Origin of the sequence: Neisseria subflava, assembly GCF_003044645.1 — a bacterium.
Lineage (GTDB): Bacteria > Pseudomonadota > Gammaproteobacteria > Burkholderiales > Neisseriaceae > Neisseria > Neisseria subflava_B.
In genome coordinates, this window is record NZ_POXL01000004.1 from 1 (window position 1) to 56,082 (window position 56,082).

56 protein-coding genes and 1 other RNA gene (1 of these 57 only partly in view) are annotated in these 56,082 nt (G+C 50.7%); 31 read left to right on the forward strand and 26 right to left on the reverse strand.

Annotated features, from left to right (window positions below):
- Positions 1-322: 322 nt before the first annotated feature.
- From dksA to DBY97_RS05320, 5 genes are all read right to left on the reverse strand, one after another.
- Positions 323-739, reverse strand: coding sequence for an RNA polymerase-binding protein DksA (dksA, locus tag DBY97_RS05300; protein ID WP_004519243.1), 417 nt, complete (start codon positions 737-739; stop codon positions 323-325).
- 233 nt (positions 740-972) lie between these two features.
- Positions 973-1,530, reverse strand: a complete 558-nt coding sequence (locus DBY97_RS05305) for a YggT family protein (RefSeq protein WP_107857702.1) — start codon at positions 1,528-1,530, stop codon at positions 973-975.
- A gap of 2 nt (positions 1,531-1,532) precedes the next feature.
- Positions 1,533-2,330, reverse strand: coding sequence for a pyrroline-5-carboxylate reductase (gene proC / locus DBY97_RS05310; protein ID WP_004519241.1), 798 nt, complete (start codon positions 2,328-2,330; stop codon positions 1,533-1,535).
- A 90-nt stretch (positions 2,331-2,420) separates the two neighbouring features.
- On the reverse strand, positions 2,421-2,816 hold the full coding sequence (locus DBY97_RS05315; RefSeq protein WP_070461559.1) for an RNA-binding protein: 396 nt from the start codon (positions 2,814-2,816) through the stop codon (positions 2,421-2,423).
- Positions 2,813-3,526 (reverse strand): YggS family pyridoxal phosphate-dependent enzyme, encoded by a 714-nt coding sequence (locus DBY97_RS05320; RefSeq protein WP_107857703.1) that lies wholly within the window; start codon positions 3,524-3,526, stop codon positions 2,813-2,815. Before DBY97_RS05320 ends, DBY97_RS05315 begins: the two co-directional genes overlap by 4 nt.
- Before the next feature lie 117 nt (positions 3,527-3,643).
- Between DBY97_RS05320 and DBY97_RS05325 the strand changes: the two genes are divergently transcribed.
- The 3 genes from DBY97_RS05325 (at position 3,644) to yccS (ending at position 8,311) form a co-directional block, all read left to right on the forward strand.
- Complete coding sequence (locus DBY97_RS05325; protein WP_004519239.1) at positions 3,644-4,690, forward strand: type IV pilus twitching motility protein PilT; 1,047 nt, start codon at positions 3,644-3,646, stop codon at positions 4,688-4,690.
- Between the two features lie 86 nt (positions 4,691-4,776).
- On the forward strand, positions 4,777-6,006 hold the full coding sequence (locus DBY97_RS05330) for a PilT/PilU family type 4a pilus ATPase (RefSeq protein ID WP_107857704.1): 1,230 nt from the start codon (positions 4,777-4,779) through the stop codon (positions 6,004-6,006).
- Positions 6,007-6,169: 163 nt separating this feature from the next.
- Entirely contained in the window at positions 6,170-8,311 is a 2,142-nt protein-coding gene (gene yccS / locus DBY97_RS05335) for a YccS family putative transporter (protein WP_107857705.1), read from the forward strand.
- Between the two features lie 93 nt (positions 8,312-8,404).
- On the opposite strand, the gene DBY97_RS05340 is transcribed toward yccS, so the two are convergent.
- Positions 8,405-9,583 carry a phosphoglycerate kinase gene (locus DBY97_RS05340; RefSeq protein WP_004519232.1) on the reverse strand — a complete coding sequence of 393 codons (1,179 nt, stop codon included), beginning with the start codon at positions 9,581-9,583 and terminating at the stop codon, positions 8,405-8,407.
- A 193-nt stretch (positions 9,584-9,776) separates the two neighbouring features.
- Between DBY97_RS05340 and DBY97_RS05345 the strand changes: the two genes are divergently transcribed.
- A complete protein-coding gene (locus DBY97_RS05345; protein ID WP_107857706.1) occupies positions 9,777-11,126 on the forward strand; it encodes a M16 family metallopeptidase in 1,350 nt (449 codons plus the stop codon).
- Positions 11,127-11,184: 58 nt separating this feature from the next.
- The gene (locus DBY97_RS05350) at positions 11,185-12,483 is read left to right on the forward strand and encodes a M16 family metallopeptidase (protein ID WP_107857707.1); all 1,299 of its coding nucleotides are present in this window, start codon (positions 11,185-11,187) and stop codon (positions 12,481-12,483) included.
- A gap of 251 nt (positions 12,484-12,734) precedes the next feature.
- Here the strand turns inward: DBY97_RS05350 and glmS are convergent, their stop codons facing one another.
- From glmS to DBY97_RS05370, 4 genes are all read right to left on the reverse strand, one after another.
- Positions 12,735-14,573, reverse strand: coding sequence for a glutamine--fructose-6-phosphate transaminase (isomerizing) (gene glmS / locus DBY97_RS05355; RefSeq protein ID WP_107857708.1), 1,839 nt, complete (start codon positions 14,571-14,573; stop codon positions 12,735-12,737).
- 160 nt (positions 14,574-14,733) lie between these two features.
- On the reverse strand, positions 14,734-16,107 hold the full coding sequence (gene glmU / locus DBY97_RS05360) for a bifunctional UDP-N-acetylglucosamine diphosphorylase/glucosamine-1-phosphate N-acetyltransferase GlmU (protein WP_049335633.1): 1,374 nt from the start codon (positions 16,105-16,107) through the stop codon (positions 14,734-14,736).
- 98 nt (positions 16,108-16,205) lie between these two features.
- Positions 16,206-16,490, reverse strand: a complete 285-nt coding sequence (locus DBY97_RS11480) for a membrane lipoprotein lipid attachment site-containing protein (RefSeq protein WP_107857831.1) — start codon at positions 16,488-16,490, stop codon at positions 16,206-16,208.
- A 61-nt stretch (positions 16,491-16,551) separates the two neighbouring features.
- Complete coding sequence (locus DBY97_RS05370) at positions 16,552-17,199, reverse strand: pyrimidine 5'-nucleotidase (protein WP_107857709.1); 648 nt, start codon at positions 17,197-17,199, stop codon at positions 16,552-16,554.
- Between the two features lie 64 nt (positions 17,200-17,263).
- Here DBY97_RS05370 and DBY97_RS05375 point away from each other — a divergent pair, with 64 nt between their 5' ends.
- The 3 genes from DBY97_RS05375 to DBY97_RS05385 all read left to right on the forward strand — a co-directional run bounded on the left by DBY97_RS05375 (position 17,264) and on the right by DBY97_RS05385 (position 19,767).
- The gene (locus tag DBY97_RS05375) at positions 17,264-18,265 is read left to right on the forward strand and encodes a thiamine ABC transporter substrate-binding protein (protein WP_107857710.1); all 1,002 of its coding nucleotides are present in this window, start codon (positions 17,264-17,266) and stop codon (positions 18,263-18,265) included.
- A 112-nt stretch (positions 18,266-18,377) separates the two neighbouring features.
- Entirely contained in the window at positions 18,378-19,223 is an 846-nt protein-coding gene (locus DBY97_RS05380; protein ID WP_070587831.1) for a mechanosensitive ion channel family protein, read from the forward strand.
- A gap of 76 nt (positions 19,224-19,299) precedes the next feature.
- Positions 19,300-19,767: a CinA family protein gene (locus tag DBY97_RS05385; protein WP_107857711.1), complete on the forward strand. Its 468-nt coding sequence runs from the start codon at positions 19,300-19,302 to the stop codon at positions 19,765-19,767.
- Between the two features lie 78 nt (positions 19,768-19,845).
- On the opposite strand, the gene efeB is transcribed toward DBY97_RS05385, so the two are convergent.
- From efeB to efeU, 3 genes are all read right to left on the reverse strand, one after another.
- The gene (gene efeB / locus DBY97_RS05390) at positions 19,846-21,111 is read right to left on the reverse strand and encodes an iron uptake transporter deferrochelatase/peroxidase subunit (RefSeq protein WP_049335640.1); all 1,266 of its coding nucleotides are present in this window, start codon (positions 21,109-21,111) and stop codon (positions 19,846-19,848) included.
- A 135-nt stretch (positions 21,112-21,246) separates the two neighbouring features.
- Positions 21,247-22,413 carry an iron uptake system protein EfeO gene (efeO, locus tag DBY97_RS05395; RefSeq protein WP_107857712.1) on the reverse strand — a complete coding sequence of 389 codons (1,167 nt, stop codon included), beginning with the start codon at positions 22,411-22,413 and terminating at the stop codon, positions 21,247-21,249.
- Between the two features lie 12 nt (positions 22,414-22,425).
- Entirely contained in the window at positions 22,426-23,250 is an 825-nt protein-coding gene (efeU, locus tag DBY97_RS05400) for an iron uptake transporter permease EfeU (RefSeq protein ID WP_107857713.1), read from the reverse strand.
- Between the two features lie 383 nt (positions 23,251-23,633).
- Between efeU and DBY97_RS05405 the strand changes: the two genes are divergently transcribed.
- From DBY97_RS05405 to DBY97_RS05415, 3 genes are all read left to right on the forward strand, one after another.
- Positions 23,634-24,809 carry a cytochrome-c peroxidase gene (locus DBY97_RS05405; RefSeq protein WP_049333127.1) on the forward strand — a complete coding sequence of 392 codons (1,176 nt, stop codon included), beginning with the start codon at positions 23,634-23,636 and terminating at the stop codon, positions 24,807-24,809.
- 138 nt (positions 24,810-24,947) lie between these two features.
- On the forward strand, positions 24,948-25,277 hold the full coding sequence (locus DBY97_RS05410) for an FKBP-type peptidyl-prolyl cis-trans isomerase (protein WP_094192864.1): 330 nt from the start codon (positions 24,948-24,950) through the stop codon (positions 25,275-25,277).
- A gap of 126 nt (positions 25,278-25,403) precedes the next feature.
- Positions 25,404-25,652 carry a BolA family protein gene (locus tag DBY97_RS05415; protein WP_003686612.1) on the forward strand — a complete coding sequence of 83 codons (249 nt, stop codon included), beginning with the start codon at positions 25,404-25,406 and terminating at the stop codon, positions 25,650-25,652.
- Positions 25,653-25,719: 67 nt separating this feature from the next.
- On the opposite strand, the gene DBY97_RS05420 is transcribed toward DBY97_RS05415, so the two are convergent.
- Together DBY97_RS05420 and bioH are read right to left on the reverse strand one after the other, a co-directional pair.
- Positions 25,720-26,526 (reverse strand): methyltransferase, encoded by an 807-nt coding sequence (locus tag DBY97_RS05420; protein ID WP_049322981.1) that lies wholly within the window; start codon positions 26,524-26,526, stop codon positions 25,720-25,722.
- Positions 26,527-26,586: 60 nt separating this feature from the next.
- On the reverse strand, positions 26,587-27,333 hold the full coding sequence (gene bioH / locus DBY97_RS05425; RefSeq protein WP_107857714.1) for a pimeloyl-ACP methyl ester esterase BioH: 747 nt from the start codon (positions 27,331-27,333) through the stop codon (positions 26,587-26,589).
- Between bioH and DBY97_RS05430 the strand changes: the two genes are divergently transcribed.
- The 7 genes from DBY97_RS05430 to rnpB all read left to right on the forward strand — a co-directional run bounded on the left by DBY97_RS05430 (position 27,332) and on the right by rnpB (position 31,452).
- Positions 27,332-28,048: a ComF family protein gene (locus DBY97_RS05430; RefSeq protein WP_107857715.1), complete on the forward strand. Its 717-nt coding sequence runs from the start codon at positions 27,332-27,334 to the stop codon at positions 28,046-28,048. The two genes, bioH and DBY97_RS05430, sit on opposite strands and share 2 nt — an antisense overlap.
- A gap of 64 nt (positions 28,049-28,112) precedes the next feature.
- On the forward strand, positions 28,113-28,577 hold the full coding sequence (gene trmL, locus DBY97_RS05435) for a tRNA (uridine(34)/cytosine(34)/5-carboxymethylaminomethyluridine(34)-2'-O)-methyltransferase TrmL (protein ID WP_107857716.1): 465 nt from the start codon (positions 28,113-28,115) through the stop codon (positions 28,575-28,577).
- Positions 28,578-28,625: 48 nt separating this feature from the next.
- A complete protein-coding gene (locus tag DBY97_RS05440) occupies positions 28,626-29,345 on the forward strand; it encodes a septal ring lytic transglycosylase RlpA family protein (protein WP_107857717.1) in 720 nt (239 codons plus the stop codon).
- Between the two features lie 98 nt (positions 29,346-29,443).
- On the forward strand, positions 29,444-30,028 hold the full coding sequence (gene ruvA, locus DBY97_RS05445; RefSeq protein WP_107857718.1) for a Holliday junction branch migration protein RuvA: 585 nt from the start codon (positions 29,444-29,446) through the stop codon (positions 30,026-30,028).
- A 13-nt stretch (positions 30,029-30,041) separates the two neighbouring features.
- Positions 30,042-30,275 (forward strand): methionine-binding protein, encoded by a 234-nt coding sequence (locus DBY97_RS05450; protein WP_107857719.1) that lies wholly within the window; start codon positions 30,042-30,044, stop codon positions 30,273-30,275.
- A 54-nt stretch (positions 30,276-30,329) separates the two neighbouring features.
- Positions 30,330-31,037 (forward strand): hypothetical protein, encoded by a 708-nt coding sequence (locus DBY97_RS05455; protein WP_107857720.1) that lies wholly within the window; start codon positions 30,330-30,332, stop codon positions 31,035-31,037.
- 53 nt (positions 31,038-31,090) lie between these two features.
- Positions 31,091-31,452: RNase P RNA component class A (gene rnpB, locus DBY97_RS05460), an RNA gene on the forward strand.
- A gap of 107 nt (positions 31,453-31,559) precedes the next feature.
- Here rnpB and mltA read toward each other — a convergent pair.
- Both mltA and DBY97_RS05470 read right to left on the reverse strand, forming a co-directional pair.
- Complete coding sequence (gene mltA / locus DBY97_RS05465; RefSeq protein ID WP_107857721.1) at positions 31,560-32,882, reverse strand: murein transglycosylase A; 1,323 nt, start codon at positions 32,880-32,882, stop codon at positions 31,560-31,562.
- Between the two features lie 89 nt (positions 32,883-32,971).
- A complete protein-coding gene (locus DBY97_RS05470) occupies positions 32,972-33,559 on the reverse strand; it encodes an RDD family protein (RefSeq protein WP_107857722.1) in 588 nt (195 codons plus the stop codon).
- Between the two features lie 242 nt (positions 33,560-33,801).
- Between DBY97_RS05470 and asd the strand changes: the two genes are divergently transcribed.
- A complete protein-coding gene (asd, locus tag DBY97_RS05475) occupies positions 33,802-34,917 on the forward strand; it encodes an aspartate-semialdehyde dehydrogenase (protein WP_107857723.1) in 1,116 nt (371 codons plus the stop codon).
- 89 nt (positions 34,918-35,006) lie between these two features.
- On the opposite strand, the gene DBY97_RS05480 is transcribed toward asd, so the two are convergent.
- A complete protein-coding gene (locus tag DBY97_RS05480) occupies positions 35,007-35,804 on the reverse strand; it encodes a factor H-binding protein (RefSeq protein ID WP_107857724.1) in 798 nt (265 codons plus the stop codon).
- 197 nt (positions 35,805-36,001) lie between these two features.
- On the opposite strand from DBY97_RS05480, the gene DBY97_RS05485 reads away from it, so the two are divergent.
- Complete coding sequence (locus DBY97_RS05485; RefSeq protein ID WP_107857725.1) at positions 36,002-36,484, forward strand: dihydrofolate reductase; 483 nt, start codon at positions 36,002-36,004, stop codon at positions 36,482-36,484.
- Between the two features lie 84 nt (positions 36,485-36,568).
- Here DBY97_RS05485 and DBY97_RS05490 read toward each other — a convergent pair whose 3' ends face one another.
- Entirely contained in the window at positions 36,569-36,835 is a 267-nt protein-coding gene (locus DBY97_RS05490) for a DUF3079 domain-containing protein (protein WP_003686685.1), read from the reverse strand.
- Between the two features lie 167 nt (positions 36,836-37,002).
- On the opposite strand from DBY97_RS05490, the gene DBY97_RS05495 reads away from it, so the two are divergent.
- Positions 37,003-37,458 (forward strand): GNAT family N-acetyltransferase, encoded by a 456-nt coding sequence (locus tag DBY97_RS05495; protein WP_107857726.1) that lies wholly within the window; start codon positions 37,003-37,005, stop codon positions 37,456-37,458.
- Between the two features lie 69 nt (positions 37,459-37,527).
- On the opposite strand, the gene dinG is transcribed toward DBY97_RS05495, so the two are convergent.
- Positions 37,528-39,678: an ATP-dependent DNA helicase DinG gene (gene dinG, locus DBY97_RS05500; protein ID WP_107857727.1), complete on the reverse strand. Its 2,151-nt coding sequence runs from the start codon at positions 39,676-39,678 to the stop codon at positions 37,528-37,530.
- A gap of 164 nt (positions 39,679-39,842) precedes the next feature.
- Positions 39,843-40,061: a DUF2061 domain-containing protein gene (locus tag DBY97_RS05505; RefSeq protein ID WP_003686746.1), complete on the reverse strand. Its 219-nt coding sequence runs from the start codon at positions 40,059-40,061 to the stop codon at positions 39,843-39,845.
- Between the two features lie 128 nt (positions 40,062-40,189).
- Between DBY97_RS05505 and DBY97_RS05510 the strand changes: the two genes are divergently transcribed.
- Positions 40,190-41,140, forward strand: a complete 951-nt coding sequence (locus DBY97_RS05510) for a D-2-hydroxyacid dehydrogenase (RefSeq protein ID WP_107857728.1) — start codon at positions 40,190-40,192, stop codon at positions 41,138-41,140.
- 194 nt (positions 41,141-41,334) lie between these two features.
- Here DBY97_RS05510 and gnd read toward each other — a convergent pair whose 3' ends face one another.
- Positions 41,335-42,783, reverse strand: a complete 1,449-nt coding sequence (gene gnd, locus DBY97_RS05515; protein WP_101755659.1) for a decarboxylating NADP(+)-dependent phosphogluconate dehydrogenase — start codon at positions 42,781-42,783, stop codon at positions 41,335-41,337.
- A gap of 481 nt (positions 42,784-43,264) precedes the next feature.
- Here gnd and ggt point away from each other — a divergent pair, with 481 nt between their 5' ends.
- Positions 43,265-45,034, forward strand: coding sequence for a gamma-glutamyltransferase (ggt, locus tag DBY97_RS05520; RefSeq protein WP_107857729.1), 1,770 nt, complete (start codon positions 43,265-43,267; stop codon positions 45,032-45,034).
- Between the two features lie 237 nt (positions 45,035-45,271).
- Here the strand turns inward: ggt and lpxC are convergent, their stop codons facing one another.
- Entirely contained in the window at positions 45,272-46,186 is a 915-nt protein-coding gene (gene lpxC / locus DBY97_RS05525; protein ID WP_107857730.1) for a UDP-3-O-acyl-N-acetylglucosamine deacetylase, read from the reverse strand.
- Positions 46,187-46,836: 650 nt separating this feature from the next.
- Here lpxC and gap point away from each other — a divergent pair.
- Positions 46,837-47,841 (forward strand): type I glyceraldehyde-3-phosphate dehydrogenase, encoded by a 1,005-nt coding sequence (gap, locus tag DBY97_RS05530; RefSeq protein ID WP_049333089.1) that lies wholly within the window; start codon positions 46,837-46,839, stop codon positions 47,839-47,841.
- 95 nt (positions 47,842-47,936) lie between these two features.
- Here the strand turns inward: gap and tsaA are convergent, their stop codons facing one another.
- A complete protein-coding gene (tsaA, locus tag DBY97_RS05535; RefSeq protein WP_107857731.1) occupies positions 47,937-48,611 on the reverse strand; it encodes a tRNA (N6-threonylcarbamoyladenosine(37)-N6)-methyltransferase TrmO in 675 nt (224 codons plus the stop codon).
- A 170-nt stretch (positions 48,612-48,781) separates the two neighbouring features.
- Between tsaA and DBY97_RS05540 the strand changes: the two genes are divergently transcribed.
- The 5 genes from DBY97_RS05540 (at position 48,782) to DBY97_RS05560 (ending at position 52,982) form a co-directional block, all read left to right on the forward strand.
- Complete coding sequence (locus DBY97_RS05540; protein WP_107857732.1) at positions 48,782-49,414, forward strand: nicotinamidase; 633 nt, start codon at positions 48,782-48,784, stop codon at positions 49,412-49,414.
- A 50-nt stretch (positions 49,415-49,464) separates the two neighbouring features.
- Positions 49,465-50,433, forward strand: a complete 969-nt coding sequence (gene waaC, locus DBY97_RS05545; RefSeq protein WP_107857733.1) for a lipopolysaccharide heptosyltransferase I — start codon at positions 49,465-49,467, stop codon at positions 50,431-50,433.
- Between the two features lie 183 nt (positions 50,434-50,616).
- On the forward strand, positions 50,617-51,366 hold the full coding sequence (locus DBY97_RS05550; RefSeq protein WP_107857734.1) for an electron transfer flavoprotein subunit beta/FixA family protein: 750 nt from the start codon (positions 50,617-50,619) through the stop codon (positions 51,364-51,366).
- A gap of 10 nt (positions 51,367-51,376) precedes the next feature.
- Complete coding sequence (locus tag DBY97_RS05555; protein ID WP_107857735.1) at positions 51,377-52,309, forward strand: electron transfer flavoprotein subunit alpha/FixB family protein; 933 nt, start codon at positions 51,377-51,379, stop codon at positions 52,307-52,309.
- A 61-nt stretch (positions 52,310-52,370) separates the two neighbouring features.
- The gene (locus tag DBY97_RS05560) at positions 52,371-52,982 is read left to right on the forward strand and encodes an IMPACT family protein (protein ID WP_107857736.1); all 612 of its coding nucleotides are present in this window, start codon (positions 52,371-52,373) and stop codon (positions 52,980-52,982) included.
- A 54-nt stretch (positions 52,983-53,036) separates the two neighbouring features.
- Here DBY97_RS05560 and DBY97_RS05565 read toward each other — a convergent pair whose 3' ends face one another.
- On the reverse strand, positions 53,037-53,348 hold the full coding sequence (locus DBY97_RS05565) for a DUF4298 domain-containing protein (protein WP_107857737.1): 312 nt from the start codon (positions 53,346-53,348) through the stop codon (positions 53,037-53,039).
- A 140-nt stretch (positions 53,349-53,488) separates the two neighbouring features.
- On the opposite strand from DBY97_RS05565, the gene purD reads away from it, so the two are divergent.
- Positions 53,489-54,760 carry a phosphoribosylamine--glycine ligase gene (purD, locus tag DBY97_RS05570; RefSeq protein ID WP_107857738.1) on the forward strand — a complete coding sequence of 424 codons (1,272 nt, stop codon included), beginning with the start codon at positions 53,489-53,491 and terminating at the stop codon, positions 54,758-54,760.
- A gap of 71 nt (positions 54,761-54,831) precedes the next feature.
- On the forward strand, positions 54,832-55,401 hold the full coding sequence (locus tag DBY97_RS05575) for an L-threonylcarbamoyladenylate synthase (protein WP_199900741.1): 570 nt from the start codon (positions 54,832-54,834) through the stop codon (positions 55,399-55,401).
- A gap of 366 nt (positions 55,402-55,767) precedes the next feature.
- On the opposite strand, the gene DBY97_RS05580 is transcribed toward DBY97_RS05575, so the two are convergent.
- On the reverse strand, positions 55,768-56,082 hold the 3' portion of the coding sequence (locus tag DBY97_RS05580; protein WP_107857739.1) for a surface-adhesin E family protein. 126 nt of this gene lie beyond the right edge of the window; 315 of the gene's 441 nt are visible here — the last part of the coding sequence; its start codon lies off the right edge, out of view — the gene reads right to left on this strand; the stop codon is at positions 55,768-55,770.

Genomic DNA, 56,082 nt, shown 5'->3' on the forward strand with positions numbered 1-56,082 from the left:
GCGAATCGAATTATACAGTACATTTAGCAAATGTCAACTAAAATTATCGAAAATTTTAACTAACTGTGTTATACTGTCTGCTTCGTTTTCTTCACCGCGTCAGCAGCGAAGAACCGAACTATACGCCCCAAAACAAAACCAGTCAACACCTTTCGCAAAATTATTTCTAGAAATTTAACCACCACCCTGTTTTAACAGGGTTTTTATTTTATAAAAAAACTCCAACAACCTTTCTACACAATCCATACATACAAAAAATACAAAACAAAGGCCGTCTGAAATGCTCTTTCAGACGGCCTTTTGAGGTTTCTATCTTTATATTTTAGTCGGCGAACTGTTTTTTCATTCGTTCGCGTCGCTCTTGTGCTTCTACGGACAATGTCGCGGTCGGACGTGCCAGCAGGCGTTTGAGGCCGATGGGTTCGCCGGTATCGGCACAGAAACCGTAATCGCCTTCGTCAATGCTGCGGAGAGTCGCTTGCACTTTATTGAGAAGTTTACGCTCGCGGTCACGGGTGCGCAGTTCTAAAGCGTACTCTTCTTCTTGAGTAGCTCGGTCGGCAGGATCGGGAGCGGATTCGTGCTCTTGAAGATGGCCGGTAGTGGTGTTTGCATTTTCAATCAGCTCTTCTTGCATTTTAACCAGTAGTTCGCGGAAGAAGGCCAATTGGTCGCTGTTCATGTAGTCCTCTTCAGGACCATCCCAGTTTAAAATATCTTGTTCTGTCAGCTTTGCCATGGTGTCTGCTTTCGGTTTGTTGTTAATGATTTAGATGCTACGGGTTTGCTTTTATTGGGTTTTCTTGAATTTCCGTTTTGGAAATTGGGCGAATCATATCATGTTTTACCTATTCATTTGTTCTTTATATTTCGATTTGCACTTTTTTGCACTACCTTACACCTAAATGTATTAAAGCGCTTTTTAGGACGTTGTATTTTTGGTCGTTAATACCTGCTGCGCTTTCAGACGGCCTATTGAAGCAACCATAGGTTGGTTTGCTGGATAAGTTGGGGAAACCATCGGGCCAGCCACAACCATAATAAGAGTGCCAACAAACTGCCTGAAAAATCGTATCGCCCTGCGCGTAAGAAGGAAAACGGTTTGAGCAATGGCTGCAAGATTCGTTCGATGGCATAAGTCAACGGCGAATAGCGGCCCTGTATGCTGGACACCATTCTAATAATCAGACCAATAAGTAATGTATAAGCCGCGGCTTTCAGCATATGGAGCGCGGCAAACCAGAAGTTTGCCAAAATCAGCTTATTGCTGATGGACAGCGCCGGTGAGATGAAAATAATGGCGATACAGGTAAGGTAGTACACCAGAAAACCTGCGGGCAGGCAGTACCAATCGGTTTTCTCGCCGCTTGGAAATGCTTTTTGCCAAGGTTTGGTCAGCCAGCCTGTTGCCTGTATGCTGAATTTGAGCAGAGGATGTTCTGCTGCCAATCCTGCGTATCGGAGCAAAAAGCGCGTGATACACAGGATGGCAATAGCGTCTGCCAATAATAAGAGCAAGTCGCCGCGCATGTTCAGACGGCCTTATATTGTTGCGCCATTTCTTGCGAACGTTTGACGCAGGCTTCTACGCCCTGTTCGATGGCTTCGGCAACGTGACGGGCTTTGAAGGTTTCGATGGCTTCGTGTGTCGTGCCACCTTTGGAAGTCACGTTTTGCTGTAATTGTGCAAATGCTTCGCCGGTCTGTTCGGCCAAAGCCACTGCGCCTTTAAATGTAGCAAGGCTCAGTTCGCGTGCGTCTTGTTCGTTGAAACCTTGTGCCAAAGCCGCATTTTGGAGCGCGCCCAAAAGATAGAAAACATAGGCGGGGCCGCTGCCGCTGATGCCGGTAATATTGTGGAGTTGATCTTCCTCGTTCAGCCAAACGGTTGTGCCGACAGAGCGCATGATGCCGTCGGCGGCTGTACGGTCGGCTTCTGAAACGCCTGCATCGGCAAACATACCGGATACGCCTAAACCGATTTTGGCCGGCGTATTGGGCATGATGCGCACGATACGGCGTGTGCCGCCCAGATACTGGCTGAGGGTATCGATGGACAAACCTGCCGCTACGGACAACACCAGCGCGCCATTCAAACGGATGTTTTGACAGGCTGCCTGCATGTCTTGCGGTTTAACAGCGAGAATGAGGACATCGTCCGCACTCAATTCGGGCAGGTTTTCAGAAGTGGCTACGCCCAATTCTTGTACCAGTTGCTCCCGTCTTTCGGCGCCGCGTTCGACAATGTGGACACGATAGCCGTCTTGTTTGACCAAACCGCCTGCAATGGCAGTCGCCATATTGCCGCCGCCTAAAAAGTAGATGTTCATAAATTTCCTTAATTTTTTAAATGAGATACATTTGCTGAGGTCGTCTGAAATACCGTTTCCATCATACCGACAAAATTTCAGACGACCTTTTCACCAACGGACGCTTTCGGGCAGTGATGTTCGGTATAAACCCTGTTTTTCCAAACAATCCAATCCTTCTTTTTTAAAAGTTTCCGCTAAAGGGCGTTTATCGCGGGTTTGCCAAGCTAGCCCGCAAGCTTCAAACTTTTTGATTTTCCTACTGAAATAATCATTAGCTGCGGTACGATAAGCATTATCGTCAATAGAATAATTCCCGTCCGCCAAACGCTTCCCGCGGAAATCCTCAATAGAAGGCGGCGGTTCGCCTTTAATTTCCCAAAAATCTATTGCTGCCGGCTTTTTGGGTTTGCACCAGCCCGATAAGGATTCACATTGATACCAGCCCATCAACCGACAACCCGTTAAGGTCAAACCAAGCAAAACGACCGAGATAATCTGTTTCATTGGCTGCCTTCTCCTTTTTGTTTTTGTTCCCGTCTGCCGAAAATCGCGCTGCCGATGCGGACATGGGTTGCGCCGCATTCTACCGCGATTGGCATATCTCCGGACATACCCATAGACAAAACATCTGCTTCGACGCCTACCGCATTCAACTCAGCCAACAGCCACTGCATAGTGTGAAACTGGCTGCGTAACTCATCGTCGCTGCTGTCGGCCTTGGCCACACACATCAATCCGCGTACTTTAATATTCGGCAACTTGGCCACTTCAAGGGCCAGCTCGACCGCTTCAGTGGGCGCTACGCCGTGTTTTGCTTCTTCCGCAGCGATGTTCACTTCAATGCACACCTGCAACGGCGGCATTTCAGACGGCCTTTGTTCGCTCAAGCGCCGCGCCGTTTTCAGACGGCCTATCGTATGCACCCAATGTGCGCGCTCTGCCACAAATTTGGTTTTATTAGACTGCACATCGCCGATAACGTGCCAAACAATATCCGGCAAATCGGCCAGCGTTTCCGTTTTCTCAAACCATTCCTGAATATAGTTCTCGCCAAAATCGCGCTGACCGGCCGCATACACTTCGCGGATATCGTCTGCCGGAAAGGTCTTGCTAACCGCTACCAGCTTTACCGCATCCGCAGGCCGTCCGGCAACCTCAGCCGCCTGTTCAACTGCCCGGCATACGTCCTGATAGTTTTGTTGCAATACCGACATGTTTTTCTCCTTTAACCCGTTCATCACTCGGCATTTTGAAAATTTTACTTGGTCGAACGGGTTTATCTATTTAAAATAAAGCGATTTTATTATTCTAAACCAAAACAAGGCCACATTATGCAGATTACCGACTTACTCGCGTTCGGCGTGAAAAACAAAGCCTCCGACCTCCATTTGAGTTCGGGCATTTCCCCCATGATACGCGTACACGGCGACATCCGCCGCATCAACCTGCCCGAGATGAGCTCGGAAGAAGTCGGTACCATGATTACCTCGGTCATGAACGACCACCAGCGCAAGCTCTATCAACAGGATTTTGAAGTCGATTTCTCATTTGAGCTGCCTAATGTTGCCCGTTTCCGTGTCAACGCCTTTATGACCGAACGCGGCCCGGCCGCCGTATTCCGTACCATTCCGAGTACCGTCCTGACGCTGGAAGAATTGCGTGCGCCGCGCATTTTCCAAAAAATTGCCGAAAATCCGCGCGGTTTGGTCTTGGTAACCGGCCCGACCGGTTCGGGTAAATCCACCACGCTGGCGGCGATGGTCAACTACATTAACGAAACCCAACCGGCCCACATTCTGACCATCGAAGACCCGATTGAGTTCGTCCACCAAAGCAAAAAGGCGCTCATCAACCAGCGCGAGCTGCATCAACACACCCACAGCTTTACCAACGCCCTGCGTTCCGCCCTGCGCGAAGACCCAGACGTGATTTTGATCGGTGAGATGCGCGACCCTGAAACCATCTCCCTCGCCCTGACCGCCGCCGAGACCGGCCACTTGGTTTTCGGTACGCTGCACACGACCGGCGCCGCCAAAACTATCGACCGTATTGTCGACGTATTCCCTGCAGGCGAAAAAGAAATCGTGCGCTCCATGTTGTCCGAATCCTTGCGCGCCATCATTTCCCAAACCCTGCTGAAAACCCGCGACGGCAACGGCCGCGTCGCCGCACACGAAATCCTGATTTCCACACCGGCCGTGCGCAACCTCATCCGCGAGAACAAAATCGCCCAAATCAACGCCGCCCTCCAAACCGGTCAGGCCCACGGTATGCAAACCCTCGATCAAGCCCTGCAAACCCTGGTCCGCCAAGGTACCATCAGCCCCGAGCTGGCACGCAGCAAGGCGCAAAACATCGAAAACCTCTCTGTTTTCTAAACCATACTCAGGCCGTCTGAACCCCATCATCCCGATTTCAGACGGCCTTTCAGCCTGACCGAATACCCGTTTTAAAGAGAATCATCATGAGCGACCTCGCCCCTCTGCACGACCTGTTAAGCGAAATGGTGCAAGCCTACTCACAAAAAAACCAAGCACCGCACATCCCCACCCCGGCCGAAATCGGCACGCATCTTCACCCCCTGCTCGACCGCATGTGTGAAGAGGCCGAAAAACGCAACGCATCCGACATCTTCATCAGCGCAGGCTTTCCCCCTGCCATAAAAGTCGGCGGCACCCTCACGCCCATGCCCCACAAAGCGCTGACCGGCGCGGACACCGCCGCCATCGCCGAATCCACCATGAACCCCGACCAGCTCGAAGCCTTCAACCGCGACTGGGAAATCAACTATTCCGTCCAATCGCGCAGCAACACGCGCTACCGCGTCAATGCCTACCACGAGCAAGGCCGCGTCGGCATGGTATTACGCCGCGTCAGCCAAGACATTCCCGAAATGAAGACCCTCGGTTTGCCCGAAAAGCTCCAAGAGCTTGCACTCGCGCCGCGCGGTCTGCTGATCCTCGCCGGCCCGACCGGTTCGGGTAAGTCCACCACCATGGCCTCCATGCTCAACTACCGCAACCAAAAGCTGCCCGGCCATATCGTTACCATCGAAGACCCCATCGAGTTTATCTACAAACCTTGCCGCAGCATCTTCACCCAGCGCGAAATCGGCATCGATACCGACAACTGGAAAACCGCCGTTCAAAGCGCCATGCGTCAAGCGCCTGACGTCGTCTGTATCGGCGAAGTCCGCAGCGAAGAAAGCATGGAATACGCCCTCCAACTGGCTCAAACCGGCCATCTGTGCGTTTTCACCATCCATGCCAGCACAGCCTCCCAAACCATCGAGCGCATCATCAACTTCTATCCGGAAGACCGACGCCAACAGGTTTTGATGGATTTGGCGTTAAACCTCGTCGGCATCATCGGCCAACGCCTCACCGTCAAGAAAAACTGCCAACGCACGGCCGTTACCGACCTCCTGCTCAACACGCCGGCCATGCAGGACTTGATTTTCAAAGGCGAATTGCTAGAAATCCGCGACCTGATGGCACGCTCCGGCAGCAACGGCATGCAGACGTTCGACCAAAACCTCTTCAACCTCTACGCACAAGGCCAAATCGAACTCAGCGAAGCCCTGCGCCAAGCGGTATCCGCCAACGATTTGCGCCTGCGCATTCAAATGCACGACGAAGGCAACAATACCGAACGTCTCTACGACCGCATCAGCGACCTCAACCTGATGACCTAATGGCGTAAGCCAAACAAGGCCGTCTGAACGGATGTGGAAATGAAATCAAGTATTTCCCCGTATCCGTTCAGACGGCCTTATCCTATTTCAAGCATTCTGAAACCGACTGAAAATCCTGTTAAAATCCAATCATTCATCTCATAACAAATAAAACAATCCAACCATGAACACCCCGCCGCTCAAACCTCTGATCATTGCCTCCCTGCCCGTCTTCGCCAGCGTGTTTATCGCCGCCACCCTCGTTTGGCACTTCGATACGCCTAAGCTCGTCATGCCCTTCGTACTCGGCATTATTGCCGGCGGTTTGGTCGATTTGGACAACCGCCTCACAGGCCGTCTGAAAAACATCGTCATCACCGTTGCCCTGTTTACCCTCTCCTCGCTGCTTGCCCAAAGCACCATCGGCACAGGCGTTCCCTTCATCTTGGCCATGACCCTGATGACTTTCGGCTTCACCATCCTCGGCACCGTCGGCCTCAAATACCGCACCTTCGCTTTCGGTGCGCTCGCCGTCGCCACCTACACCACGCTGACCTACACCCCCGAGACCTACTGGCTGACCAACCCTGTCATGATTCTGTTGGGCACTGTCCTATACAGCGTCAACACCCTGATCTTCCAAATCATCCTGCCCCACCGCCCCGTCCAAGAAACCGTTGCCAACGCCTACGACGCACTCAGCAACTACTTCGATGCCAAAGCAGACTTTTTCGATCCCGACGAAGCCGCATGGTTGGGCAACCGTCAAATCGACTTGGCCATGAGTAACACCGGCGTGATTACCGCCTTCAACCAATGCCGCGGCGCACTTTTCTACCGGTTGCGCGGCCAACACCGCCATCCGCGTACCGCTAAAATGCTGCGCTACTACCTCTGCGCGCAAGACATGCACGAACGCATCAGCTCCGCCCACGTCGATTACAGCGAAATGGCCGAGCAGCTCAAAAATACCGACCTCATCTTCCGCATCCGCCGCCTGCTCGAAATGCAAGGCCAGGCGTGCCGCAACGTTGCCGCCTCCCTGCGTAACAACAAACCCTACGCATACAGCAAACGCCTCGGCCGGGCCATGGAAGGCTGCCGCCAATCCCTCAGTCATTTTGCCGAGACCCATGCCGACAATGCCAACCTCCACAATATCCGCCGCCTGCTCGACAACCTTAGCAGCGTCGATTACCAACTGCGGCAACTGCAAAACGATGCGTCCCTTGCTGAAAACGACAATGCCGACACCCGCATCGCCGCCCTTGAAAACACCAATTTCCGCAATATCGGTGAAACCGTCCTCAGCCAGCTCAATTTCGACTCCGGCGTCTTCCGCCATGCCACCCGCCTCTCCATCGTCGTGGCCGCGGCCTGCATCATTGTCGAAATCCTCCATCTCAACCTCGGCTACTGGATTCTGCTGACCGCCCTTTTCGTCTGCCAACCCAACTACACCGCCACCAAAAGCCGCGTGTACCAACGTATCGCCGGTACGATTCTCGGCGTGATTGTCGGTTCGCTCGTCCCCTACTTCACCCCGTCTGTTGAAACCAAGCTCTGGATTGTCATCGCCAGCACCACCCTGTTCTTCATGACCCGAAGCTACAAATACAGCTTCTCCACCTTTTTCATCACCATCCAAGCCCTGACCAGCCTCTCGCTTGCCGGTTTGGACGTGTACCACGCCATGCCCATCCGCATCATCGACACCATCGTCGGTTCCGTTATCGCATGGGCTGCCGCCACTTACCTCTGGCCTGATTGGCGTTACCTCACCCTCAGCCACACCGCCGCCCAGACCATCACTGCCAACGGCCGCTATCTCGACGCCATCCTCGACCAGCTGCAAAACGGCAGCCGCGACGATGTCGACTACCGCCTCACCCGCCGCCAAGCCCACGAAAGCACCGCCGCCCTCAGCAGCACCCTGTCCGACATGAGCAGCAACCCGAAAAAATACCAAGACCGCCTGCAAGACGGTTTTACCCTGCTCAAAACCAGCTATGCGCTGACCGGCCACATTTCCGCGCTCGGTGCATACCGCGACCAGGTTCATCACGACGGCAGCGATACCTTCGCCCCATATGCCCGCCTGACCCACCACATCGCCGAACTCCTCAAACAAATGCCGCAGACCGAACCGGCCACCTTCAATGCAAGTATTGAAGCCATCCGACAGGAGTTTGCCGATTTGGAACAGACCGACAAAGAGCAGTCCCAACAAAACCAAATCCTCAAACACCAGCTCGACCTCATCATCCGCCAGCTTGCACCGTGTTATCAGGCATTGCACAGACAGTCGGATACGCAAAACGCCTAAACCGATAACACATTTCAACAAAATAAATAAGGCCGTCTGAAACCCGATTTGGATTTCAGACGGCCTTTATTCAGCCATCGAGATTAAAACCGATTACGCGCCGCGTTTTTCCAAAGCAGCGACGGCAGGCAACTCTTTGCCTTCCAAGAACTCAAGGAACGCGCCGCCGCCGGTAGAGATGTAGCTGATTTGATCGGTTACGCCGAATTTGGCAATCGCCGCCAAAGTATCGCCGCCGCCGGCAATCGAGAACGCATCGCTTTGGGCAATCGCTTCGGCCAATACTTTGGTACCGCCGGCAAATTGGTCAAACTCAAATACGCCGACCGGGCCGTTCCATACAACCGTACCGGCAGCTTTGAGCAAATCGGCCAAAGCAGCAGCGGATTTAGGGCCGATGTCCAAAATCATGTCGTCTTCGGCAACGTCGGCAATGTCTTTCACCACAGCTTCTGCATCGGCGGCAAAGGCTTTAGCGACAACCACATCGGTCGGCAGCGGAACAGAGCCGCCTTTTGCCGCCATTTTCGCCATGATTTTTTTGGATTCTTCCACCAAATCGTGTTCGGCCAAAGATTTGCCGATGGCTTTGCCTTCTGCCAACAGGAAGGTATTGGCAATGCCGCCTCCGACGATGAGTTGGTCGACTTTGTCGGCCAAAGATTCGAGGATGGTCAGTTTGGTGGACACTTTGCTGCCGGCAACGATGGCAACCATCGGATGAGCCGGTTGTTTCAGGGCTTTGCCCAAAGCGTCGAGTTCGCCCGCCATCAACACGCCGGCGCAGGCAACCGGTGCGGCTTGGGCAACGGCTTCAGTCGAAGCTTGGGCGCGGTGGGCGGTACCGAATGCGTCGTTGACGAACACGTCGCACAAAGAAGCGTAGGCTTTGCCCAGCTCCAAGTCGTTTTTCTTCTCGCCTTTGTTGATGCGCACGTTTTGCAGCATCACAACATCACCGGCGTTCAAAGTCGGTTTGTTTTCACGCCAGTCGTTCAATACTTTCACGTCTTTGCCCAACAGTTTGCCCAAATGCGCGGCAACAGGCGCCACATCGTCTTCAGGATGGAATTCGCCTTCGGTCGGACGGCCGAGGTGGGTCATCACGATCACAGACGCGCCGTTGTCCAAGCAGTATTTGATGGATGCGAGCGAAGCGCGGATACGGGTGTCGTCGCTGATGTTGCCGTCTTTGAACGGTACGTTCATATCGGCACGGATCAGAACGGTTTTGCCTTGAACATTTTGTTCGGTCAGTTTCAAAAATGCCATGATGATTCCTTTGTGATGGTTGGAAACGGGAATGTTTGGGATTATCCGCGAATGAGGGGCGACGGTAAAGATTGGCAACGGCCGCGCTTGATGTGAATCAGCAGATAAAGCCCGGGCCGTCTGAAACATTCGGCCAATCTTTCAGATTTTCCGCTATACTTTGGCGATTGATTTTCATTTTACGGATTGAACCATGTTACGCCGAATTGCTTTAATGCTTGCCTTCGCGCTGCCTGCCGCCTCATGGGCGCAGACGCTTTCTGAAACCCTGCCCAACGGTCTGAAAATCATCGTCAAAGAAGACCACCGCGCGCCTGTGGCCGTTTCGCAGATTTGGTACAAAATCGGCAGCGTGGATGAAAAACCGGGCAAAAGCGGCCTGAGCCACGCTTTGGAACACATGATGTTTAAAGGCACGAAAGACGTTCCCTCCGGCGAATTCAACCGCCGCGTATCCGAGCTGGGCGGGCAAAACAACGCCTACACCAACCGCAATGAAACGGTGTATTACGAAAACGTCGCCGCCGCCAACCTGCCCGAGATCCTGAAGCTCGAGGCAGACAGAATGCACAACCTCAACTTCAGTGACAAAGAATTCCTCAACGAGATGAACGTCATCCGTGAAGAACGCCGCCAGCGCACGGAAGACACGGCCGACGGCAAAATGTGGGAACAAGCCTATCTTGCCGCCTTTACCCAACCGTCCATGCGCGCCTCCGTCATCGGCTACATGAAAGATTTGCACACCCTAAAAGCCGACGACCTGCGCGCGTGGTACAAACAATATTACGCGCCCAACAATGCCGTATTGGTCATTGTCGGCGATGTCGATGCCAAACAAACGCTTCAGACGGCCGCCAAACTCTTTGGCGATATTCCGGCCAAAGCCCAGCCACCGCGCAACAAGCTCCATACCGAACCCTATTTACGCAAGCCTGTTACAGTCAAAGCCACTTCTCCGGTCACACACCAGCCGCTGATTGCCATCAACTTCCGTGTGCCGAAACTCCAAAAACTCGATGACACGATGCCTTTCGCCCTCGACATCCTTTCCGATATTTTGGCAGGCAACGCGTCCAGCCGTTTTGATAAAAACCTCGTGCGCGGCAAGCAAACCGCATTGAACGCAGGAACGCATTACGACATCATCAGCCGTGAAATGCCGCTGTTCAGCGTCATGGCTATGCCTGCCGAAGGCGTGAAAACCGATACTCTGATTGCCCAGCTGCGCCAAGAAATCAAAGACATTGCCGACAACGGCGTTTCCGAAGAAGAATTGCAGCGCGTCAAAACCCAGGCAGCGGTCAGCGAAATCTACGCCAAAGACTCCATGTCTTCCCAAGCCTCCATGATGGGCCGCCTCGAAGCGCGCGGTTTCCAATATACCGACGAACAAGAAATCCACCGCCGCTTGCAGGCAGTCAGCGCGCAAGAAGTACAGGCCGCCGCCCGGATGTTGACCGACGATCGCATGAGCACCGTCATCATCGAGCCGCAAAAACCTGCCGCCGCGCCAAGCAAAAAAGCTGCCAAACGCCGATAAACATCAGGCCGTCTGAAAGCCCATACCCTTTCAGACGGCCTTAACAGAAAGCCACAACATGAAACCCACCCTGTTCGCCCTTGCCCTACTCCTGCCCTTAAGCGTCCAAGCCGCCACCGACATCCAACGTTGGTGCAACCGCGACGGCACCCAAATCCTCCTTGTCGAACGCCACGAAAACCCCATCATCGACCTTGAAGTCAGCTTCAAGGGCGCAGGCAGCGTCGCCAATCCGGACGGAAAAAGCCAAGTTGCCGAATTTACCGCCTCCCTCCTGACCGACGGCACCCAAGAGCTGGACGAAGAAGCCTTCAATGCCGAAGCCGACAACATCGGCGCACAAATCAGCAGCGACAGCAATGCCGAAAGCGCATCTGCAGGCTTCCGCAGCCTCAGCAAAGCCGACATCCGCGACAAAGCCGCCAACTTGCTCAACCACTCGCTGACCCGTCCGCGCTTTGACGAAGCCGTTTTCCGCCGCCGTCAAATCCAATCCATTACCGGCTTGCAACAACAAGAAACCACCCCCGACTACACCGCCACGCGCGAACTGACCAAGCTCATCTATCCGAACCATCCCTACGGCAGCGGCGCAAACATAACCGTCGACAGCCTCAAACAAGTTAGTCTGGACGACATCCGCGCCTTCCACCGCACCCACTACGGCAAAGACAACGCCATTGTCGCCATCGTCGGCGACCTCAATCGCAAACAGGCAGAGCAACTGGTCGAACGCGTCCTCAAAGACCTGCCGGCCAAAGCCACCGCAACCCACGCCATCCCGCCCGTTCCCAAACAAACCGCCCAACGCCGCGACATCCCCTTTGCCGGCACACAGGCACAAATCCTGCTCGGCACTTCCCTCTTCAAACGCCATGACCCCGACTATTACGCCCTCATTGCCGGCAACTACATCCTCGGCGGCGGCGGTTTCGACAGCCGCCTCATGAAAGTTTTGCGCGACCAACACGGCTACACCTACGGCGTATACAGCAGCCTCGCCCCGGCGACAGAAGAAGGTACGTTTGCCGTTTCCTATTCCACCCAAAAGAAAAACACCAAAGTCTCACTGGCCGACACCCAAGCCGTCATCGAGCAGTTTATCGCCGAAGGCCCGACCGAAGCCGAGCTGAAACAGGCCAAAGCCAACATCGTCGGCGGCTTTCCCCTGCGCTACGACTCCAACGACAAACTGCTCAACTACCTGAGCCTGATCGGCCTCTACGACCTGCCCAACGACTACTTGGAAGCCTACCCAAAAGCCATCAACAGACTGACCGTCGAACAAGTCCGCGACGCATGGCAACGCCGCGTCAAATTCAAAGACCTCAACACCGTCGTTGTCGGCGCAGAATAAAACGCTTTAAAACAACAGGCCGTCTGAAAGATTTTTCAGACGGCCTGTTTTCATTCTGTCGGTTTGCTTACTTGTCATCAGAGGCCACTCTAATCAATAAAATATCGGTCACAATCAGCTGTTGTTGTACATTTATAATGAAAGCAAAGACATCATAAATAGCATTTCTATTACTGAAACCAACAAATAAAAAAGGCCGTCTGAAACCTTGAAACAGGTTTCAGACGGCCTTTTTTTAACCGGTTTATTGCTTACTCAACCGTTACCGATTTAGCCAAGTTGCGCGGTTTGTCCACGTCTGTACCGCGTGCGAGGGCGGCGTGGTAAGACAGGAGTTGCACGGGGATGGTGTGCACAATCGGCGAGAGTACGCCGACATGGCGTGGGGCGCGGATAACGTGCACGCCTTCGGTGGCGTTGAAGTTGCTGTCGAGGTCGGCGAAGACAAAGAGTTCGCCGCCGCGTGCGCCGACTTCCTGCATATTGGCTTTTACTTTGTCCAACAGGCTGTCGTTCGGGGCAATCACGACAACAGGCATGTTCTCGTCCACCAAAGCCAACGGGCCGTGTTTCAACTCACCTGCAGGATACGCTTCGGCGTGGATATAGGTAATCTCTTTCAGCTTCAATGCGCCTTCAAGGGCGATTGGGAAGTGGATACCGCGACCCAAGAATAGTGCGCTGGTTTTCTTGGCAAATTTTTGCGCCCAAGCGGCGATTTGCGGCTCAAGATTGAGAACGTGCTGAATGCTGCCGGGCAGTTGGCGCAATTCTTCAACGTATGCAGCTGCTTGCTCATCGGAAACCAGACCGCGTTGTTTGCCCAAGGTAACGGCCAAGCCGAACAAGACAACCAGTTGGGTCGTGAACGCTTTGGTAGAGGCAACGCCGATTTCTGCACCGGCGCGTGTATACAGCACCAACTCGCTTTCACGCGGCAGTGCGGATTCCATCACGTTACAAATAGACAGGCTGTGTTTGTGTCCCAAGGATTGCGCGTATTTCAGGGCTTCCATGGTGTCCAAAGTTTCGCCGGATTGGGAAATGGTGATGACCAATTGTTTCGGATCGGCAATCACGTCGCGGTAGCGGTATTCGCTGGCGATTTCCACGTCGGTCGGCACTTTGGCGATGGATTCGAGCCAGTATTTGGCGGTCAGCGCGGCATAGTAGGACGTACCGCAGGCAAGGATTTTGATGCTGTGGATATCGTCGAACACTTCGCGTGCATTCGCGCCGAAGTTTTCAGGTTCGAAACCGCCGTCTAAGAAGACTTCGGCAGTATCGGCGATGGCGCGAGGCTGTTCGTGGATTTCTTTTTGCATGAAGTGGCTGTATGGGCCCAACTCCAAAGAAGCCAAAGACAATTCGGACACTTTAATTGCACGTTCGGTTTGCGCACCGGTTTTGTCGAGCAGTTTTTCGATGCCGTTTGCGTTCAGCAGGGCGATGTCGCCGTCTTCCAAGTAAGCGATGCGGCGGGTAAAGGCGATCACGGCGGATACGTCGGAAGCAATAAAGGTTTCTTGGTCACCCAAGGCCACCAACAGCGGGCAGCCCATGCGCGCAACAACCATTTGTTCAGGGTTGTCTTGTGCGATAACGGCAATGGCGTATGCACCGTGGAAACGGGCAGTCGCAGCTTGAACGGCTTCAAACAGTTTGCCGCCGTTTTGCGTGTATTCGTGGTTGACGCTGTGGGCGATGACTTCGGTATCGGTTTGCGATTCGAAGGTGTAACCCAACGCTTGCAGGCGTTCGCGTTCGGCTTCGAAGTTTTCGATGATGCCGTTGTGGACAACCGCAATCATGCCGCCGGAAATGTGAGGGTGGGCGTTAGGCTCGGTTACACCGCCGTGGGTTGCCCAACGGGTGTGGCCGATGCCGATATGGCCGAACACGCCTTTTTCGCGTGCTGCATCTTCCATCAGCTGCACACGGCCGACACGGCGGACGCGTTTGATTTTGCCGTCTGTATTCACGGCGATACCCGACGAATCGTAGCCTCGATATTCAAGGCGTTTGAGACCGTCGGTCAGAAAATCGACTACATTGTGATTGGCGCGAATAGCACCTACGATACCGCACATATAAGTTCCTTAGTATCAAAAGTTTGAGAAAATGACTACTGCTCCGGCTCCCGAAAGCGGCAGTCGGAAAACGCCGTTTTATATTCATTGAAACGGCAAATCTGGGTTCAGACGGCCTGTTGTTTCTCAAGGCCGTCTGAAAGTAAATAAAAGACCGGCCTTACTTCTTATCGCCTTTTTCCGGACGCACCCAGCCTTCGATGACGGTTTGGCGCGAACGGGCGAGGACGAGTTTGCCGTCTTCGCAGTTGCGGGTAATCGCGCTGCCCGCGCCTGTCGTCACTTTGTTGCCGAGGGTAACGGGGGCAACCAGTACGCAGTTTGAACCGATGCGCACTTCGTCGCCGATGACGGTTTTGTGTTTGTTCACGCCGTCGTAGTTGGCAATAATCGTACCGGCGCCGAAGTTGGTTTTGCTGCCGATCTCGGCATCACCGATATAGGTGAGGTGGTTGGCTTTGGTGCCGTTGCCGATGGTGGCGTTTTTGACTTCGACGAAGTTACCGATGTGTACGTCGTCGGCCAGTTTGGCTTGCGGACGCAAACGGGCGTATGGGCCGATTTGGTTGTTTTCGCCGACTTCGCAACCTTCAAAATGGGAGAATGGGGCGATTTTGGTGTTGGCACCGATTTTGGCGTTTTTGATCACGCAGTTGGCACCGATTTCGACGTTGTCACCGAGTTCGACTTCGCCTTCGATGACGACGTTGACGTCAATCACGACATCTTGTCCGTGTTTCAGACGGCCTCGTAAATCAAAACGCGCCGGATCGCGCAGGGTTACGCCTGCTTTGAGTAATTCTTGCGCCTGTTCGGTTTGGAAGATACGCTCGAGTTCGGCCAGTTGGAGTTTGTTGTTCACGCCGGCGGCCAAATGGGAGGCGCGGACTTGGACGGGATGAACTTTAATACCGTCGGCAACGGCTTTGGCGATGAGGTCGGTCAAGTAGTATTCGCCTTGGGCATTGTTGCTGGAAAGGCTGTTCAACCAAGCTTCGAGTTTGGCGTTGGGCAAAACCAAAATGCCGGTATTGATTTCTTTTACGGCTTTTTGGGCGGCATCGGCGTCTTTTTCTTCGACAATGGCGGTTACGCTGCCGTTGCTGTCGCGGATGATACGGCCCAAACCTGTCGGGTCGTTGGGCACGTCGGTCAACAGGCCGACTTCGTCGCCTGCGGCTTCGAGCAGGGTTTCGAGGGTGGCTGCGTCAATCAGGGGGACGTCGCCGTACAACACCAGCGTGCGGCCTTCGGCAGACAGGTGCGGCAGGGCGGTTTTGACGGCGTGGCCGGTACCGAGCTGTTCGGTTTGTTCAACCCAAACGACATCGCGTTTGACGGTGTCCAAGACTTGCTCTTTGCCGTGGCCGATGACGACGCAGATGTTTTGGGGATTCAGGGAGGCGGCGGTATCAATAACGCGCTCAACCATGGGAAGGCCGCCAATGCGGTGCAGCACTTTGGGCATTTTGGAGTACATGCGTGTGCCTTTGCCGGCAGCGAGGATGACGATATTTAAAGCTGTCTGAGCCATGATACGGTTTCCGTTGTCGTTGTTTGAGGCCGTCTGAAAAGTGGGGCAACAAATGTTGATTGTTTTTCACTCCGTTTCAGACGGCCTTGGGGATATTGTTATTCGGTTACTGGCTGTTGGTTGGCAAATTGCGGTTTTTGCCAATGTTGGCCGCGTTCGCCGTGTTCAGCATGATCCGCTTGATTGGATTGGACGGCGCGGCGCTCTGGGCGGAACTGGTTGTAATTCATGTTTTTAGAATAAGTACCGTCCTGATAAACGATAGGCGTGCCGGTAGCATATTTTTGGCGTACGGCGGTACGGCCGGATTCGTTGGTGTAGGTTTCCCAAGAGCAACCGGCCAAAACGGCGGCGGCGGTCAGAATTAAAGCGAGTTTACGCACGATGTTGTCCTTGTTTTTAAATGTCGGCAATACCGTGTATTGTACTTGATTTTTCAAAACTTCACGGCAGTTTTGTGCAAAATTCAAGCAAACCCTGCATATCTTTCGCTATGCCGTCGGCAAATGGCAACGGATGGGCTTTTTCGCCGTACCAAACGGTCTTCATGCCCAAGGCTTTGGCTTGGTGCAGATTGTCGGCGCTGTCGTCCACCATAATGCACTGTTCGGGTTTAACGCCCAACAGGCGGCAGACGTTGAGATAGGCTTGCGGATTGGGTTTGTAGAGCAGGCCGAAGTCGTCCGTGCCGAACAAGCCGTCAAAATGCGCTTCCAAGCCCAACGCCTCAACCAATGCGCGGACATAAAATGAAGGCCCGTTGGAAAATACGGCTTTTCGCCCTTTCAGACGGCCTAAAACGTCATCAGTTCCATCCATACCCTCCACCTTTGCCAAAATTTGCTTAAGCGGGTGACTTTCACGCAAAAATTCATCGATATCGACTTCGGGATGGTGGATTTGCAAACCGGCAAGCGTCGCGCCGTATCGGTGCCAATAATCTTGGCGCAGGTGGGAGGCGGCTTCTTCGGAAAGCTTCAGACGGCCTGCCATGTATTCGGTCATGGCGCGGTTGATGATGTAGAAAATGCCGGCTTCGGCATTGTGCAAAGTATTGTCGAGGTCAAACAGCCAAACGGGGGAACGATTCATATCGTGCCTTGATATGCAGATTTTGTTATGATATTTCGTATTTTACCCACACAAAGGAAAGAGAATGAAACTGAAATTGTCCGCCCTCGCCCTGTTGCTGGCTTCGGCAAACCTGTACGCCCAAACCGAAGTGCGTTTGGCCGTGCACAAATCCTTCAGCCTGCCCCCATCCGTCATCGCACAATTTGAAAAAGCCAACGATGCCAAAGTGTCCGTCATCAAGGCAGGCAGCGGCAACGAAATGCTCAACAAGCTGATTTTGAGCAAGGCCAACCCGATTGCCGATGCGGTTTACGGTTTGGACAACGCCAACATCGGCAAAGCCAAAGCCGCCGGCATCCTCGCCGCCAGCCAACCCAAATCCGCGCCCGTAACCGCTTCCCTGCCCGATGCGCTGGCTGTTGATTACGCCTATGTCGCCATCAACTACGACAAAAAATGGTTTGAACAGAAAAAACTGCCCCTGCCGCAAACCCTGCAAGATCTGACCAAACCGGAGTATAAAAACCTTCTGGTGACCCCGTCTCCCGCCACGTCCTCGCCCGGCCTCTCCTTCCTCTTGGCCAACATCGGCGGCATGGGTGAAGAAGGCGCGTTCAAATGGTGGGCGCAAATGCGCCAAAACGGCGTGAAAGTTGCCAAAGGCTGGAGCGAAGCCTACTACACCGATTTCACCCAAAACGGCGGCGCCTATCCCCTCGTGGTCAGCTATGCCACCAGCCCGGCGGCCGAAGTCCACTACTCCAAAGGCAAATACAGCATCCCGCCCACCGGCAACCTCTTCCTCAAAGGCGGCACATTCCGCCAAGTTGAAGGCGCGGCCGTTTTGAAAGGTGCAAAACAACCCGAACTGGCGGCCAAACTGGTGAGCTGGCTGCAAAGCGGCGAAGTGCAAAAAGCCCTGCCTGCCGAAATGTGGGTCTATCCGGCAGTCAAAAACACACCGCTGCCCAAAGTATTCGAGTTTGCCCAAACCCCGAAACACAGCGATTCCCCCAACCGCGCCGACATCAACACCAAACAAAAACAATGGGTGAGCCGTTGGAGCAAAACCGTTTTACGTTAAGCTGAAAAAGATTAAGAAAGATTAAAGGCCGTCTGAAAAACCAAATCATTAGGTTTTCAGACAGCCTTGTTTTACAATAACCTTTTAAACAACTTCACACGCACACACAATTATGAATTTCGATCTTCAAGTCCTCTCTTCGTTCTCCGGCTGGGAACAACTCGCCCAAACCGGCATGTCTTTCGGTACCAACCTGCTGGCCGCCTTAGCCATCTTCTTTATCGGCCGCTGGATCGCCACGCGCTTGGTAACACTGATGAAAGCCGCGCTGACACGCGCCAAAGTCGATAAAACGCTGGTCAGCTTCCTCGGCAACGTCGCCAACATCGGCCTGCTGATCCTCGTCATCATCGCCGCACTGGGCAAACTCGGCATCCCGACCACTTCCGTTACCGCCTTGATCGGTGGCGCAGGCTTGGCCGTGGCTTTGTCTTTGAAAGACCAACTGTCCAACTTCGCCGCCGGCGCGCTGATTATCCTGTTCCGCCCATTTAAAGTCGGCGACTTTATCCGTGTCAACGGTTTTGAAGGTATCGTCCGCGAAATCAAAATGGTGCAGACCTCTTTGAGTACGCCGGACAACGAAGAAGTCGTCCTGCCCAACAGCGTGGTCATGACCAACAGCATCACCAACCGCTCCTCCCTGCCCCTGTGCCGCGCCCAAGTTGTTGTCGGCGTCGACTACGCCTGTGACTTGAAAGCCGCCAAAGCCGCCGTATTGAGAGCGGCAACCGAGCATCCATTGTGTGTTCAAACCGAAGAACGACCTGCCGTCGTATACATTACCAACCTTGGCGACAGCGCCATCGAAATTACCCTTTGGGCGTGGACGCAAGAAGAAAATCTCGGCCCGTTCCGATTCGCCCTGAACGAGCAAGTGGTTGAAAACCTGCGTGCCGCCAACATCAACATCCCGTTCCCACAATGTGATGTCCACCTCATTCAGCCGAAAGCCTGATTTCAGCTTTCAGGCCGTCTGAAACCTGGCGGGCCAAGCGCCCGCCCGGTTTTACCCTTTTCCATAAGGAGCCGCCATGTCCCATCTGCAAACCATCGCCGAACACCTGACCAGCCGCCGCCAAACCGTTACCTGCGCCGAGTCCTGCACCGGCGGCCTGCTTGCAGGTGCGCTGACTTCCCTCTCTGGCAGCTCGCAATGGTTTCATCAAAGCTTCGTCACATACAGCAACCAAGCCAAACAAGACCGCCTCGGCGTCATGCCCGACACCTTGCTGAAACACGGCGCGGTCAGCCGCGAGACTGTCTATGAAATGGCACGCGGCGCAAAAGCCGTCGCGCAAGCCGATTACGCCTTGAGTATTTCCGGCATCGCCGGCCCTAGCGGCGGCAGCGTGGCCAAACCGGTCGGCACAGTCTGGTTCGGCCTGACCACGCCCGAAGGCTCGTTTGAGCAAACCGTGCTATTCACAGGCGACCGTGAAGCAATAAGGGCGCAAGCCGTCGAATACGCATTGGCTTTCTTGGCGGAACATTTAGTTTGATAGAAAAAACTCAGGCCGTCTGAAATCTGGAAATCAGGTTTCAGACGGCCTTTTTATCTATTCAAACCATCGGCGGATTTATACGCCCAAAAGTTCTTTGCCGAGGAAGCTGCCTTTTTCGACACCCGGCAGGACGAAGAAATAGCCGCCGCCAAACGGGCTGATGTATTCCTCCAGCGGCTCGCCGTTGAGCAGGTTTTGCACGAAGATGAAACCGTCGGCAAGGTTGGCCTGATAGCAGATGAACACCAAGCCGACATCGAGCTGGCCGTTGGCGGCGAGGCCGCGCGAGTAGTTGAAGGCGCGGCGGTAGAGCAGGTGTTTTTTCATAAACTCCGGATCGCGCGGATTGGCAAGGCGCATATGGCTGTCTTTGGGCGTGATTTTGCCGTCGGGGTCTTTGGCGAAATCGGCGGTGTCGCCTTCTTTTTTACCGTCCATGGGCGCGCCGCTGTATTTGCGCCGGCCGAAAATATCGGTTTGTTCCTGCATCGGGGTGCGGTCCCAAAACTCGACAAAGTGGCGGATGAGGCGGACGGCTTGATAGCTGCCGTTTTTCGCCCATGCCGGTTCGTCCAAGCTGTTGGCGGCAACGCCCGTCCACAGGACTTGATCGGCGACTTTGGGATCTTCGACTTTGGGATTGCCTGAGCCGTCGCGGAAACCTAAAAGATTGCGCGCGGCAATGGCGCCGGGTTCGGCTTTAGGGAGCCAACCGTCTATGCTCCAACGGATCACGGCAAACTGGGCAGTGTTTTTGATGATGTCGCGCAGGGCGGCTTGGCAGGTTTCGGGGGAGAATGCGCAAATTTGCAGGCTGAGGTCGCCGTCGCACCAAGATTTTTGGAGTTTGTCGTTGGGGAAGTCGCGCATTTCCTGCAGGTGTTTCGGCTTTTTGTCTTTGAGGCCGAAACGGTCGTCAAAGAGGCTGCTGCCGACGCCGACGGTAACTGTCAGCCCGTCGGGGCGGAATTGTTTGCCGAGGATGCCGCTGCCTGCTGGCGGGAGCTTGTCGTCTCCGTCTTGGTATTCGCCGCCTTGGGTAAGAAATTCGATGCGGGCGGTCAGTGTGCGGAACAGGTTTTCAAGTTGTTTGGCGTCTTTGGCGGTAACGTCAAAGGCACACATGATGCCGAAGAGCTGGTGTGGCGTAACGATGCCTGCCTGATGCTCGCCGTAACACGGATAGGCCAGCTCGGAATGTTGGTTGTTTTGGGTCTCGGCGGCGGATTCGCCTTGTTTTTTACCGGCAAAATAACCGGCAACGCCGATGGCGCCGGCGGCAAGGGCAGTTTTGAAAAGGGTTCGTTTTTCGGGTTGTGCCGGTTGTTTGTTTTGGCTCATGGTCTGCTCCTTGGCAGGGAACGGAAAGATTGCAATCGTGTGAAGTAAGGTTGGTTTTCAAGCATATTTTGTGTGGACGACAATAAGATTCAGACGACCTTTCAATATCCAAAGGCCGTCTGAAAACGCGTTATCTTATTTCAAACCCAAAATGCCGCGCAGTTTGGCCAAGTCTTCTGCCAAGGCATTAATCGGCGCCTGCAGGGCTTTGCGGTCTTCTTCGCTCAATTTGTCGTACAGCTCGAAACCGTTCGGGGTTTTGTATTTCGCCAAAATGTCTTCAACCTGTTTGAAGTTGGCATCGGTTTTTTCCAACAACGCTTTGTCTTTGGCTTCGATCAGCGGACGGAACAAATCAACGATTTTTTTGGAGCCTTCCACATTGGCTTGGAAGTCGCTCAAGTCGGTATGGCTGTAACGGTCTTCTTCGCCGCTGATTTTGCTGCCGGCCACTTCTTCAATCAGTTCGGACGCGCCGCCGACCACCTTACCCGGAGGAAACGCCAATGCGTCGATTTCTTTTTGCAGTGCTTCGACATCGGTCATCAGTTTGGCTGCAATTTCCTTCACGCCGGATACGTCTTTTTCTACCCAAAGGGCGTGTTCGATACGGTGGAAGCCGGTAAATCCGGCATCTTTCGCACCGTCTTTGAAGTCGTCTTCACGCGCATCGATGACGGGGTCGAGTTCGCTGAAAAGCTCGGCAATCGGTTCGATACGTTCGTAATGGACGCGGGTGGCGGCAAACAGGGATTTGGCCTTTTCAATGTCGCCGGTTTTAACGGCTTCGGTAAAGGTTTTGGTTTTCGCCACCAGCTCTTTAACCTCGCCTTGAACGTAAGCTTTATAGTCGGCGAGCGGTTGGGACAGTTTTTCCAAATCCGCTTCGTTGGCAGTGTCTTTGAAGCCGCTGTCGGTAACAATCAGCTTACCGCGCGGATTAGTCAACAGGCCGCAAGTCATTTCGTATTCGCCCGGCAGCAGGGTAACGGTCATTTTGTCGGATAAACCCGGGGCGATGTTTTCACGCTCGTCCACCACCATCACGCCTTTCAGAATTTCCCATTCCAGCTTGCGGCCGCTGTCGTTTTTAATGTTGAACACGACTTGGCCGCTGGGGACGGTCAATTCCATCGGTTCGCAGGCAGTATCGTTCACGCCGATATTGACCGAACCGTCGGCATTGGCGGCAGCGGATGCGCCTGAAGCGGCAGGCGCGGCTTTTTCGGCTTCAGGCGGCTGACACGCAGTCAAACCCAGAGCCAGCATTACGGACAAAGCAGTCAGATTGAATTTTTTCATTTTACTTCCTTCTTATTTAGTTAACGTTTTTGCTGGCGCGCTGCCGCGCAAAAACCAAATCATGACGGGAACCAGATACAGCAGCCAAATCAGGACTTCGCCTTCGGTCGGATGGTCGGTATAGCCGAAGAAACCGCCGAGCAGCACGCCTAAAGGGCTGTCTTCATGCAAATATTTTGATGTATCAAAAGCGATGTCCTGCATCGCATTCCATACGCCTGCTTCATGCAGCGCGCGAAACGAACCGGCCAACAGACCGGCCGCCACCACAATCAAAAACGCGCCCGTCCAACGGAAAAACTTCGCCAAGTTCAGGCGCATACCGCCCTGATAAATCAGCGTACCGATGACAACCGCCACCAACAGCCCCAACACCGCGCCTATCGGCATAGACCATGTCGGGCTTTGCTGGAACACGGCCAGCAGGAAAAACACGCTCTCCAAACCTTCGCGCGCCACAGCCAAAAACGCCATGCCGACCAAAGCCCAACCCTGGCCGCTGCCGCGGTTCAAGGCCGACTGAACAGAATCCTGAAGATGCTGTTTCATCGAACGTGCGGCCTTTTTCATCCACAAAATCATGTACGTCAGCATGGCCACAGCCACCAGGCCGATGACGCCGACCACCAATTCCTGTTCTTTTTGTGGAATCTCGCCAGTAGCGGAATGAATGCCGTAACCAATACCCAAACACATGACCGAAGCCAAAAACACGCCCAGCCAAACCTTCGGCATCAGCTCGCTGTGTCCCGACTGTTTCAAAAAACTGGCAACAATACCGACGATCAGGGCGGCTTCGATGCCCTCGCGCAGCATAATCAATAAAGCAATCAGCATAAAAAAAACTCTAAAGTGAAACGTTCATTTATTAACGCATTTATAACGCTTTATGCTTAATAACGCAAATTATTTTTATTTTTTAATAACCCCATATTTATTAAGATTTTTTAAAATAGAATAACGGACGTAATCAATAAAAACTAAAAGGCCGTCTGAATTTTATTTTTTCAGACGGCCTTAATTTATCTAAGCAATTGTAAATAAATAATAAAAAAGTTCCATAGTATAAATTTCCCTATCAGTGATATTTTCAAAATTTATCAAATTTAAAAGGTTGATTTACAACAAAAATTAAAACCGCCTTATCTTTTATAGTTGGCATATTGCTGGTGCAATCAGCAATCCATTACATAACAAACGCATAACAAAGGAACCCTCCTATGCCACGTTTAAAACTCCACCAAATCGCTTTGGCTTTGGCCGTTTCTGCCGCGTTGACCGCCTGCGGCGAGAAAACGGCTCAAACAACCGAAACCCCTCAAGCGGCTTCTGCCGCGAGCGCTGCCGATGCTGCCGCAAGCACCGCCGCTGTTTCGGCCCCTCAAAATTCCGCCGATGTTTCTGCCGAAGACAAAGCCCTGTTGGAACGCGCGCAAACCGTGTTCAAACCTTTGCCTGATGCGGCCGAAATGCAAAAAATCCGTCCGTTTACCGAAGAGCAGGTCAAACTCGGCCAACAACTTTGGTACGAAACCCGCCTGTCCAAAGGCAACACCGTCAGCTGTAACTCCTGCCACAACTTGGCAACTGCTGGCGTAGACAACATGCCGACCAGCGCGGGCCACAAAAGCCAATTCGGCGCCCGTAACCCCCCGACTGCCCTGAATGCCGCCTTGTTGGGAAGCCAATTCTGGGACGGCCGTGCCGCCGATGTGGAAGAACAAGCCGGCGGCCCATTGCTCAACCCGGTTGAAATGGCCAACGCGACCGAAGCCGATGCCGCCGCCAAAATCGCCGGTATCCCTGAATACCAAGAAAAATTCAAAGCCGCATTCCCTGAAGACGGCGCGGTTTCCTTTAAAAACATCACCACTGCATTGGGCGCGTTTGAACGTACCCTGCTGACTCCGACCCGTTGGGACGACTACCTGAAAGGCAACGTATCTGCCCTGAGCGAACAAGAACGCAAAGGCGTACGCGCATTTATGGACAACGGCTGTATCGCTTGTCACAACGGCGTCAACTTGGGCGGTACCATGTTCCAAAAATTCGGTTTGGTGGATGGTCCTTACTGGAAACACATCGACGATCCTAAACACGACAAAGGCCGTGCGGACGTAACCAAAAAAGCCGAAGACGAATTCTTCTTCCGTGTTCCCGGCTTGAGAAACGTTGAACGTACCTATCCATACTTCCACAACGGCAGCGTTTGGGAATTGGATAAAGCCGTCAACATCATGGCGAAAGCTCAATTGGGTAAAACCCTGGCTCCGGAAGACACTGAAAACATCGTTGCCTTCTTGAAAGCCCTTTCCGGCAATGTTCCGGAGTCTGCCCGAACCATGCCTGAGCTGCCCGTCTCCCACGATGTCAAATCCCAACCTGACAACAAATAAGGGTTAGCATAAAACAAGGCCGTCTGAAAATCCGTTTCAGACGGCCTTTTTGCTGCCGGCCATATGGGCAGCTTTGTTTCACGATTGCGCACAATATGGTAATCTTGAGCCGATTTTCACCATACATCCGAAAGGAACATCATGAGCCTGATTATTGAAGACTTGCAAGAAGGCCACGGCAAAGAAGCCGTCAAAGGCAAAGAAATCACCGTACATTACACCGGCTGGTTGGAAGACGGTACCAAATTCGACTCCAGCCTCGACCGCCGTCAACCGCTGACCATCACTCTGGGCGTCGGCCAAGTGATTAAAGGCTGGGACGAAGGCTTCGGCGGCATGAAAGAAGGCGGCAAACGCAAGCTGACCATTCCTTCCGAAATGGGCTACGGCGCACACGGTGCCGGCGGCGTGATTCCTCCGCACGCGACTTTGATTTTTGAAGTCGAGCTGCTGAAAGTGTACGAATAAGCATTTGACGCTTCAAAAGACCGAGGCCGTCTGAAACCCGAAGTTTGGTTTTTCAGACGGCCTGTTTTTATCAAGATTCGGTATAATGCCCTCTTTTACAAGCAAACCATTTCCCAAGGAACCCCCATGCTTTTACCCGAACAAGTCAAAACCCTGATTGAAGGCGTTACCCCTTGCGAACACGTCGAAGTCGAAGGCGACGGCCATCACTTCTTCGCCGTAATCGTTTCCTCCTCATTTGAAGGCAAAGCCCGCCTCGCCCGCCACCGCCTGATTAAAGACGGTCTCAAGCCGCAACTCGAAAGCAACGAATTGCACGCGCTGTCGATTTCCGTTGCCGCCACGCCGGCCGAATGGGCGGCCAAACAGGCTTAATTCGGAATCAAACAAAAGGCCGTCTGAAACTTCAGACGGCCTTTTTGCATTCAAACCCAAGCAGCCCTCAGCTTCCGGCCTGCATCTGTTTTTTCGGGAAAAACTGCACCACGTTCTCTCCTTGCGGCAACACCAATTTCTTCACGGCATGGCCGTACACGGTTTCAAGCGTGATGTTCAGACGGCCTTCGTTGGCAAAAATCTTATCCACACATTCCTTAGCCGCTTGCGGATTGCTGAACTTCAACGCATTCCACAATCCCAAGGTTTCCATGTCCTGCCAAAACGTCCCGGCTTTTTTATAGCTCAATTCAAGCTTGGCCGTGTCGGTTACCGGATCGTAAAAGCCGTTGTCGGCGAGCATATCGCCCAAGTCGTGCATATCAATCAGCGTGGGCGCTTCGCATTCGATGCCTTCATGGTTCAGACGGCCTGTCAGCTCGGTCAGACTGTCGCGGCCAAAGTGCGTGAAAAACAATAATCCGTCGGTTTTCAAAGCGGCGGCCCAGTTTTTCAATACCGGCAAAATATCGTCGGCGCGGCTGAGGCTGAGGTTGGCCCACAGCATATCGGCGGCGGCTTCAGGCAGCGGCGCGGTCAGGGCTTGGCAATGTTGCGGAATGGTTTTGCCGGTCAGCTTCTGCCAGAAACCGCCTTTGCGCGCGGCGGCGGCGGTTTTCAAAAAGTCGGCATTCGGATCGTATTCTTCAAACACGGCGTCGGGATAACGCGCGGCCAGCAGGCTGCGGCTGATGTCGGCATCGGCACCAATCAGCATGATGCGTTTGGGTGCATTGCGGACCAGCTGCAGGCGCTCGTCGGTGTCTTGGGCGAGATGGCGGTGAATTTGCCAGCGTTTGTCTTGTTCGGTCATGGTGGGTCGTGTCAGCGGGCTTTGCCCGACAATATTCTGTTTTTATGGTTGATGTTTGTTTCAGACGACCTTTTCGACAAAATTGCGGTAGGTTTCGGCAAATTCGTCGGCATGGCTTAAAAAGGGCGCGTGTGCGGCTTTGTCGATAAGGACCAGCTCGCTGTCACTCAAATGACGGTGTAAATATTCGCCCATGCGCGGTGGCGTGATCGCGTCTTTCTGTCCAAACACCAGCAATGACGGCGTATGAATAAGCGACAACAGCGGACGCGCGTCGGCATGGTTGACCGCTTCAAGCGCGGCCTGTAAGGCGGAAGGCGTGCCGCAGCGCGCCAAATCGGGCAATACGCGGTTTAAGATTTCGCCGGAATGGGGCGTGTGCAGCAGTTGCAGTTGTAGAAACTGTTTAATATGTTTGGCATAATCCTGCTGAAATGCGCCGACCATCTTGCCCAAGGCAGGTTGTGCCAAGCCTTCGGGATAATCCGTGTCGGCAGTCAATCGGGCAAAACTTGCCGTCAGGCAGAGCGATTGTATTTTGTCGGGATAAAGCGCGGTCAAATACAGGGCAACCAATCCGCCCAGCGACCAGCCGAGAATGTGTGCCGGCGTGTCGATTTGTCCGGCAAAGGCTTCGGCAACGGCGGCAATATCAAACGGTTCGGCAAAAGGTGCATCGCCGTGTCCGGGCAAATCAAGTGCGCGGACGTCCCAACCGGCAGGCAGGCGCGGTATCAAATCGTCGAATACATGGCGGTTCGCCGCCCAACCGTGTATCAGATAAACTTTTTTGGCGGAGTGTGGCATGAATGTTCTTTCTTGGTGGCGCAGTTTGAAACAGCTCAATACGCGACGTTGCGTATTATGCCACGATTCCGTTTCAGACGGCCTTTGCCGAGGCTGCGCAAACGATTTGACGGAATATTTTATCGATGCGGCACAAAGCTGCCCTTTGTGTTTCCGCCATGTCGCGGGCGGGGCAGTGTGCGGCAGTTGTCAAAAAAAGCCGCCCGTATTTGATAGAATGTGGGCCTCGCTGTATTACGAACCGCCCGTCAGCAGCATGATACGCGAGCTGAAACACTTGGCCGATTTGGGCATGAGCCGTCCGTTGGCGGATTTGATGTGCCAAAACGCACCGGACTGGCTGGCGGCGGAACACTTCGATTTCGTCCTGCCCATGCCTTTGAGCAAAGAGCGGCGGCTCAAGCGCGGATTCAACCAAAGCGAGGCGTTGACGGATATTTTGGCAAAACGCTACGGCTGGACGCTACTGCCGCGCCACGCGGTTTTCAGACGGCACAGCGAGCCGCAAAGTACGCTGAAAAGCGACGAACGTCGGCGAAATATCAAGAATGCATTTAAAATCAAAACCGAATTGCCGAAGGCGTGTAATATTCTGTTAATTGACGATGTCTTTACCACCGGTTCGACTTTAAACGAATTGGCGAAAACGCTGAAAAAATCAGGCGCAGGTAAGATTTTTTGCTGGAGCTTGGCGCGTCCGCCAATGAAAAAATAGCTTAAAGTTTTTGACACCCATGGAACATTTCGGCATTATGCCACTCTATAAGTGATTGATTTATATGTTTACCATAGTTTTGTACCAACCCGAAATCCCGCCCAATACGGGCAATATCATCCGCCTGTGCGCCAATACCGGTGCCGATTTGCACTTGGTCAAGCCGCTTGGGTTTCCGCTGGATTCGTCCAAAATGAAACGCGCGGGTTTGGATTATCACGAGTTTGCCAAACTGACGGTACATGAGAATTTCGAAGACTGCCTCAAGGCCCTTGAAGGCCGCCGCATTTTCGCGCTGACCACCAAAGGCTCTACCCGCCCCGACGAAGTTTCCTTCCGCGAAGGCGACGTGTTGCTGTTTGGTCCCGAAACACGCGGCCTGCCTGCCGAGATTCTCGACAACCTGCCTGCCGGACAAAAAATCCGCCTGCCGATGATGCCCGGCAGCAGGAGCATGAATCTTTCCAATACTGTCGCCGTTATTCTGTTTGAAGCATGGCGGCAAAACGGTTTTGCCGGCGGCGTATAGCAGGCCGTCTGAAACCGCTGCGTTATCAACTCAAGAACGGAACCCGTTTTGACTTTTACCAAAAAAACCCTCCTTTCCTTAGCCGCCGCCACCATCGGCGTCCTTTCCATCAATGCCGCCGTCGCCGACAGCGTGGTCCGAGTCGAAAAACTGCATCCTTCTGCCAACCGCAGTTACAAAGTTGCCGGCAAACGCTACACGCCGCTGACCCAAGTTTCCTCTTTCAGCCAAACCGGTAAAGCCTCATGGTACGGCAACCAATTCCACGGCCGTAAAACTTCCAGCGGCGAGCGTTACAATATGAACGCCCTCTCCGCCGCCCACAAAACCCTCCCTATTCCCAGCTACGCACGCGTGACCAATATGCAAAACGGCAAAAGCGTCATCGTCCGTGTCAACGACCGCGGCCCTTTCCACGGCAACCGTGTCATCGATGTTTCCAAAGCCGCCGCCCAACAATTAGGTTTTATCAACCAAGGCACGGCCAACGTCAAAGTTGAGCAGGTCATCCCCGGCCAAACCGCCGCTCAAACCATTGTTTCCCCAAACAACAAAGAATTTTTTGTTGATTTGAAATCCTTCGGTACCGAACGCGAAGCACAGGCTTATTTGAACCAAACCGCACAAAGCCTGCCGTCAGACAGCAAAGTCATGCTGGAAAAACGCAACTACGAATACGTTGTCAAAATGGGTCCGTTCAGCAGCCAAGAACGTGCCGCCGAAGCAGGCGAACGCGCCCGTCATCTGAACCTGGCATCCGCCATCTGATTTCGTCCGCGTTACCTCTGAAGTTTGATACAATACAAGGCCGTCTGAAACCCGATTGCAAGGTTTCAGACGGCCTTTTTTAATCACAGGGGAACACCATGATCAGCAGGCTCACAGGCAAATTGATTGAGAAAAATCCGCCGCAGGTCGTTATCGACGTCAACGGCGTCGGTTATGAAGCCGACGTTTCCATGCAGACTTTCTACAACCTGCCCCCCGTTGGCGAAACCGTCCATCTCTACACCCAGCTTGTCGTCCGCGAAGACGCGCATTTGCTGTTTGGTTTCGCCTCAGCCGAGGAACGCGCCACCTTCCGCCAACTAGTCAAAGTCAGCGGCATCGGTGCCAAAACCGCATTGGGCATTTTATCAGCCATGAATGCCGACGAGCTGGCGCAAGCCATCGCCGAAGAAGACGTCAAACGCCTCTCCTCCTCCCCCGGTATCGGCAAGAAAACCGCCGAACGCATGGTGTTGGAACTGCGCGGCAAACTCGTATCCCATACCGTTTCAGACGGCCTGTTTGCCCCTGATGCCGTTGCCGACGAAAGCCAAGACATTATCAACACCCTGCTTGCCCTCGGCTACAACGAACGCGAAGCCAAAGCCGCCACCAAAGGCATTCCCAAAGGCACGGAAGTCGGCGAAGGCGTACGCCTGGCCTTGAAAAACCTGCTCAAATAAGGCCGTCTGAAACATGAAAACCGCCGTCCTGAGTGCCGCCTTGTTTCTAAGCGCGTGCGTCTATACCGAGACTCCGTACGGGCGCACCGCCGTCTTGGACCTGCCCGTCCACTCGCAAACCACCGTCAACAAAACCGTGACCATCAACGCCCCACCCGGGACGACCGCCATCTATCAAGACAGCGAACCCGTCCGTAATTACCCGGCCTATCCCGTTTATCCCCGCCGGGTTTATCGTTATCGATAAACAACGCCGACCGTTTGAAACCATATATTCAGACGGCCTGTTGAGAGACCAACCATGAAATACATCCTTCCCCTGCTTTTACTCCTGAGCGCCTGCACACCGGACACCAAGACCACGGATGCCGCATCCGCCCCCAAAACACACGGCTTCGCACACCGCCTGACCGAAGGCGAAAAACTGCTAACCCAAGCCCTCATCAAACAAGACCTCGCCGCCTACTTCAAACACGAAACCGGCGGCGCATTTGCCGAACAAGCCCCCTTATTCTCGGCCCAACAACTTGCCGAACAGAAAAACATCCCCAAAAACGATGCCATCGGCGTTTACGGCAAAATCATCAAAACCCAAGGCCGCACCGCCTGGCTGCAAACCGACAAGCAAACCCTCAAACTCGATTTGGCCGAACCGCTGCAAGAAACTCAAGGCGAAGTTACCCTCGTCTGCCAACACGAAAACACCGCATTCCAAGACTGCCAAACAGAAGAAAACTTCGCCCGACGCTTTACCGAACAAATTTTCTCGGCGGTCGAGTCCGGACGCGTATCCGCCCAAACAGACGCACCGGCCGAAGAAATCATGGCCGGCCGCCTCATCCCGTTTTTAAGTGCCGCCAGCGACTTTACCGGCAACTTTAAAGCCTGCGCCACCACCATGACCGAATACTGCACCAGCCGCCTGGCACGCGAAATGCCTGAATCCGCAGTCCGCAAAAAGGCACAGGAATTGGGTTTGACCGAAATAGCATTTAAAAAGAAAAAATAAATATTTAGGCCGTCTGAACCCTATGGCGGCTGTGTTATAATCCGCGACTCATACAGGTCGGACAGACAGTCGCCGCGTATCGCGTAAGGCATACGGGGAGGAAAGTCCGGGCTCCACAGAGCAGAATGCCGGCTAACGGCCGGGCGCGGTAACGCGACGGAAAGTGGAACAGAAAGCAATACCGCCGATGATTGCCTTCGGGCAAAACAGGTAAGGGTGAAAAGGTGCGGTAAGAGCGCACCGTGCATTTGGTAACAAAGCGCAGCAGGCTAAACCCCATTCGGAGCAAGACCAAACAGAACGCAATGACGCTGCTCGCCGAGCGTTCGGGTAGGTTGCTTGAGCACACCAGCAATGATGTGCCTAGAGGAATGACTGTCCGCGACAGAACCCGGCTTACCGTCCGAGCTGTATGTCCCCATACCGCGGCAGGTTTTAAAAACCTGCCGCATTTTTATAGAAATAAAAAGGCCGTCTGAAACCTCAATCTTGGTTTCAGACGGCCTTTTTTTAAACCGCTGTTTATGGACGGTATTCCGGTTTCATGCCGTTGGGCAAGAGCTGCCATACATAGCCGGTGGTTTTCATTTTGCCGGCCACTTCGCCTGCTTCGTCGCCATAGCCCCAGAAATAATCCACACGGACTGCGCCTTTAATCGCGCTGCCGGTATCTTGCGCCATAATCAGGCGGTTGAGGGCTTTTTTAGTGATCGGATGGGCAGTGGCGACAAATAACGGTGCGCCAAGCGTGATGTAGTGGCGGTCAATGGCACCGGCGTATTCGCCCATCAACGGCGTACCCAATGCACCCACCGGGCCGGAATCGCCGCTGCCGGTCAGCTCGCGGAAGAAAACGTAGCTTGGGTTTTGCCCCAAAACTTCGGCAAGGCGGCCGGGGTTTTGCTTCATATAGGCCTTGATGCCCTGCATACTGGTCTGACCCAGAGGCAGATAGCCTTTGTCCGCCATATAACGGCCGATGGAAACATACGGATGTTCGTTTTTATCGGCAAATCCGACACGGATGTATTTGCCGGACGGGGTTTTCAGACGGCCTGAACCTTGAATGTGCATAAAGAAAAGTTCGACCGGATCATCTGCGTAACCCAAAATCGGCGCTTTACCGTTAAGCGCGCCGCCATTGATTTGGCTGCGGGTGTGGTAAGGAACAAAACGGCTGCCTTCAAAACGGCCTTTCAGCGCAGTGCTGCGTGCTGTAATCGGGAATCTGGACAAATCGGCCGTGTATGTGCCGCTGTTGTCGATGATGCCGCTGTTTTGGCCGGTTTGGCGGATGCGGACGGTGGCTTTGCTGCCCCTCAAGTTTGCAGCCAGCGGAACGGAAACAAAATCGTTCGGAATGCCGTAAATCGGGAAACGGGATTGGCTTGTGGGCTTATCGTCGCCGTGCAGAACCGGTTCGTAATAACCGGTAATGGTTCCGGCAGGATTGCTGCCGTTATCGACGCGCCATGCGGTGAAATAGCGCTCGAAAAAGTGCTTGGCTTGGAAATGGTGCACCGGCGTCTGCATGGCTTGGATACAAACGTCCTGCCAGCCTTGGCGGTTTTTAAGTTTTTCACAGCCTAAACGGAAAGATTGCAGGCTTTTGGTAAAGTGTTGGAGGTCCCAGTGCGGCAATTCGTTGTAGGAAACTACGGTGTAGTTTGCTCCTCCCCCGCTCACTGTCGTACCGACGGGATCGGGCGTACCGGTGGGGCGGTCAGGACCTTTGATAATGCTGGTGTCGGTTTCGGGAAGATTTTTAATGCTTTTGCTCGGACAGGCGGCAAGAATGGCTGCGGCAATGCTGACGAGCGTGATGCGGTACAGGTGTTTTTTCATGGAATCAATAGCGTGTCGAAAGGCCGTCTGAAAACTATTTTTCAGACGGCCTATGTTGGAAAGTGCTGATTTTAACACAAAAAAGCCATTTATCGGCGTGGCGGCAATTTGACGACAACCGTATCGGCCAGCATATCGTAGAGCGTGCGGCGGTCGCGTTTGACGGAGAAGAGCATGATGAAGTTGATCAGTGTGATCAGTAGTGAATAAATTAAAATGTTTCCTTTTAATACAAAGTATGCAGCAAACACAATGGCAAGTACAATTAAGCCCCATGCAACTTCTCGTACCAATACCGTACCAAGAAAACCCGGATTGCTGCCATTGCTTTTCAATACTCGAATACGCATGATCTTTTTACCCAAGGATTGACCATAGCGGCTCATGTAATAAAGCTGAACAATACCGACAATTAAATATACGATAGAGGTCAATCCTAGCATCTGTGTCATATCGGCCCGCTCGCTGACACTTATTATAAGCTCTTGTGTAAAAGCAATATTTTTCTGCTTGGCAATTGCTGCTGTCTCAGTATATAAAATATAATAATAGGGTAAAAAAATAATTACATTAAATAAATAATTCAACAAATATGCCGCGACCCGTGACCATACTGAAGCAATATGGACATCCACTATTTCTGTTTTAGGCAAATCCGACAAATTGATTTCGCTCATTTAATCTTCCTCTGTGCTATTTAATGAGATGCAATTTCATTGCCATCTTAACCTATTTTTCCATCATTCTAAAAAATTTCGATAAAAACCTTTACATTTTCCGCAGACGGCGTTAAAACGTTTGTTTTCCCCTTTTTTATAGTGGGTTAACAAAAGTCTGAACAAAGTGGCAGGCGATGCCGTTCCGATTTTTGTTAATGCACTATAAAACTTATCCGGATTTTCTTTGTAAGGAGTAACACATGAAAGTAGGTTTCGTCGGCTGGCGCGGTATGGTCGGCTCTGTTTTGATGCAGCGTATGAAAGAAGAAAACGACTTCGTCCACATTCCCGAAGCGTTTTTCTTTACCACTTCCAACGTCGGCGGCGCTGCCCCTGATTTCGGTCAGGCAGCCAAAACATTGTTGGATGCCAACGATGTTGCCGAATTGGCAAAAATGGACATCATCGTTACCTGTCAGGGTGGCGATTACACCAAATCCGTCTTCCAACCCCTGCGCGACAGCGGCTGGAACGGCTACTGGGTTGACGCGGCATCTTCTCTGCGCATGAAAGACGATGCGATTATCATCCTCGACCCTGTCAACCGCAACGTCATCGACAACGGCCTAAAAAACGGCGTGAAAAACTACATCGGCGGCAACTGTACCGTTTCCCTGATGCTGATGGCTTTGGGCGGTTTGTTCCAAAATGATTTAGTCGAATGGGCAACCAGCATGACCTATCAAGCCGCTTCCGGCGCAGGTGCGAAAAACATGCGCGAACTCATCAGCGGCATGGGCGCGATTCACGCCAAAGTGGCAGACGAGCTTGCCGATCCTTCCAGCGCGATTCTTGACATCGACCGTAAAGTGTCCGATTTCCTGCGCAGCGAAGACTATCCAAAAGCCAACTTCGGCGTACCGCTCGCCGGCAGCCTGATTCCGTGGATTGACGTGGACTTGGGCAACGGCCAGTCCAAAGAAGAATGGAAAGGCGGCGTGGAAACCAACAAAATCCTCGGCCGCAGCGACAATCCGACCGTAATCGACGGCTTGTGCGTCCGCATCGGCTCTATGCGCTGCCACAGCCAAGCCCTCACCCTGAAGCTGAAAAAAGACCTGCCTGTTTCTGAAATCGAAGCCATCTTGACAGGTGCAAACGATTGGGTGAAAGTTATCCCCAATGAAAAAGAAGCCAGCATTCACGAGCTGACGCCTGCCAAAGTTACCGGCACGCTGTCTGTTCCTGTCGGCCGTATCCGCAAACTGGAGATGGGTGGCGAATACATCAGCGCATTCACTGTCGGCGACCAACTCTTGTGGGGTGCTGCCGAGCCGTTGCGCCGCGTATTGCGCATTATCTTGGGCAGCCTGTAATTTAGGTTGGCATGAAAAAAGCAACGGTTTGAGCCGTTGCTTTTTTTGTCACAAAAAGGCCGTCTGAATATTTCAGACGGCCTTGTTTCCTATTCTTTCTTACCGGCCAAACCGATTTCTTTGGAAGAGTCGCCAACTTTGATTTGCGCTTTACCGGCAATTTCTTCAGCCTGCGGGCCGAAGAGTTTCAAATCGTAACGGCCGTTTTCTACGCCATTCAAACTGGTTTTACCGCTGATGGCGGCTTTGCCATTGTTATTGGCAATGCCTGCGGCAAGCAGGTCGACATTATTGTGGGAAGCCATGCTGCTGATTTTGCCGTAACCTTGTTTTTTATCGAAATCGACGATGTATTTCAGACGGCCGCTGCGGTCGTCGCCGTTAAACGCAATACCCGAATACTGATAGCTGCCTTGTTTGGGCAAATTGCGGTAAGCGGTTTCATCGCCTTGAACTTCGCCGACGGTGAATGTGTATGTATCAAGGTTTTGCAGCTTGCCTGCGTCATCGGCTTTTTGTTTGGCGTAACGCGCAGCAACAGTGGAATAATTTTGTTTATACACTTGGAAATCGCCCGTTTCCAAAGTGATGACTTGACCGTTTACCTTAATTTTTTGGGCGTAGTCGTAAGAAGATACTTTATCGGTTTTCAAAAAGCCGGTATCGAGTTTGCCGCCTTTTTGCAGGGTTTGCGTTTTACCGTTGGCCGTCAGCTCCAACGTACCGTTTTCAGGGACGGATTCGTTCAATTCAACGGACAACACGCCTTTCGGATGCGGATTGAGCGGCTCGGTAACGGCATTTGACAAGCCGCTTGTTGCGCCGCCGCAGGCAGCCAGCATCAAAGACAGGGAAGCAGTCAAAGCAGAAATACGGAGGGTTCTCATCATTTTTTCCTTTCCTTTTTTATTTGGTATGATATTTATCATATACCTAAAAAAATGAACAATAAATGATTTTTGTCAAAATCAAGCATTTTGAATATTGATTTTATAAATATTGAAACATTTTTAGAATATCGGGCATTCAGTTCATCCAGCCTCCCTTCCGCTATAATCATTTTATTTTGCAAACGGATTTCATTATGCCGAAAATCACCCTCATCGCCGCCTACGCCGCCCGCCGCTGTATCGGCATCAACAACACCATGCCTTGGCATTTGCCCGAGGATTTTGCCTTTTTCAAATCCTACACCACCGGCAAACCCGTCATTATGGGCCGCAAAACATGGGAATCTCTGCCGCGCAAGCCGCTGCCCGGCCGTCAAAATATCGTCATCACCCACCAAGATTATCAGGCCGAAGGCCCGCAAACGGCAGCCTCTTTGGAAGATGCGCTGGCTTTGTGTCAGGGGGCTGAAGAAGTCATCATCATGGGCGGCGCGCAAATTTATGCACAAGCCCTGCCGATTGCCACGGATTTGCGTTTGACCGAAGTCGGTTTGGATGTGGACGGCGATGCGTTTTTTCCTGAGTTTTCCACAGAAACATGGCAAGAAGCCTCTCGGGAAAACCATGTTTCCGCCAAAGGCATCGAATACGCGTTTGTGCATTATGTGAAGGCATAATCCGACAACGCAAAGGCCGTCTGAAACCCTGTTTTTCAGGTTTCAGACGGCCTTTTTTTATCTCGTTTGTTTACGGCATACCGTTTAAGCCGTTTTGTTTTTCAAAGGCAGCTTGATATGCGGTTTGGCCGGCTTGGGCGCTTCTTTCAGTCCAAGTTCGATTTGCTGCTCTTCGCTCAACAAATTGCTCCAGTCGCCTTTTTTATACCAGTCGCGGCCGTCCAACTCGATGGGGTGCTGAATGCGCTCGCAACCGTTGCCGCATTGCAAATCGTCTTCTTTGCAGTATTTGTCGCAACCCCAGCAGATACGCTCGGGATTTTTCGGGAAAATGGGAAATTTCTTGGCCATGATGTTCTTCTTTTGTTTGTGTGCGGTACGGGCAGAATTATAAGTGATTTGAATGGGGCTGGCGGCGGGTTTATCGTGTTTTACGCTGATTTTTTAAGATGTGTTAACCTTTCAGACGGCCTATACTGTGAAAATAATCCCTATTCGATACAACAAGAGGAGCCAATATGAACATATGCCGTCTGAAGCCTGAATTTGTCGAGCCTTTAGCCCTCGCGCTGTTTGAGGAATGGCACGATTTTGCGCCGTGGTCGTCTTTGGACACAATCCGTGCATATTATGCGCAGTGTCTTAATGAGGATGATTTGCCGCTGGCGTTTTCGGCTGTGGATAACGAAGGGCGGCTGATGGGTTCGGCGGCATTGAAGCGGTTTGATATGGCGTGTTTTCCCGAATACGAATATTGGCTGGGCGATGTGTTCGTTTTGCCGCAATTTCGCGGTTTGGGCGTGGGCAGGCAGCTGGTTTCGTTTTGTCTGGATAAAGCACGCGAATTGGGTTTGCCGCATCTGTTTCTCTATACGCCGGATGTGCAGGCCGTGTATGAAAAGTTCGGCTGGAAAGAAATCACGCAGACTTGGCACAACGGGGAAACCGTATCCGTCATGAAATTGGATTTATAGCTTGAAAAGAATAAAAGGCCGTCTGAACATTTGGTTTCAGACGGCCTTTGTTTTTTAAATTATCCACAACTACCCTATCCGCTTAAACGGCGGCAGGCAGGCCAATAATTGTTGGCCGTAGCGTTGCGTTTTGACGCGGTTGTCGAGGATGGTCACGCGGCCGTAATCCTGTTCGGTACGGATAAGGCGGCCGACGGCTTGGATCAGTTTAATGCTGGCTTCGGGTACCGTAATTTCGATAAAGGGATTGCCGCCGCGTTGTTCAATCCAACGGTTTTGGGTTTTCTCGATGGGATTGTCCGGCATGGCAAACGGCAGCTTGGCAATAATGACTTGCACGCAGGCCGTACCGGGCAGGTCGAGGCCTTCGGCAAAACTATCGAGGCCGAAAATAATGCTGGCTTTGCCTTCGGCAATGGCTTGATGGTGCCTTTGTAAAAGAACAGCCTTGGGCAACTCGCCCTGCACAAGCAGAAGCGGTAAGTATTCGTCAGGCAGTCGTAAGGCGACATCCTGCATTTGCTTGCGCGAGGAAAACAACACCAGCGTACCGATGGCTTCAACCGGCGAAACCAGCTTCGGCAACCACTCGACAATGGCGGCCGTGTGCGCATCAGGGTCTTTGGGGCTGGCTTGAACCGGCGGAATATACAGCTCGCCTTGCGTATCGAAATTAAACGGGCTTTCCAAAGCAAGCGTGGTGGTTTCGGGCAGCCACAGCAGACCAGTTTGGCGCAAAATCAGGTTGAAGCTGCCGAGCGATTGCAGGGTGGCCGAAGTCAATACCGCGCCTGCCGCGCGCCGCCACAGGCTATTGGCAAGGTGGGATGCGCTGCTGATGGGGCTGGCATTGAAAATATAGTCGTTTTTGTCGTCGGCACGGCGGGTTATCCATTTCGCCAACGGCTCTTCGCCTTCAATGGGAACGGTGGAGAGCAAATCCCAAACCGCGCTGATTTGTTCGATACGGGCGATAAAAAGGCCGAACTCGCTGGTCAGGCGGTCGATGAGTGCACCGTCCTGCTCTTTTTCGCGGCGCGCGGCGGAAAGCGCATCGTTCAGCCCGACAACATGTTTGAGCAGGCTGCGTGCAGCAATGGCCGTATTGGAAACGGTGGTTTCCAGGCCTTCGGGGATTTTGCCGTCTTCCCACAGCCAAGTCGGTTCGTTGTGTTTCCGCCTGTCGTTTTCAGACGACCCCAGACTTAAAGACGGTTCTTCCGCCAAATGGAACTGCCATTCGTGCAGGCTGTCGAGCAAGGCTGTGGCAGCTTCGTCGGCAAGGTTGGCAAGTTCGGCTTTATCGGTAAGCGCGGCAATTTTGCCGGTCAGCTGCGGCAGTTTTTCCAGCGTCCAAACGGCAATATTCCATGAATGTTCGGCGGCAAAACGGCTGAGGGCTTTTTTGGGCAGGTGGTGCGCTTCGTCTATGCAATAGAAACTGTTTTCGGGCGCAGGCAGAATCACGCCGCCACCCATGCTGATGTCGGCAAGCAGAAGATCGTGGTTGGCAACGACGACATCGACGGTTTCCAAGACATCGCGTGCCAGGTAAAACGGGCATTCCGGACGGTTGGGACAGGCGGATTTCAGGCAGCCGTGGCGGTCGTTGGTCACTTTGAGCCAAATCGTGTCATCGATTTTTTCCGGCCAAGTGTCACGGTCGCCATTAAAGCGGCGGGCGGAAAATTCATCGGCAATGTCGCGCAGCAGGTTCAATTCTTCCGGCTTGGGTTTGCTGTCCCACAATACTTCCGGCGCTTCAAAACCAATCAGGTTTTGCTGGGCGTTGTTTTGCGTCAGTTGATAGAGTTTGTAGGGGCAAAGATAACGGCCGCGCCCTTTGGCAAGCGCAAAGGTCAGCTCCAAACCGCTTTTTTCCACCAGAAACGGCAAATCGCGGTCAACCAACTGCTCCTGCAAAGCCACCGTCGCGCTACTGACAATCAGCCGTTTGCCACGCGTTTGCGCCATGATGCCGCCGGCCAAAAGATAGGCCAACGATTTACCCACGCCGGTCGGCCCTTCGATCACGGCAATGCTCTCACCCTCGCGTTTGGGCGCTTCTTCGCCTTCTTCACGCGTCAACGTCCGCGAAAAAGCGTTGGCAATCGCCGCAATCATTTCCCGCTGCGAAGCGCGCGGACGGAAACCGGGCAGGTTTTTGCCGATGTTTTGGTAATGGTCGCGGATGGCGTTTTTTTCTAAATCGGTGAGCATTGAGGCCGTCTGAATAGGTTTGCAAGAATAGCGTATTTTAGCATTTTTACCTTCATGAAGCCTTCGTAAAGTCTTACTCTATTTTAGGGTTTGGCATTTTGATGGCGATGGATGAACCGCAAAGGCATAATCGGTTTTAATCAAGCAAAAGGCCGTCTGAAACTTTAGCCGCACTGATGCAGAGGCACCCACAATTTTTGCTTGTCGGATTTGTTTTTCTCGTAGCGGTTCCACGCTTTTTCGTGAAAATAAAAGACGACGGTATTGACGATGGGTTCGACCAAAGCCACCGCGCTGGAAACGCCGATACTGCCGGTCAAAATATAGGCGACACTAAATGCGACGCTGAAATGCAAAATAGCAAATGTAATGGTTTTAATCATGCTGTTTTCCTGATACATTGATGTTTTAATCGCTACATAATAATTATTATCAACTAACGCGTATATTTTAAATCCTTTATCCTAATTTAGATTTTATAAATCGATATTTTATTTTTGATAGGAATTTTATGAACCCGCTCCATATTGTCGTCCTCGACCGCGACACCCTCGTCAACCGCCCGTTTGATTTTGATTTTCCACATACATTGAGCAGCTACGGCACAACCGAAGCGCACGAAACCTTAAAGCGTATCCGTGGCGCGGACATTGTGATTACCAACAAAGTCGTGATTTCCGCCCAAGCATTTGCCGAAAATCCACAACTCAAGCTGGTTGCTGTTACCGCGACAGGCGTCAACAATGTGGACGTTGAGGCTGCCAAACAAAACGGCACAGCAGTGTGCAATATCCGCGCTTACGGCAATGAATCCGTGGCGGAACACGCGTTTATGATGATGATTACCCTGATGCGCAACCTGCCTGCCTACCAGCGCGACGTTGCGGCAGGCTTGTGGGAAAACTCGCCGTTTTTCTGCCATCTCGGCGCCCCGATGCGCGATTTAAACGACAAAACGCTGGCGATTTTCGGACGCGGCAATATCGGTAAAACGCTGGCAACTTATGCTCAGGCTTTCAAAATGAATGTCGTGTTCGCCGAACATAAAAATGCCCAAAGCATCCGAGATGGCTATGTTTCCTTTGACGAAGCCATCCGCTCCGCCGATGTCGTGTCGCTTAATTGCCCGCTCACGCCACAAACGGCCAACATGATAGGCGAAGCCGAATTGCAGCAAATGAAACCCGGCGCCATCCTCATCAACTGCGGGCGCGGCGGCTTGGTCGATGAAGCCGCTTTGGTTGCGGCGTTGAAATACGGCCAAATCGGCGGTGCAGGTTTTGACGTGTTGACACAAGAGCCGCCACGCGACGGCAACCCTCTGCTGAAAGCCCGACTGCCCAACCTCATCGTTACGCCACACATTGCATGGGCAAGCCAAGAGGCCGCCAACCGTCTGTTTGACATTCTTTTGGACAACATCAACCGCTTCGTGGCCGGCAATCCGCAAAATCTGGTTTAATCTATGGAAAACCTGTTGATAAGGTTGTGAACAATTTTAAAGGCCGTCTGAAATATTCAGACGGCCTTTATTAATCATTATTTATTTCATAAGGTTATCTATAAAATAGGTTAAATCGTTTCATTCTTCATTGTGGATAACCCTTAAAAAGGCCGTCTGAAATACTCAGACGGCCTTTTGTTTGCCCGGACAAATTAGATATCGTATGTGGTTGAAGCGGTATCGCCGCCCTTGCCTGTCCAGTTGGTATGGAAGAACTCGCCGCGCGGTTTGTCGGTACGCTCGTAAGTGTGCGCGCCGAAATAGTCGCGTTGGGCTTGCAGCAGGTTGGCGGGAAGGCGTTCGGAAGTGTAGCCGTCAAGGAAGGTAATGGCGGAAGCCATGCAAGGCATCGGAATACCGCACTCGATCGCTTTGGCCACCACTTTGCGCCATGCAGGCAGACAGGTTTCCAACACGCCTTTGAAATAAGGATCGGAACCCAAGAACACCAAATCAGGATTGGCTTCGTATGCGTCGCGGATGTTGCCCAAGAACGCGCTGCGGATGATGCAGCCTTCGCGCCACAGAAGGGCGGTATTGCCGTAATTCAATGCCCAATCGTTGTTTTCGCTGGCTTCACGAATCAGCATAAAGCCTTGTGCATAAGAAATAATTTTGGACGCCAACAGGGCTTGGCGCAAAGCATCCACCCATGCGGCTTTGTCGCCTTCAATCGGGGTAATGGTTTTGCCAAACAGGCTGTTTGCTTGGGCGCGTTGGTCTTTAAACGCGGACACGCAACGTGCAAATACGGCTTCGGAAATCAGGGTCAACGGGATACCCAAATCGAGGGCATTGATGCCGGTCCATTTGCCTGTGCCTTTTTGTCCGGCAGTATCGAGGATTTTTTCGACCAAAGGTTCGCCGTTTTCATCTTTGTAGCCCAAAATCGCGGCGGTAATTTCGACCAGATAAGAATCCAGTTCGGTTTTGTTCCACTCGTTGAAGATTTGGTGCATTTCGTCATAAGATAGACCCAAACCGTCTTTCATGAATTGGTACGCTTCGCAAATCAACTGCATATCGCCGTATTCGATGCCGTTGTGCACCATTTTGACGAAGTGGCCCGCACCGTCGCGGCCGACCCAATCGCAGCAAGGCTCGCCTTGAGGCGTTTTGGCGGAGATGGCTTGGAAAATCGGTTTAACGGCAGGCCATGCGGCTTCGTCACCGCCGGGCATAATAGACGGGCCGTGACGCGCGCCTTCTTCACCGCCGGATACGCCCGCGCCGATAAAGCGGATGCCTTTTGCGGCCAGCTCGTGTGTACGGCGGGTGGAATCAGGATAGTTGGCATTGCCGCCGTCAATAATGATGTCGCCTTCGTCCAAAAGCGGAACGAGTTGCTCGATAAAATCGTCAACAACAGAACCAGCGCGCACCATCATCATGATTTTGCGTGGTTTTTCTAATTTATCAACCAGATCTTGCAGTGAATATGCGCCGATAATATTGGTATTTTTGGCTGCGCCGTTTAAAAAATCATCTACTTTGCTGGTCGTACGGTTGAATGCGACAACTTTAAAGCCGTTGTCGTTCATGTTGAGAATCAGGTTTTGCCCCATTACGGCAAGGCCGATTACGCCAATGTCGCCTTTCATTTTGTGAAACTCCGTTATTGATTAATTTTATCAAGCGTAACTCTAGCTGATTTACACGTTTTTAACAATCCTTAACTTTTTAATTTTTTGAAAAGATGCCTTTACGTTTCAGACAGCCTTTACCTTTGGGAAAACAAACTATAAATTAGATTTTAAATAATAAATAGAAGATGATATTGAGTGCTGCCACAGCTTGTTGATAACTTTTATTACAAAATTTTTTCAAATACTTAGCTGATATTTTTTAATGAGGATAAAGTATGGTCGGCCTTGTTTGCAGATGTGGGTAAAAATTTCCTGCTGCTTCATTCTGTGGGTAACTTTTTGCCTGTGCACAATCTTAGCCTGTTTTATACTTCTCCAATTGGAACTGATTGACTAGAGAAATAGTCAAATGGTTTTTTATTTCAAGCTATTTTCATATTTCCTTTTATTTAAGCTGGGAAAAGGCCGTCTGAAAATATTTCAATAAGGTGTGCATATGAAGTTTTCCTTTAGTATTAATCTGTTATCCGTTTTGATTTTGGCTGCTTGTGCGCAACAGCCGGTTCAAAAGCCTCAAGTTGCCCTGCCCTCTGTATCTGTGGACAACCATGCGCCGGAGCAAGGAACAGGGCTCACGGAGCAGAAATTAATCCGCGCCAAACATTATATGGCGGCGTCTGCCAATCCGCTGGCAACTGAAGCCGGTTATGAAATTTTGAAGCGCGGCGGCAGTGCGATAGATGCGATGATCGCAATGCAGACAACTTTGGGACTGGTTGAGCCGCAATCTTCAGGATTGGGCGGCGGCGCGTTTTTGGTGTATTGGGACAATAAGGCGAAAAAGCTGACGACGTTTGATGCCCGAGAAACAGCACCGAAAGCGGCAACATCGGAACTTTTCTTGGACGAAAACGGTAAACCGATGGGCTTTATGAAAGCGGTGGTCGGCGGCCGTTCGGTCGGTGTGCCGGGGATTCCGAAGCTGCTGGAAGATGTCCACAAGCGTTACGGCAAATTGCCGTGGGCAAGTTTGTTTGAGAAACCGATTACTTTGGCGGAACAAGGTTTTGCCGTTTCTCCTCGTATGGCGAAATCCATCGAGCAAAATTTGGAACCTTTGCAACGTTATCCACAAGCCGCCACCTATTTCCTACCTGACGGCAAGCCTTTAGCTGCGGGAACGGTTTTGAAAAATCCTGAATTTGCGCGTTCCGTACGCTTGTTGGCGGAAAAAGGCAGCGCGCCGTTTTATCAGGGCGCGCAGGCGCAGAATATTGTCCGTGCCGTTACCGGTGCTGTGGATAACCCCGGCAAAATCAGCATGGCGGATTTGAAAAACTATCAAGTTATCGAGCGTAAGCCGGTTTGTGCGCCGTATCGTGAATATGAAGTTTGCGGCATGGGCGCGCCAAGTTCCGGCGCAATTGCTTTGGGGCAGATTTTGGGCGTATTGCAGAATCAGGATATGAAAGCGTTGGGATCGGAAAATATCCACAGTTGGCGCTGGATAGGCGATGCGTCGCGGATTGCGTTTGCCGACAGAGATCATTACATCGGCGATCCCGCGTTTGTCAACGTCCCGACCCGTGCCTTGATTTCTCAGGCTTACCTGAAACCGCGTGCCGAAGAAATCCGCCAAGCCGACAAGGCATTGGAAAAGATTCAGGCGGGCAAGTTTGGCAAGAAATACGCGCAGGGCATGGCGGTAGAGCTGCCGTCCACCAGCCATTTGGTGGTGGTGGATAAAGACGGCAACGTCGTGTCGATGACGACTTCGATTGAAAACGCGTTTGGCTCGGGGCTGATGGCAAACGGTTATCTGCTCAACAACGAATTAACCGATTTTGCCTTCAATCCTGTCGGAGAGGATGGTAAAACGGTGGCAAATAGCGTTGCTGGTGGAAAACGTCCGCGTTCTTCGATGGCGCCGACCATTGTGATGAAAGACGGAAAACCTTATATGGCAGTCGGTTCGCCGGGTGGCAGCCGCATCATCGGTTTCGTTGCCAAAACGCTGGTGGCGCATATCGACTGGGGCATGGACATTCAGGCGGCAATCTCTCTGCCGAATATGCTTAATCGCGGCAGCCAGTATGAGATCGAGGATAAAATCGCTGCGGCGGATAAAGCAGCTGCGTTGGAAAAATTGGGCTATAAAGTTCAAATCCGCGATTTGAATTCCGGCGTGCAAGGCATTGTGATCGGCAAAGAAGGTTTACTCGGCGGCGCCGACCCGCGCCGTGAAGGCAAGGTCATGGGCGATTGATATTGTCGGTTTGACATGTAAAGACCGTCTGAACAGCTTCGTTTCAGACGGCCTTTTTAGTTTGGGAAAATATATGGATAAGATGTGTATAAGAATAACATTAAATTTTAATATTTTTATTTTTCAATAAGATAAAAGATATGAATATGTGGATAATTACTTGTGGAAAACAACATGATTTAGGCCGTCTGAAAGGTTCAGACGGCCTTTTCATTGGACTGCTTTATCTATTTTCTATCAGGCTGCCGGCAGCTCGTGAAAAGCGCTGGGCAAGTCTTCGTCATTGGCAAACTCAACCCATTCGTAAGCGCTTTCATCTGCCAAAACGGCACGCAACAGTGCATTATTGATAGCATGACCTGATTTGTAACCTTCAAATGCACCGATAATCGGATGGCCGACAATGTACAAATCGCCAATCGCATCCAGGATTTTGTGGCGGACAAATTCATCGGGATAACGCAAACCTTCCGGATTCAAAACATCCATGTCGTCAATCACGATGGCGTTGTTCAAATTGCCGCCCAGTCCGAGATTATGGGCGCGCATCATTTCCACTTCGTGCATAAAGCCGAAGGTACGGGCGCGGGCAATCTCATCGATATAGGATTTTCCTGCAAAATCAATCTCAAGAGTAGGTACGCTGCGGTTGAATACGGGATGGTCAAATTCGATGGTTAAAGTCACTTTAAAGCCGTCATAAGGCGTAAAGCGCACCCATTTTCCGGTTTCTTTGATTTCAACCGGTTTGAGGATTCTCAAAAAACGTTTTTGGGCTTTTTGATCGACAACGCCTGCATCTTGTAAAAGGTAAATAAACGGCAGGCTGGAGCCGTCCATAATCGGAATTTCAGGCGCGTTCAATTCAATCAAGGCATTATCGATGCCATAGGCAGACAGAGCCGACATAATGTGTTCAATCGTGCCGATGCGCACACCTTTATCGGTAACGATGGTTGAAGAGAGGCGGGTATCGTTAATCAAATAAGGATTCAATTTGATTACTTCGCCCATTTCTCCACTTAAATCAGTACGGCGGAACGAAATACCGCTGTTTTCTTCGGCAGGATGCAAAGTCAGAGCGACCCTTTCGCCCGAATGCAGGCCTACGCCGGTAACGCTTACTGATTTGGCTAAAGTTCGTTGCAGCATAATTGCTTCCTTTTAAAAAGTCTGATGGGCAAATGATACGTTAAAAAGGAAAAAACAAGCCATCATTTTTAATAGTATTTGCCAATATGGATGTTTTGCGGGGGAAAATTCAAAATTTTAATTATCCACAATAGTATGTGAAATTGAAGTGGGTAATTTGGGTTTTATCCACAGATAAATAGGGAAACTAAGATTCTATCCTTTTTTATTCCGGCATTCAGTTGAAGTTGGCCTCAAAGATAAAAAGTAACTATCAAATTGGTTTTAAAGAAAGTTATTCCGTTATCCACAGATAGTTTGGTTCTTCATCAAAATCATCATTTTAAAAATTAAACTATTATGAATTGAAGAAAACACTGGGTTATCAACACAAAAATGGCAAAATATGGAGAAATAGAACTAAGCTTATGATTTTCATAAACTTCTGAAACTTTTAAGATTGGAAAACGGTTTTTATGAAATAAAATATCAAAAAATAGGAATAATCCAATTTACCTGATATTTTTCTACAAACAAGAATTTCATGTTTTCTTTATTTAAATCAAACAACTTAAAAGTAATTATCTTTAATCCTAGAAAGTAATTTTATTTCAGGATACAATGGCCTTATTAAAAAATTTTTCCCATTCCATCTAATTAGGAGTAGCAAAATGAGTATTAAAGTAGCGATTAATGGTTTTGGCCGTATCGGTCGTCTGGCATTACGTCAAATTGAAAAAGCCCAAGGTATCGAAGTCGTTGCTGTTAACGACTTGACTCCTGCCGATATGCTGCTGCACCTCTTTAAATACGACAGTACTCAAGGCCGCTTTGAAGGCTCTGCCGAATTGAAAGATGATGCTATTGTTGTTAACGGCAAAGAAATCAAAGTATTTGCCAATCCTAATCCTGAAGAATTGCCTTGGGGCGAGCTGGGTGTGGACGTTGTTCTCGAATGTACCGGTTTCTTTACCAATAAAACCAAAGCGGAAGCCCATATCCGTGCCGGTGCGCGCAAAGTTGTGATTTCTGCACCTGGCGGCAATGATGTGAAAACCGTTGTATACGGGGTAAACCAAGATATTTTAGACGGCAGCGAAACTGTTATTTCAGCCGCTTCTTGTACGACTAACTGTTTGGCCCCTATGGCTGCAGTATTGCAAAAAGAGTTCGGTATTGTTGAAGGCCTGATGACCACTATCCACGCTTATACCGGCGACCAAAACACCCTTGACGCGCCGCACCGCAAAGGCGACTTCCGCCGCGCCCGTGCCGCTGCTTTGAATATCGTACCGAACAGCACCGGTGCCGCTAAAGCCATCGGCTTGGTTATCCCTGAGTTGAACGGCAAACTTGATGGCTCTGCCCAACGTGTTCCCGTAGCCACCGGCTCTTTGACCGAACTGGTTTCTATTCTTGAACGCCCTGTTACCAAAGAAGAAATCAATGCAGCCATGAAAGCTGCCGCCAACGATGCTTTAGGCTACACTGAAGATCAAATCGTTTCTTCTGACGTCATCGGTATTGAATACGGCTCACTTTTCGATGCGACTCAAACCCGCGTGATGACAGTTGGTGACAAACAATTGGTGAAAACTGTTGCTTGGTACGACAATGAAATGTCTTACACTTGCCAATTGGTTCGTACCTTGGAATTTTTTGCCAGCAAAATCTAAAGGATAATAGGCTGAATCAATCAGTCTGTGGATAATTAAAAGGCCGTCTGAACATTTCAGACGGCCTTTTGTTTGTAGATAGATTTAATTTGTAATCAGATTGTGGATAGTTTAATCACTGTGGCACATTTGTTTTCTATCCTAAACTGTACTTCATAATCCGCAATATTCATTACATAAACCCGTTCGGGAATATCTTGATAGGCAGGACGAGGATCTTGGGCGATGCTTTGCTCAATGAGATGTTTTTCTTCTGTGGATAAATGTTCTGCAAGCGTACTTTCTGCCCAGACAACGTTCAATTCTTCAGGTTTACCACTGACAAAGCCTGATGATGCGTCAGGTTTGGATTCGACAAAAGGGATGTAGGGTTTGATATCCACTACCGGAGTACCGTCCAATAGGTCTGCGCCGCTGCAATAGATGCGGACAGGTTTGCCTGATTCGATGCGTTCGAGTTTCAGCAGGGATAAACCGAGATGATTGGGGCGGTGCGGGCTGCGCGTGGCAAATACGCCCATTTTTTGTTTGCCTCCGAGTCGTGGTGGACGCACCATTTGCGCCCAACCTTCATCCAATACGCCGTGGAAAATAAAACTTATCCACACATAGTCGAAATCTTCCAAGCCCCGAACGCTGTCTGCGGTAAATTCAGGAGTGAGTTCAATGCAAATTTTTGCTGCAGGAACCAAACCGGGTTGACGGGCAATGCCGAATTTTTGTTTGTAGGGGGAATGAACGGTTGCAATAGGCGTAATCGAATAGGACATAATTTGTGGATAAATATTCTGTGTAAACTGTCATCATATCACAGATGTTTTCCCACATTTTGCGGTAGTAATTTGTTATAATACAAAGCATTTATTCCAAATGTCCGTACATGGGTAATAAATGCTCAATTTGAATAATATAAAATAAAATCAATAGGTTAAATTAATCCATGATTGTTTCTATCGATGTAGATGCACAAAAAACGTTTACGCCTTTGTGTCCGAAAGAATTGCCTGTTACCGAAGGTCATCTGATTGCGGATGAACTCAATGCCCAAGCTGCATTGGCGGATTTACGCGTGATGACGAAAGATGCGCATCATGCCGCGGCAAAATGGCTTGTGGATAATCCTGTTGATATGTTGAAACCGACAGGTTTGCCCGATGCGGATTTGACTTGGGTGTCGCATGCGATGGTTGGAACATATGGCTATGAGTTGTTGGATGGCCTGCCTTCAGCCAAAGAATACGATTATTGTGTTTGGAAAGGCGTTGATCCTGAATTACACCCCTACGGCGCATGTTTTCACGATATTGAGGAAAAGCTCAGTACAGGTTTGATCGAATGGTTGCGCTGTCAAAATGCAGATACAGTTATTGTCGGCGGTTTGGCAACGGATTATTGTGTGAAAACAACGGTTTTACAGTTGCTTAAAGGCGGAGCTTGGAAAGTCATTGTCAATCAGGCGGCTTGTCGCGGCATTGCTCCGGAAACGGTTGAATCTGCATGGCGGGAAATGCGTTCTGCCGGGGCTATTATTTTAGAAAACGCCGAAGAAATAAGAAAATACATTAATAATTAATAAATTATATTTTTAAATTCTGTTGTTTCACGTGAAACATTTTCCAAAATATGAAGATTTTACTTGTCCGCTTGTCCAGTATGGGCGATTTAATTCATACGTTGCCCGCAGTTGAAGATTTGGCGCGACAATGTCCTGATGTGGAGCTCCATTGGCTGTGTGAGGCAGGGTTTGCAGATATCGCCCGCTTACATCCTTTTGTCAAAAAAGTTCATGTAATGAAATGGCGACAGTGGCGCAAACACCTTTTTCAGGCTGAAACATGGTGTGAAATAGGCCGTCTGAAAACGGATTTACAGGCTGAATCTTTTGATTTTGTTTTAGATAGCCAAGGACTGATTAAAAGCGCATGCTTTGCCAAAATGGCGAAATCCCCTATTTACGGTTTGGATAAACACAGCGCGCGTGAAAGTTTGGCTGCCCTTGCATACAGTAAAACATTTGCCGTACCGAAAGGCAAAAATGCGGTTTGGCGAAACCGTGAATTATTCGCCCAAGTATTTGGTTATACAATGCCTGAAACGCAGGTATTTGGTTTGTCGGTTCCTGAATCAGGCCGTCTGAAAAATGTGCAATCCCCTTATTACGTTGCTTTGCATGCAACCAGTCGCGACAGTAAATTATGGCCGGTAGAACACTGGCGTGCATTATTGAAAAAGTTGAATGAAGAACAACAATACAATGTGTATCTGCCGTGGGGAAATGAAACTGAAAAAATGCGTGCCGAACAGATTGCAAGCGATTTACCGTTTGCTTTCGTCTGCGACAAAATGAATTTATTACAGGCTGCATTTTTATTGAAAAATGCAGAGGGTATTATTGGCGTAGATACCGGCTTGCTGCATCTCGCCAATGCACTGGAAAAGCCTGTTGTAGGAATTTATACAGATACAGATCCGGCCAAGACTGGCGTTCAAGTTTCGGCTTATGCAAAAAATTTAGGCGGTATTGCTCAAATCCCAAATGTTGGCGAGGTTTACCAAATCTTGATGGATTGTGTTGCAGCATATGGTAAATAATTGCTGGGGAGTTGGATTTATTTTCTGAGTAAATGCTTTAGAAATGATATAATTCCGCTCTATTTGCCAAGATTTATACAAATTTGGTTTTGTCATGTTGGGAAAACCGAATTGGATTTTATATAAAGAATGTATCAAAAGCAGAATGTTTGATTTGATGGGCATTCTTTTTAGGAGAATTGAATGAAAGCACTGGTCGCAGTAAAGCGCGTAGTGGACTATAACGTCAAAGTTCGTGTGAAAGCCGATGGTTCCGATGTGGATATTGGTAATGTCAAAATGTCGATGAACCCGTTTGATGAAATCGCGGTAGAAGAAGCTGTCCGTTTGAAAGAAGCCGGAAAAGTAAGCGAGATTGTTGCTGTTTCTCTTGGCGAGAAAAAATGCGAAGAGACGTTGCGTACTGCTTTGGCGATGGGTGCCGACCGTGCAGTTCATGTTGAGACTGATGCGAAGTTGGAGCCTTTGGCCGTTGCAAAATTACTGAAAGCTGTTGCGGATAAAGAAAATCCGCAAATTTTACTGCTGGGCAAACAGGCAATTGATGATGACGCCAACCAAGTTGCTCAAATGCTGGCTGCCTTGTTGAACGCTGCTCAAGGTACTTTTGCATCAAAAGTGCAAATTGAAGGCGAAGAGGTATTGGTAACCCGTGAAATTGACGGCGGTGAGGAGACTGTTGCGTTGAAGCTGCCTGCGGTCATTAGTGCAGATTTGCGTTTGAACGAACCACGCTTTGTCAAACTTCCTAATATCATGGCGGCAAAGAAAAAGCCTTTGGAAAAATTAAGTCCTGCCGATTTGGCTGTGGATATTTCTCCGCGTTTAAATACCGTGAAATTTGCCGAACCTAAAGCACGTCAAGCTGGTGTAAAAGTGGCTGATATTGCCGAGTTGGTTGAAAAGTTGAAAAACGAAGCCAAAGTGATCTAAGGAGTATGAAATGAGCGTATTGATTATTGCGGAACATAATAACCAACATTTGAATCCTGCCACTTTGCATGCGGTCACGGCTGCCGCTAAATTGGGTAATGTAGATTTATTGGTTGCCGGCAGTAATGCTGTTGCGGTGGTTGAAGAGGCGAAACAGGTTGCAGGCGTAGCGAAAGTTTTGGTAGCCGATACACCCTATTACGCCGAAGGTTTGGCAGAAGAATTGGCGCCTTTGGTTATTAAACTGGCTGCGGATTACCGCTATGTGGCTGCGACTGCAACTGCGTTTGGTAAAAATCTGTTGCCCCGAGTAGCCGCCCTGTTGGATGTGCCACAAGTTTCGGATTTAACCGAAGTTGTGGATAACTCGACATTTGTCCGTCCGATTTATGCCGGTAATGCATTTGAAACCATTCAATCCAATTCTGTAAAACTGGTGCTGACTTTCCGTGCAACCGCATTTGATGCTGCCGGACAAGGCGGTAATGCAGAAGTGGTCAATGTTGAGGCAACGCCTGCTCAAAACCTGAGTCGTTTCGTAAACCGTCAACTTTCCCAGTCTGACCGTCCTGAATTGACTCAGGCAAAAGTGATTGTTTCCGGTGGTCGTGCATTGGGCAGTGCTGAAAAATTCAATGAAGTGTTGACTCCATTGGCGGATGCTTTGGGTGCGGCGATTGGTGCTTCCCGTGCAGCAGTAGATGCCGAGTATGCGCCAAACGATGCTCAAGTCGGTCAAACCGGTAAAGTGGTTGCGCCGCAACTGTACTTCGCTATCGGTATTTCTGGAGCCATCCAACACGTTGCCGGTATGCAGGACAGTAAAGTGATTGTTGCCATCAACAAAGATGCTGACGCTCCGATTTTCAATGTGGCAGATTACGGCTTGGTTGGTGATTTGTTTGAAGTTGTGCCTCAACTGACTGAAGCACTGAAAAACTAATGTTTCACGTGAAACGTTCAGACGGCCTTTTATAACAAAGGCCGTCTGAAAATATTTTGGCATGATTACGACCTATAAAACCATTACCACTCCGACACAGGCTGAATTTAAAGATAAAGGCAGCCGTTTTATTGCATATGCCTATCCGATTCGCACTTTGGTCGATGTGAAGAAATATCTCGACCCATTAAAGGAAGAGCATCATAAGGCACGACATTGGTGTTACGCTTACCGATTGGGTGTGGATGGAATGCAATTTCGCGCAAACGATGATGGAGAACCGTCCGGAAGTGCAGGCCGCCCTATTCTGGGGCAGATTGATTCTGTCGGCGTAACGGATGTGTTGGTTGTGGTTGTGCGTTATTTTGGCGGTACGCTATTGGGTGTTCCTGGTCTGATTCATGCTTATAAGGAATCAACGGCTCAGGCATTGGCGATAGCTGAAGTTGTTGAAAAGAATGTCGAAAAGACAGTTTGGTTGAAATGTGAATATCCTATTTTGAATGAGGCTATACGGATTGCCAAACAATATCAGGCCGATATTGTGGAACAGGATTTGCAACTGGATTGTAAGTTGACAGTGAAAATAGCGTTGGCCGATTATGAAGCCTGTATTGCTGCTTGGAAAAATACGCGCCAAATTGAAGTAGATACTGAGAAGCCGTTTGAATAAAAGGCCGTCTGAACATATTTGAGAAATCAAAAGTTTCAGACGGCCTTTGATGTTTTAGTCTTGGTATCTGTCTAAAGCATTTACGCTTGAGCGCAGGTGTTCCCAAGCCAGTTGATGAAATTCCCCCAGTGCGTTCCATAGGGCATCTTCGCTCATAATGCTGTATTCGCCCTGTGTACGCAAATCAACATCTGCCCCTTCTTCAATGGCTTGATGGCATGCTTGGTATTCGTTGGTATAGAAGTCATCCATGTCTTGCATGAGGCTTGCAGCATGTTTCCAGCGGGCGATATCTGCTTCCAGTTGCGGCAGTAATTCGCACCATTCGCGGTATTTGCTTTGAATTTCATCAATACGTTTTTGCATGATTTGTCCTTTCGTTGTTTGAAATTAGAGTATGGTTGTCTTGATGCAATATTATTCTTAATTTGAAACAGTTATGCAAGATGGAACAATATTCCATCAATTGAATTTTATTTACAACATCTATTCTTCAAGGAGATGGTATGAAATTGCTCGTTATTGGTAATGGTGGACGTGAACACGCACTGGCTTGGAAATTGGCGCAGTCGTCTAAAGTAGAAACTGTCTTTGTTGCACCCGGTAATGCCGGAACGGCAATTGAGCCTAAACTGCAGAATGTGGCGTTGACGGTGCATCAAGATTTGATTGATTTTTGCCGTAATGAAAATATTGCCTTTACCGTAGTCGGCCCTGAAGCGCCTTTGGCTGTGGGTGTGGTGAATGACTTCCGTGCTGCCGGATTGAAGATTTTTGGCCCGACTCAATACGCTGCCCAGCTGGAGAGCTCAAAAGATTTTGCTAAAGCATTTATGGCAAAATATAAGATTCCAACCGCGCAATACCAAACCTTTGAAAATGCCGATGCGGCACATGATTACGTCAACCAAAAAGGTGCGCCAATTGTTATTAAGGCGGATGGCTTGGCTGCCGGTAAAGGCGTGATTGTCGCTATGACTTTGGATGAAGCCCATGCCGCTATCGACGATATGTTGTTGGGCAATAAAATGGGTAATGCAGGCGCGCGCGTCGTGATTGAAGATTTCCTGCAAGGCGAAGAAGCGAGCTTTATCGTTATGGTGGACGGCAATCATGTTTTACCGATGGCAACCAGCCAAGACCATAAACGCCTGCTGGATGACGACAAAGGTCCTAATACCGGTGGTATGGGCGCATACAGCCCTGCTCCGGTGGTAACGCCTGACGTGTACGAGCGCGCGATGAATGAAATTATTTTGCCGACTGTGGCCGGTATGAAAGCAGAAGGTCATGAATTTACCGGCTTTTTATATGCGGGTTTGATGATTGATAAAACTGGTGCGCCTTATACCATCGAATTCAACTGTCGTTTCGGCGACCCTGAAACCCAGCCGATTATGAGCCGTTTGGATAGCGATTTGGTGGACTTGGTTGAAGCGGCGATCGACGGCAAACTGGATAGTGTTGCTGCCGAATGGAATCCGCAGACTGCAGTAGGTGTGGTGTTGGCTGCACAAAACTATCCTGATTCTCCGAAAAAAGGCGATGTGATCTTCGGCTTGGATAAGGCCAATCAAATAGGTAAAGTTTTCCATGCCGGTACTGCAACGAATGAAAAAGGCGAAGTGGTAACCAATGGCGGCCGTGTGTTGTGTGTAGTCGGTTTGGGCGATGATGTTGCACAAGCTAAAAGCAAGGCTTATGAGGCATTGGAAACAATCCATTTTGACGGTATGCAATACCGTAAAGACATTGCTGATAAAGCCATCAACCGTTAATAATGAATAGAAATAGGCCGTCTGAACACAGATTGTCCGACAATCGCAGTTTCAGACGGCCTTGGTATATGATGATGTTCCCCAGAATTTTATCGGCTGCAGCCCAACGTAGGCTGCAGGCGCATCTTAAAAAAGGTGGTTTGGTCGCCTATCCTACCGAATCTTGCTATGGCTTGGGCTGTATCCCTACTTTGCCCAAAGCGCTCAATCAACTGATTCATCTGAAAAAACGACCGCAACACAAAGGCATGATTGTCATTGGACATAGCTTGGAACAGTTGCAACCTTTGCTGCAAAGGCCGTCTGAAAATATCCAAACCATGCTGCATGGAGCATGGCCGGCTCCGAAAACTTTTTTATTGCCGGTTGGCAAAAAAGTATTGCCTTCATTGCGGGGGAAAGGACGCAGTAAATTGGCTGTCAGGGTTCCTGCGCACGCAGGTGCAAGACGTTTGTGTCAGGTTTTGGAAATGCCTTTAGTCTCTACTTCATGCAATCGTGCTGGAAAACGGGCGTGCAAAACGGAAAGGGAAGTTAGAAGACAGTTTGGCAGGAAAGTCTGGGTTGTAGGCGGATTGATAGGCAAGCAGAAAACGCCTAGCCAGATTATTGACGGAGAAACAGGAGCAAGGCTGCGTTAAAGAAGGACTGTATTATCAAAGGAAAGGTATTTATTTGGAGAAGCAAATTTTTTCTAAAAGATTGTGGAATACCTTTATGAAAAGCATTTAGCGCAGCCTGTAAATACAGATCAATTAAGCAGATATTAAGTCAGTAAATAGAGTAGAAAGCAGTATTTTGTGAAATGCTCTTGCAAAGAATGAAGCAAACTTTGAGCGTAAATGAATCGCTGTAATAAATTATTTTTGAATAAACAAATTTTGTGGATAAATTTGAAGATAAATTTCCATCAAAACATAAAAAGGCCGTCTGAAACTTGATATTCAAAGCATTTAGACGGCCTTTTAAATATTTAAACTGTGGATAACTTTGTGAATAAGTGTGGATTAAAGCTTATGTCCACACACAGTTTCGTATTGTTTTTCAGTAATCGTGCCACTCATGACGCTCATTGGGCGGATGCTGGTCGGCGTATAGCTTTGGTTGGAAATTACCCGGCCGTGTTCGTCCATCAGTTGCAGCGCTGCCAGGCGATAGGTTTTGTTTGAACAATGAATTTCCCAGCTACCGATGGCCGTTTTATAGGCAGGCGTGTTGACGAAACGTTCCTCTTTCAGTTTGGAAACGGTTTTTTTATCGCGGAAAGTAACCAGTGCGCCATTTCTTTTAATGCTGCTTTTATCAATGGCTACTTTGATATT

Excerpts from the sequence above, each read along its gene's own strand:
- dksA (WP_004519243.1), bottom strand. The coding sequence starts at position 739 with ATGGCAAAGCTGACAGAACAAGATATTTTAAACTGGGATGGTCCTGAA.
- DBY97_RS05305 (WP_107857702.1), bottom strand. The coding sequence starts at position 1,530 with ATGCGCGGCGACTTGCTCTTATTATTGGCAGACGCTATTGCCATCCTG.
- proC (WP_004519241.1), bottom strand. The coding sequence starts at position 2,330 with ATGAACATCTACTTTTTAGGCGGCGGCAATATGGCGACTGCCATTGCA.
- DBY97_RS05315 (WP_070461559.1), bottom strand. The coding sequence starts at position 2,816 with ATGAAACAGATTATCTCGGTCGTTTTGCTTGGTTTGACCTTAACGGGT.
- DBY97_RS05320 (WP_107857703.1), bottom strand. The coding sequence starts at position 3,526 with ATGTCGGTATTGCAACAAAACTATCAGGACGTATGCCGGGCAGTTGAA.
- DBY97_RS05325 (WP_004519239.1), top strand. The coding sequence starts at position 3,644 with ATGCAGATTACCGACTTACTCGCGTTCGGCGTGAAAAACAAAGCCTCC.
- DBY97_RS05330 (WP_107857704.1), top strand. The coding sequence starts at position 4,777 with ATGAGCGACCTCGCCCCTCTGCACGACCTGTTAAGCGAAATGGTGCAA.
- yccS (WP_107857705.1), top strand. The coding sequence starts at position 6,170 with ATGAACACCCCGCCGCTCAAACCTCTGATCATTGCCTCCCTGCCCGTC.
- DBY97_RS05340 (WP_004519232.1), bottom strand. The coding sequence starts at position 9,583 with ATGGCATTTTTGAAACTGACCGAACAAAATGTTCAAGGCAAAACCGTT.
- DBY97_RS05345 (WP_107857706.1), top strand. The coding sequence starts at position 9,777 with ATGTTACGCCGAATTGCTTTAATGCTTGCCTTCGCGCTGCCTGCCGCC.
- DBY97_RS05350 (WP_107857707.1), top strand. The coding sequence starts at position 11,185 with ATGAAACCCACCCTGTTCGCCCTTGCCCTACTCCTGCCCTTAAGCGTC.
- glmS (WP_107857708.1), bottom strand. The coding sequence starts at position 14,573 with ATGTGCGGTATCGTAGGTGCTATTCGCGCCAATCACAATGTAGTCGAT.
- glmU (WP_049335633.1), bottom strand. The coding sequence starts at position 16,107 with ATGGCTCAGACAGCTTTAAATATCGTCATCCTCGCTGCCGGCAAAGGC.
- DBY97_RS05370 (WP_107857709.1), bottom strand. The coding sequence starts at position 17,199 with ATGAATCGTTCCCCCGTTTGGCTGTTTGACCTCGACAATACTTTGCAC.
- DBY97_RS05375 (WP_107857710.1), top strand. The coding sequence starts at position 17,264 with ATGAAACTGAAATTGTCCGCCCTCGCCCTGTTGCTGGCTTCGGCAAAC.
- DBY97_RS05380 (WP_070587831.1), top strand. The coding sequence starts at position 18,378 with ATGAATTTCGATCTTCAAGTCCTCTCTTCGTTCTCCGGCTGGGAACAA.
- DBY97_RS05385 (WP_107857711.1), top strand. The coding sequence starts at position 19,300 with ATGTCCCATCTGCAAACCATCGCCGAACACCTGACCAGCCGCCGCCAA.
- efeB (WP_049335640.1), bottom strand. The coding sequence starts at position 21,111 with ATGAGCCAAAACAAACAACCGGCACAACCCGAAAAACGAACCCTTTTC.
- efeO (WP_107857712.1), bottom strand. The coding sequence starts at position 22,413 with ATGAAAAAATTCAATCTGACTGCTTTGTCCGTAATGCTGGCTCTGGGT.
- efeU (WP_107857713.1), bottom strand. The coding sequence starts at position 23,250 with ATGCTGATTGCTTTATTGATTATGCTGCGCGAGGGCATCGAAGCCGCC.
- DBY97_RS05405 (WP_049333127.1), top strand. The coding sequence starts at position 23,634 with ATGCCACGTTTAAAACTCCACCAAATCGCTTTGGCTTTGGCCGTTTCT.
- DBY97_RS05415 (WP_003686612.1), top strand. The coding sequence starts at position 25,404 with ATGCTTTTACCCGAACAAGTCAAAACCCTGATTGAAGGCGTTACCCCT.
- DBY97_RS05420 (WP_049322981.1), bottom strand. The coding sequence starts at position 26,526 with ATGACCGAACAAGACAAACGCTGGCAAATTCACCGCCATCTCGCCCAA.
- DBY97_RS05430 (WP_107857715.1), top strand. The coding sequence starts at position 27,332 with ATGAATGTTCTTTCTTGGTGGCGCAGTTTGAAACAGCTCAATACGCGA.
- bioH (WP_107857714.1), bottom strand. The coding sequence starts at position 27,333 with ATGCCACACTCCGCCAAAAAAGTTTATCTGATACACGGTTGGGCGGCG.
- trmL (WP_107857716.1), top strand. The coding sequence starts at position 28,113 with ATGTTTACCATAGTTTTGTACCAACCCGAAATCCCGCCCAATACGGGC.
- ruvA (WP_107857718.1), top strand. The coding sequence starts at position 29,444 with ATGATCAGCAGGCTCACAGGCAAATTGATTGAGAAAAATCCGCCGCAG.
- DBY97_RS05450 (WP_107857719.1), top strand. The coding sequence starts at position 30,042 with ATGAAAACCGCCGTCCTGAGTGCCGCCTTGTTTCTAAGCGCGTGCGTC.
- DBY97_RS05455 (WP_107857720.1), top strand. The coding sequence starts at position 30,330 with ATGAAATACATCCTTCCCCTGCTTTTACTCCTGAGCGCCTGCACACCG.
- mltA (WP_107857721.1), bottom strand. The coding sequence starts at position 32,882 with ATGAAAAAACACCTGTACCGCATCACGCTCGTCAGCATTGCCGCAGCC.
- DBY97_RS05470 (WP_107857722.1), bottom strand. The coding sequence starts at position 33,559 with ATGAGCGAAATCAATTTGTCGGATTTGCCTAAAACAGAAATAGTGGAT.
- asd (WP_107857723.1), top strand. The coding sequence starts at position 33,802 with ATGAAAGTAGGTTTCGTCGGCTGGCGCGGTATGGTCGGCTCTGTTTTG.
- DBY97_RS05480 (WP_107857724.1), bottom strand. The coding sequence starts at position 35,804 with ATGAGAACCCTCCGTATTTCTGCTTTGACTGCTTCCCTGTCTTTGATG.
- DBY97_RS05485 (WP_107857725.1), top strand. The coding sequence starts at position 36,002 with ATGCCGAAAATCACCCTCATCGCCGCCTACGCCGCCCGCCGCTGTATC.
- DBY97_RS05490 (WP_003686685.1), bottom strand. The coding sequence starts at position 36,835 with ATGGCCAAGAAATTTCCCATTTTCCCGAAAAATCCCGAGCGTATCTGC.
- DBY97_RS05495 (WP_107857726.1), top strand. The coding sequence starts at position 37,003 with ATGAACATATGCCGTCTGAAGCCTGAATTTGTCGAGCCTTTAGCCCTC.
- dinG (WP_107857727.1), bottom strand. The coding sequence starts at position 39,678 with ATGCTCACCGATTTAGAAAAAAACGCCATCCGCGACCATTACCAAAAC.
- DBY97_RS05505 (WP_003686746.1), bottom strand. The coding sequence starts at position 40,061 with ATGATTAAAACCATTACATTTGCTATTTTGCATTTCAGCGTCGCATTT.
- DBY97_RS05510 (WP_107857728.1), top strand. The coding sequence starts at position 40,190 with ATGAACCCGCTCCATATTGTCGTCCTCGACCGCGACACCCTCGTCAAC.
- gnd (WP_101755659.1), bottom strand. The coding sequence starts at position 42,783 with ATGAAAGGCGACATTGGCGTAATCGGCCTTGCCGTAATGGGGCAAAAC.
- ggt (WP_107857729.1), top strand. The coding sequence starts at position 43,265 with ATGAAGTTTTCCTTTAGTATTAATCTGTTATCCGTTTTGATTTTGGCT.
- lpxC (WP_107857730.1), bottom strand. The coding sequence starts at position 46,186 with ATGCTGCAACGAACTTTAGCCAAATCAGTAAGCGTTACCGGCGTAGGC.
- gap (WP_049333089.1), top strand. The coding sequence starts at position 46,837 with ATGAGTATTAAAGTAGCGATTAATGGTTTTGGCCGTATCGGTCGTCTG.
- tsaA (WP_107857731.1), bottom strand. The coding sequence starts at position 48,611 with ATGTCCTATTCGATTACGCCTATTGCAACCGTTCATTCCCCCTACAAA.
- DBY97_RS05540 (WP_107857732.1), top strand. The coding sequence starts at position 48,782 with ATGATTGTTTCTATCGATGTAGATGCACAAAAAACGTTTACGCCTTTG.
- waaC (WP_107857733.1), top strand. The coding sequence starts at position 49,465 with ATGAAGATTTTACTTGTCCGCTTGTCCAGTATGGGCGATTTAATTCAT.
- DBY97_RS05550 (WP_107857734.1), top strand. The coding sequence starts at position 50,617 with ATGAAAGCACTGGTCGCAGTAAAGCGCGTAGTGGACTATAACGTCAAA.
- DBY97_RS05555 (WP_107857735.1), top strand. The coding sequence starts at position 51,377 with ATGAGCGTATTGATTATTGCGGAACATAATAACCAACATTTGAATCCT.
- DBY97_RS05560 (WP_107857736.1), top strand. The coding sequence starts at position 52,371 with ATGATTACGACCTATAAAACCATTACCACTCCGACACAGGCTGAATTT.
- DBY97_RS05565 (WP_107857737.1), bottom strand. The coding sequence starts at position 53,348 with ATGCAAAAACGTATTGATGAAATTCAAAGCAAATACCGCGAATGGTGC.
- purD (WP_107857738.1), top strand. The coding sequence starts at position 53,489 with ATGAAATTGCTCGTTATTGGTAATGGTGGACGTGAACACGCACTGGCT.
- DBY97_RS05575 (WP_199900741.1), top strand. The coding sequence starts at position 54,832 with ATGATGTTCCCCAGAATTTTATCGGCTGCAGCCCAACGTAGGCTGCAG.